Below are 56112 nucleotides of genomic sequence, written 5' to 3'. Positions count from 1 at the left end.
CTGACGTCCCGGACGTGTATCCGCTGTCCTGCTGTGACACGTCTGGCTTCTGGGTCAGCTTGGAAACGACGGAATTACCCTCGACCGAGTCGACCAATTGGTTCTTCGCGCAGTAGCTGAGCACGCCGGCCGCGTTGCTGCCGCCCATCGTCGAGAGATCGGGAAGTGCCGAAGAGGCGCCGGGCAACGAAGGTGTGCCGGGAAGAGAGGGCGTGCTCGGCAAAGATGGCGTCCCGGGCAGCGAGGGCGTGCCAGGCAGCGACGGTGTACCTGGCATCGAGGATGTAGTCGGCATCGAAGGAACGCCAGGGATCTGGGCACCTGCGTTTGCTGCCGCCAGTGCGATAACGGATGCGGGCACCAGCATCAGCTTGCGGGAAACCCGAAAAGGCTTGGTGAAGAAAAGAGTCATGGGCTGCCTCCCAAAAACGGAAGTGAAATGCCCCCACACTATGCCGCCACCCCGCTGCTCGCGCAGTGCCGGTATCCTTTTCAGGCCGCGTTTCGGGCCGTGTTCAGGTGTTCCAGTTCACGCGGCCGCCCGACCGGGGGACACCCCGCCAGCACATAAGCCACAGCCGAAAGGATCGCCTCGCGCGAGAACGGCTTCTGGACCACCCCTACCGCCGTCGTCGCGGGCAAGTCGATCTGGCCGGGATTGGCGGTGACGTAGATCACCCGCGATCCGAACTTGATCGCAATCTCGCGCGCGATGGCAGGGCCGGTGAGCCCGTCCCGCAAGTTGAGGTCGACCAGCGCCACGTCGGGCGCCTCTCCGAGCATCGCCACAGATGCCGCATCGGGGAAACTTCCCAGCACCGCGTGCCCACCGTCGGACAGAATGTCCTCCAGTTGGAGCGCGACCAGGAACTCGTCCTCGACTATGAGGACCTTTGCTCCCCCAGCGGCTTCCAGCGAAGCCCCCCCTGTTAAGATCTGGCCCAAGACACGGTAATCCTTGTCATGCGGCGAGTTCGGCTTTCTCGTCGGCGTTGGCGATCCTGACCAGCTCTTCGAAGAATGCGTCGATGGCATCTCCGGTCAGAACGAAATTGTGGCGGAAGTCCGGGAGCTGGCCGGATTCGAGAACTTTTGCCAGCATGGCGCGAGCGCGGCAGATCCGGCTCTTCACCGTGCCCAGCGCAATCCCGCAGATCCGGGCGATCTCCTCGTAGGAAAGATTGCCGGCGGCCACCAGAATCAGCGCCTCGCGATAGGTTTCGGGAATGGTGGTCAGCGCACGGAGCACGTCGGTCAGTTCGACGCTGCTTTCCTGGCTCGCCTCGGCGCAGAGGATGCGCTCGGCGGCAACCTCGTCATAATCGCCATGGAAGCGGGCGCGGCGCGCTTCGCTGTAGAAGTGGTTGCGCAGGATCGTGAAGGTCCACGCCTTGAAATTGGTGCCGGCCGCATAACGGTCCCGCGCCGCCCAGGCGCGCAGCATCGTTTCCTGCGCCAGATCGTCGGCCCGGTCGCGGCAGCCACACAGGCCGCGCGCAAAAGCGCGCAGATGCGGTGCCACATGGGCAAGGGCATTCTTGAATTCGCGGTCGTCGAGCCGGGCCACGACTCCGGTCATGGCCACAGCCGCTCCGTGCGTCGCTGCTTCGGCACTTGCTTCGGCCCCTGCTTCGGTTGTTACAGCCATTGCGAAACCCTCCATGTCCGTCGCCCGCTTGGGATCAGTGACGAGAAAACGCCGCCAACTCGCGGAAAGTTCCCGAAAACCATCCGGCCTCGTCCCGATCCATCGCATGGACCACTCGGGCGGGCGCAATGCCGGCGAATCGGGATACGCGAAAAATTGCACAGAGGGTGGGAACCTTGGGCCCCCAGAACGATTGAGGCCTCCGTTCACTTCTTGCGGTGAACGGAGGCCTTCGGATCGGGTCACCACCGGTTTGCGGGGGGTGGGGGAGCCAGTGGTGATGCCGGAGGAACGTGCAAGGACTGTGTCGGTTCCCGGCAAAGTCGACCCACGGGAAAAAATTTTGAGGTTGCCCTGCCCCGTCGCCATCGCCAGACACTGGAGACAGGTAGGGGGATGATGGATCGGGGCGGGAAAAGGCCGGGTTCACCGGATGAAGACAACGGGAAGCAATTTCCCAGGAGCCGAGGAATATCGATGTCCGTCTCTGACCAGATTGCAGCCCAGCTGCCTTACCTGCGTCGCTATGCCCGCGCGCTGACCGGATCGCAGCATTCGGGCGACGCCTATGTCCGCGCCACGCTGGAAGCCGCGCTGGCCGACAACACCTTGCGCGACGAGATCGCCCGCAGCCGCGCGGCGCTCTACGCCGGTTTCACCCGCATCTGGGCGACCGGCCACGTGGACGAACCCGCGCCCATCCTGGACGTGGACGGCGCCGAACAGGCCGCGCAGACGCGGCTGGCCAAAGTGGCCCCCACACATCGCCAAGCGTTGTTGCTCACCACTGTCGAGGAATTCTCGCGCGAGGATACCGCCCGGATCCTGGGCGTCTCGCCTACGGATGTCGACGCGCTCGTCATGCAGGCGGTGATCGAGATCGAGAGCGAAAGCACGACCGAGGTGCTCATCATCGAGGATGAGCCGCTGATCTCGATGCAGCTTGAAGGACTGGTGACCGAACTGGGCCACACCGTCGTCGGCACGGCGGCCACGCATGCGCAGGCAGTGGAGATTTTCGCACGCAGCCCCGCCGGGCTGGTGCTGGCCGATATCCAGCTGGCCGATGGCAGCTCGGGCATCGAGGCGGTGGAAGACCTGCTGCGCTTCGGCGACGTGCCGGTGATCTTCATCACCGCCTATCCGGAACGCCTGCTGACCGGCGAACGGCCCGAACCGACTTATCTGGTGACCAAGCCGTTCCAGGAAGCCACCGTGCGCGCGGCAATCAGCCAGGCGCTGTTCTTCGCCCCGGGCCGATCGATCGCTTGAGCCGCTTACTGGGCAGCGGCCGGAAGGCGCTGTCCAGTGAAGATCCGGGGCCCAGTGAAAATCCGGTGCTCAGTAAAGAACCGGGCGCTCTCCCGCGTCGATCGGGGGCAGCACGCGCCCAAACCGGTCACGCGGTGCTTGCGCCTCAAAATCGATTTCGGGCGGATTGAAGCCGAGATGGCGAACGATGGCTTCGTGGAGCGGCGTATCGAAACGCACGCCCGCGCAGCCGTCGTGTGCCCAGACGACCAGCCCGTTCGCCCTCTGGATACCGCCGAGAGACACTTCAACCACGTCGCCTACCGCGACCGGCAGTTGCGCGACATCCAGCATGCCACCGCCAACCGAGAGGTTGTAGAGGAAAACACTGCCGGATTGCTCGCCTATGCGGCACTCGACCTTCTTTTCCACGATATGCCGATCCCAGGCACGCGAATCCATGACTTACCCCCTGAAATGCACTTTCAGGGCCGGGTTACATTCCGTTCACTTAAATAAGAGTGAAATAATCCGAAAGAACGACCCTCGTGAAACCTCGTGCAATTGCGCGAGCGGGCGCCACGAAGCTTCTCCACCGCGCCGAAGCGCGAACGAATTCGGCACTGAATGGCCCAACCAATGGCTCAATATCGAGATGGGCTATCAGCCCCCACTCCGTCGCCCTCGCGAAGGCGGGGGCCCCGCTTTCTTGGCGACCTCTCGCCCTGCACAAGAGAAGCGGGATCCCCGCCTTCGCGGGGATGACGGTTAGGTTTGAGAAACAACGTGTTTAAGCTCGCCAGTTCGCCCGTGGCTGCGCCCTAACGACGCTCACTTCGCAGCGCGAACTCGCGGTTGAACCGCACCGGGACTTTAAGTCGGCACTCCACACCCTCTGGCAAGAACTGGAGCTGGACTTGCGCCTTCAGCTCATGCGCCACGATCTTCTCGATCAGGTCACGCCCGAAGCCGCGCTTGGCAGGCGGGCTGACCGGCGGACCGCCCTCCTCGCGCCAATGGACTTCCGCCAGCTCGGACGAGAGGATCGACCAGTGCACGTGGATACGCCCCTCCGCCCGCGTCAGCGCGCCGTACTTGGCGGCATTGGTGGCCAGTTCGTGAATCGCCAGCCCCAGCGACATCGCATCGTTCGGCGCCAGCTTGATATCGGGCCCGGACATTTCGACATGCCCCTCGCTGCCCTCCATGTAGGGCGCCAGTTCCGATCGCACGACATCGCCCAGCGCCGCATGGCGCCAGTCCGACTGCGAGAGCAAGTCATGCGTCGCCGAAAGCGCGCGGATACGGGCAGTGAGGCTGTCGGTGAAGTCCTCGATATCAGTGGCGCGACGGCGGGTCAGCGCGGCGATCGAGAGCACGTTGGCGAGCGTATTCTTCACGCGGTGATTCAACTCGCGCGTCAGCGAGTTGCGGATCGCCGCCTGCCCCTGAAGCCATTCCAGCACGCGCCGATCCTCGGCCGCGCGGCGGGTGATGAAACGCCCGATTGCCATGACCATCAGCGAGGTCAGTGCCCCGAAAAACAGCGTGATGCGCGAGGCCGTGGAAAGCAGGCCGACTTTGCGGTCGCTGATAACCACGACCCAGGTGTGACTGCCCACGTCGATCTGCCGCTCCATCGTCGGGCCGGTGACCCCGTCGCTCTGCCGTTCGGCCAGCAGGTTTTCGGGCGCGACCGAGCCATCGTAGACGGCAACGTCGATCTGGTCGTTGCGGTAGAGTTCGGCGGCGGACGTGAGGAAAGTCTCCGCGCGGAACGGACTGTAGACGAAGCCCTTGACTTGCCGGTGCTCGCCGCTGCCGACGATCACCGGCATATAGATGAGGAATCCCGCCGCCTCCGGATTGTCGGCATCCTGCACCAGATGCACTTTGCCCGAAGCCACCGGCTTGCCGAGCTTCATCGCCCGCTCCATCGCCGCGCGCCGCACCGGATCGGAGAACATGTCGTAGGCGAGCACCTGGCGGTTCGCCGGATCCTGCGGTTCGATGTAGATGATCGGCGTGACGTATTCCTGCCCGACATCGGGGCGGGGATGGACCAGCCATTCGGGATCGCGGCTTTCCTGGATGGCCACTTCCACTTCGGAGAGGTGGTCCACACCGATCAGCGGGGCCCAGCCCATTCCCAGCGAGCCGTAGAGGTCGCCCTTGCCCTGCAAATCTTCGGCGAAGGCGCGGAACTGGTCCTCGCTGACGTCCTCCTGGCTGGCGAAGAGCGCCCCGCCGGCCCGCAGCAGCGCGATGTTCTCGGTAACGCGGCGTTCCAGCGCCGAGGCGATCTCGGTCAAGTTGCGGTCCAGCTCGACCCGGCGGGTCTGCCGGTCCGCGCGTTCGATGGCCATGACCGACACCGCCGTCGTGATCGAGGCGATCACGAAAAGCAGGAATGGCCAGCCGCGCGGATACTTGTGGAACCAAGCCTGCTTCTGGACCCTGTCGAGCAGAGCCTGATCAATCACCCGGTAATTCCCGCAAGTTCACGTTCGGCTCCGCGATAGGCATCCCGGTGACTAAGGACAATTCGGAAAAAGGGCGAGCCGGAAAGGCGCGGGGCGGGGCACATGTGGCAGGTCATCGCATGCGAGGGAACCATGAGCGAGCCGGATTGTTCCAATGAAAACGATGCTTGCCTATCACGACCCCACCAAGACGCCCGGGCATCCGAAAGCGAACTCCCATTCGGGCCCGACGCAAACAGCGGAGGGCCCGAATGGGGCTCGGCGGACGAGCCCGATCGACGGTCCAACGATGGTTAGCCCACGTGACCGATTTGTAATGCGCGGCTGGCGCCGCGCCGGCCTTGACCGCGTCCCGGTCAGCCCGCAAGTGAGCAGCTCGAAAGGGAGTTCGCATTGAATCAGCCTCCAGCACAAGGCGAGCCGGAACACCCCGGGCGGGATCCTTCCGGCATGCCTCCGGAAGCCCGACCCCATGCGCCCGCCGAAGGCGAGCCGGGCTGGGCCACGGGGTTGAGGAAGCTGTACAACTCCGTGGTCGACGAACCGCTTCCGGACAGCTTCAGGGACCTCCTCAAGAAGCTCGACGGAAGCGACGATGACTGATCGCGTCCGCCCCCACCCCGCCGAAGAGGCCTTCCGCGAGGAATTACTCGGCGTGCTGCCGCACTTGCGCGCCTTCGCTCGCGGTCTTTCGGGTCGGCCGGACTTTGCCGACGATCTTGTCCAGGAAGCCCTCATCAAGGCCTGGACCGCGCGCGAACGCTACACGCCCGGCACCAACATGCGGGCATGGACTTTCGCGATCCTGCGCAACCATTACTTGTCCGAACTGCGCAAGAGCCGCCGCCAGACCGATCTCGACGAGAGCACGGTGGAGCGCATGCTGGTGATGGAAGCGGACCAGGAAAGCCCGCTTCACCTCGGCGACATGGAGAACGCCTTGCAGAAGCTGGCGCCCGAGCGGCGCGAGGCGGTGCTGCTGGTGGGTGCCTCAGGCTTCAGCTACGAGGAAGCCGCCGATATCGCCGGCTGCCCGATCGGCACGATGAAAAGCCGCGTCGCCCGCGCCCGTGCGGATCTGAACCGGCTGCTGGAGGGCGATCCGGACCTTGTGGTCCCCAAGCCGAACCCTCACGGCTGAAAGCCTGCGCCGCAGGCCATCTCCACTTCGGCACAAACGACGTCTCCGGCACACGCGCCTTCACGGCGCCGACATCCTCTTTGCGCCTTTGCGCGATTTCTCTCTTTTTCTTCTCCGCGCCTCCGCGTGAATCCATTCAGCGCGCGATGCCGTCTAAGAAAACGGTTCGCGCGGAGGCGCGGAGACGCGGAGAGGAAGAAAAGTAAGATTCGCGCAAAGGCGCAAAGGCGCGAAGACGTTGCTCTGCGGGGCAGCCTCACGCGTTTCGGGGGCCTTGCCGCAGGGGTAATGTTGCCGGAGACGGCGGCTTCGCCGCAAATGTCTGTTCCGGCGATACGAAAAGCGACCTGCCGGGGATCCGGCAGGCCACGTTTCGCGAGACGGGCCGTCAGCCCTTTGCAGTCGAGATCGTATGTTCCGCCATCGCCGCCCAGTCGCGCGCGGCGTAGCCGGCATCGACAGTCTCGCCCATGCGCGCGTAGACCGCGTCGAGCATCGGCAACTGGCCTTGCGTGCCCGTCGCCGTCTCGGCCGCCAGTTCCTTCGCCAGCCTCAAGTCCTTGAGGCCCAGAACCGCCTTGAAGCCCGGCTCGTAGACGCTCTCGGCGATGGCGCCCGAATAGTTCTGGTAGATGCGGCAGCCGAACAGCGTGCCCAGCATGAGTTCGAAGAAGTCCTCACGCGGGATGCCGAGGCCCTCGGTCAGGACCACTGCCTCGGCCATGCCCTCGATGGCCATGGTGATCATCATGTTGCAGGCGATCTTGGCGGCATTCGCGCGCGCGGCGTCCTCGCCCATGTCCCAGACTTTGCCGGCAATCGCCGCGAAGACCGGATCGAGCGCCGCGCGGTATGCTGAAGGTCCGCCCAGAATCACGTTGAGCTGGCCTGCCGCCGCCACATCGGGGCGTCCGAGCACCGGGGCCGAAAGATAGCCCACGCCCGCCGCCTCGTGGCGTTCCACCAGTTCGCGGGCGAAGGCGACCGAAATCGTGGAGCAAACGAGATGCGTGACACTCTTCGGCGCACTGTCCAGCACGCCGCTGTCCAGCAGCACGTCGCGGATCGCGCCGTCTTCCGAGAGCATGGTCAGCACCACGTCGCCCGCGAAAGCCTCGGCCGGAGTGGCGACCATGTCCACACCCTCGACCGCGCCGCCCGAGCGGTTCCACGCGCGCACGCGGTGCCCGGCCTTCGCCAGGTTGTGTGCCATCGCGCTGCCCATCGCGCCGAGACCGATGAATCCGATGTCCATTTGAAAAGTCCTTGTTCGGGGGGAGTAAGTGTTCGGGAATTATGTGCCGGACCGGCGTGCGAAGGGCCGGACCGCCCTCAAGGCGATCCGGCCCCCGTAAAACCTGCCGTTAGGCCGGTCGGCTTACGCCGGGTAGGTCCAGGCCGTGCCGCGGGCGAAGTTCTCGCTGGCGAAGTCCCAGTTGATCAGGTTCTCAAGTACTGCCTTCACATAGGCCGGGCGCTTGTTCATCTGGTCGATGTAGTAGGCATGCTCCCACACGTCGATGGTGAGCAGCGGAACCGCCGCGGTGGTGATCGGGCAGCCGGCGTCATGGGTCGAGATGACCTTGAGCGCGCCACCTTCGACCACGAGCCAAGCCCAGCCCGAAGCGAAGTGGTTGACCGCTTCGTTCGAGAGCGCTTCGAGCAGCGCGTCGACCGAACCGAAATCCTTGGTGATGGCAGCGGCCAGCGCTTCGCTCGGCGCGGTCTTGCTGGGGCTCATCGAGTGCCAGTAGAAACCGTGGTTCCAGATCTGCGCGGCGTTATTGAACATCGGACCCGATGCCGACTTGGTGATTTCCTCAACCGACTTATCAGCGTTGGGCGTGCCTTCGATCGCGGCGTTCAGCTTGTCCACGTACGTCTTGTGGTGTGCGCCGTGGTGGATCTCAAGCGTCTTGGCCGAGATGTGCGGTTCGAGCGCATCCTGCGCGTAGGGCAGCGGCATCAGGGCAATGGTCATGGCTGTCTTCCTGTTTCGGGTTATCAAGAACGTGGACTTCGAAGCGCCTGGACGTACCGCGCGTTCCGGGGACCGGCGGCAACGCATCGAGAAGGTCGGTGGGCTATGTCTGTCTTATTGCCAGACACTTCAAGCCCGGATTGGTCAAGCCCCGGCAGTGAAGCACATTTTGTCGACATTTCGAAGACAAGGCCTTCATTGCCAACATTAAGAACGCGCAAAGGATGGCGGACATGCCGCCATCCCTCACGCTGCCGTCCCCGAAACCGAATGTCCGGCAGGGGCCGGATGTCAGTGCGGGTTCTGCGCAGCCTGCTCGTCGGCCTTCTGGTCGAGCGCGGCGGCCGTGGCCTTGCCCTCATGTTCGACCGCTTCGGCCTTCTGGTCCATGGCGTCGGCAGCAGCGCCGGTCATCTGGTCGGCCTGATCATGCATGGCATCGGCAGCGTTGTCCGAGGCCTGCTCGACTGCATCGGCCTGCTTCTCCGTGGCATCGTCGGCATGGCTGTTGCACGCGGCTAGGCCCAGCGAGGCGGCGGCGACTGCGGCGGCAAGGCCGAGGCGCGAGCCCGAGCGGATGATGGTGATCGAGGTCATGGTCTTGGCATCCTTTCCCATTTTCTGGTGTCTGCTCCGGGGGGCTTGGAGCCCCCCGGTCGCCGTCATGCTCAGCGGATCGAGCCGCGGCGGAACAGGTTGACGATCGCCAGCAGGATCACCGCGCCCAGGAACGAGGCGAACAGCGACAGAATATCGAAGTTACCGCTGGTGATCGGCGCCCCGCCGATCAGCGGCGTCACGAGGAAGCCCGCGATCAGCGCACCGACGACGCCGACGACGATGTTGAGGAAGATCCCCTGCTGCGCATCGGTGCGCATCAGGATCGAAGCGAGCCAGCCGATGACGCCACCGACCACGAGGATAAGAAGAAGTGTCATTGTCAGATCTCCGTAATGGGTCGAAGTACCAACATAACGGGCCGCTACGATGCGAGTTCCTGCGCGGCAGCAACATTTCGTCGTATTCCAACCAACTTGGCCGCATGGCGAATCGGGCGAAACCAATTGCTCCTGCAACTTGTTCCCATGAGCATGAAGCGATGGGACATCATCCGGGACGACCATTCACGGAGCGCATTGGCGGCACTGGCATCGGCGATTGTCGTGGCGACGGGGTTCGCGGCGCTGGTGCTGGGGCTGGATCTGCGCCAGCCGCCTCCGGGCCCGCGCCTTGCGCTGGTGGCGATTCTGCCAGCGCGCGAAGTGGTGCCGCCTCCCCCGCCGCCGCCGCCTCGTCCTATGCCCCGCCCGAAGCATGATGCGGCCAGCCGCGCACCTGCCCCCGAGGGACGCAAGGCGCCGCCGCTCGCCATTCCGCTGCCGCGGCTGGTGCTGACCTCTCCCCTCCCGGTACCGATGGCAGGCACCGGCACGGGCGATGCGGGTTCAGGAACCGGCGCGGGCGGAAATGGCAACGGAACGGGCGGCGGCGGAAATGGCGAGGGCGGGAGCGGCGGAAATCTCAATTCCGGCGTCGCCACGCTGCCGCGCCAGACTGCCGGCCGAATGCTCTATTCCGACTTGCCCGAGGATTTGCGCAAGGCGCGCGCGGGCGGCGAACTCACGGTGCGCTACCGCATCGGCACCGACGGACTGGTCAGCGGCTGCGTGGTGCTCGCCTCCAGCGGGCGGCCCGATCTTGACGCCGCCACGTGCGACCACATCACCCGCCGCTTCCGCTTTCGTCCGGCACGCGATGCTTCCGGACAAGCCGTGCCTTTCGTCATGACCGAGACTCATGGCTGGGATAATTCCGCAGGCACCGAGTGAGGGCCCCCGTGACCTTGCGACGCAGGGGCGCTAGGAAGCCGCCCAAGAACCGTATTTTGAGAGGAGCACCCATGCCGACGATCGACGCAACCCACGCGCCCACGCTGCGCTCCTGGGTCGAAAGCGCCAATGGGCACCGGGACTTTCCGATTCAGAACCTGCCGCTCGGGGTGTTTTCGCGCGGGGATGAGCGGCCGCGCGGCGGTATCGCCATCGGCGACATGATCCTCGACCTTGCGGCGCTCGCGGGCTCGGGCCTGGTCGAAGGTGCCGCGCTCGACGCCGCCCGCGCGGCATCGGCCGACAGCCTCAACCCCTTGCTGGCACTGGGCGCGGGCCCGCGCGCCGCGCTGCGCCGCCGGGTCTCGGCACTGCTCACCGAAGGCGGCGCCGAGCAAGCCGGTGCCGGCCGCTCCGAAGTCGGGCCGCTGCTGGTGCCGATGGCCGAAGCCACGCTCCACTTGCCCGCACGGATCGGGGACTACACCGACTTCTACGTGGGCATCCACCATGCCACCAATATCGGCACGTTGTTCCGGCCCGATAATCCGCTGCTGCCCAACTACAAGCACGTCCCCATCGGCTACCACGGCCGCGCTTCCACCGTGCGCCCCAGCGGCGCGCCGGTGATCCGCCCGCAGGGCCAGACCAAGGCGCCCGATGCCGAGGCGCCCTCTTTCGGCCCGATCAAGCGGCTCGATTACGAGCTGGAACTGGGCGTGTGGATGGGCACCGGCAACGCGCTGGGCCAGCCGATCCCCATCGGCGAGGCGCTGGACCATGTTGCCGGGCTGACGCTGCTCAACGACTGGTCGGCGCGCGACGTGCAGGCATGGGAATATCAGCCGCTCGGCCCGTTCCTCTCCAAGAACTTCCTCACCACGGTCTCGCCCTGGCTGGTGACGATGGAAGCGCTGGCGCCGTTCCGGATTGCCCAGCCACCGCGTCCGGAGGGCGATCCCCAACCCCTGCCCTATCTGTGGGACGAGGCCGATCAGGCTGGCGGCGCGCTGTCGCTGGAGCTGGAAGTCTTCCTCTCCACCGCGAAAATGCGCGCGGCGGGCATCGCGCCGGTCCGGCTCAGCCATGGCCCGGCCGCGAACATGTACTGGACGGTGGCGCAGATGGTCGCCCACCATGCCTCCAACGGCTGCGAGATGAACACCGGAGACCTACTGGGCACCGGCACCATCTCGGGCCCCGACGACGGCACGCAGGGCAGCCTGATGGAGATCACCCGCTCGGGCCGTCAGCCGATCACTTTGCCCACCGGCGAGACGCGCACGTTCCTTGAGGACGGCGACGAACTGGCATTGGCAGGCCGCTTCGTGGCCGACGGCGCGGTGTCGATCGGCTTCGGCGGCTGCACGGGCACAGTGCAGGGATAGAGCGCGCTATTCCTTGAGCCACCCCTGCGCGCGGTACCACTCGGCGGTCGCGCGCAGGCCGTCGGTGGTGGCAATGCGCGGCTCCCAGATTGCGGGCGGAACACGTCCGGCGGCGCCCACCACCCAGTCCGGGTGGCTGAAATAGGCGGCGCGGTCCTGCGTCATCTTGGCATTGGCGCCGCGCAGGAAATTGTCCCCCTTCGCCGCCATCATCAGCGCCCGCGGCGAAAGGCCCAGCACGCGCACGCGGCGGCCCACCGCGAAGCCGATCGCCCGCGCCATCTCTTCGTGAGACCAGCCTTCGGTCCGGCCGTCGTCGGGTTCGAAGATGCGCCCCGTCACCGGCTCGCCGCCGGGCACCAGCGCAACCAGCAGCCGCGCGAGATCCTCGACATGGATCATCGAGGCGCGCCCTTGCTTCGGCACCGGAACCACGCCCCAGCGGGCAGAGCGGAACAGCTCGAACATTTCCTTGTCACGCGGACCGTAGATCGCCGGAGGACGCACGATGGTCCATTCGAGCGGGCTGGCCATGACCAGCTTCTCCGCCCGCGCCTTGGACGCGCCATAGGCCGAAAGCTGCGGCTCGCGCGCCGAAAGCGAGGAGACATGGATGAACCGGGCGATGCCCTTGATCACTGCCGTCTCGATCAGATTGAGCGTGCCGGTAACATTGCCCGCCTCAAAACCCGCGGCGTCGGGCGCGTTGACCACGCCCGCCACATGCACCACCGCCTCGGCCCCGCGCGTGAGCAGGGAGAGCGACGCGGTATCGCGCAGTTCGCCGCGTACCCAGGTAACGTGGGGATCGAGCAAGGGATTCGCGGGCTGCTCGCGCCGGGTCAGCGCGCGCACGTGATAGCCCGCCCGCACCGCCTCTTCGAGCACGGACTGGCCAACGAAGCCGGTGGCGCCGGTTAGCGCGATGACGGGACGGTCGCTCTGGTTCATGGTCTTTGCACGGCTCATGCCTTTTCCGGTCGCGCCTTCAGCACCATCTGGTCGCGGTGGACGACCGAGGAGCGCGGCGCGTAGCCGAGCACGGCGGCCTGATCGCTGGAATGCAGGCCCTGGATCGCCGCACATTCACCGGCGGCATATTCGGAAAGCCCATGGGCGATGACGTGGCCCGCAGCATCCGCCACCGCAACCGCGTCGCCGCGCTCGAAAGTGCCGTCCACTCCGGTAACGCCCTTGGCGAGCAGGCTGGAGCCGCGCAGCAGGGCAGCAGCGGCGCCGTCGTCGACCCGGATCGTGCCGGTCAGCCGCAGGCGCCCGCCCAGCCATGCCTTGCGCGCGCCGGACTTGCCGCGCGGCAGGAACAGCGTGCCGATCCCGTCGCCTGCGATGCGGCTGATCGGGCTTTCATACTGGCCATTGCCGATCACCATGGCGATCCCGGCCAGTTCGGCGATTTCCGCGGCCTGAAGCTTGGAGATCATGCCGCCCGAACCCATGCCCGAATTCGATTCGGCGCTGGCCATGGCGCGCACCTCGGCAGTGACGCCCTCGACCACCGGGATCATCGCCGCGCCCGGTTCCTTCGGGTGACGGTCGTAGAGGCCGTCAATATCGGAGAGCAGCAGCACGGCGCTTGCCTGCGCGGCCTGCGCCACGCGGGCGGCAAGACGGTCGTTGTCGCCAAAGCGGATCTCTTCGGTCGCCACCGAATCGTTCTCGTTGATCACCGGCACCGCACCCGCATCCAGCAGGCGGCCGAGCGTGGCGGTGACATTGAGATAGCGGCGGCGCTCCTCAAGGTCTTCCAGCGTCAGCAGCATCTGCGCGGCCGTGAGGCCATGCGTGCCCAGCAATTCAGCCCAGAGGCCCGACAGTGCGATCTGGCCGACCGCCGCGCTCGCCTGCGCATCGGCCAGCGAGCCGCGCCCGCCCTTGTCCAATCCCAGCGTGGCGGCGCCCAGCGCAATCGCGCCCGAGGAAACGACGATCACCTGCTGCCCGCGCGCACGCGCCTCGGCGATTTCGGCGACCAGCGCGGTCAGCCATGCGCGGCGAACTCCCTCGCCGCCGACAAGCAAGGCCGAGCCCACCTTGACGACAAGGCGGGGGCAGAGCTTCGGATCGAAAAGGTCAGGAAGACGGGCGATGGACATGTGCCGCCAGCCTCTAGGTGAAATGCCGCGCGCTGAAAAGCGCCCGCTTGCGAAACAATCGGCACCCTGTCCCGCTGCCGCAACGCCGGAAGGTGGCGCGTGGCTGCGGCGGGATCAGTTCAGTGCGGCACGGCGTGCCTGCCGGGCGCGGAACATCTCGTGTCCGCTGACCAGCAGGATACCGGCAATGACCATCAGCGCTCCGGCGATGAAGGCCGGTTCGAGTCGCTCGCCCAGCAGCGCCACGCCGAACGCGACGCCGAACAGAGGCGTCATGAACGACAGCACGCCAAGGCGGGAGGCCAGATAGACCCGCAGCATCCCGAACCAGACGAGCAGGCTAACCAGCGAAACGCCGATGGTCTGGAACGCAAAACTGAGGCCTAACAGCGGCGTGACGGTCACTTGCGTCTGCCCGGTCGCCAGCGCCAGCAGGCCGAGCAGCACGAAAGCGCCCAGCAACTGGTACAGCGTGGTGACCGTGCTCGGCGCGTGAGAAAGGCGGGAGAAGCGCAGCGTCAGCGTCGTCGCGCCCCACGACGCACCGGCGCCGATGCCCATGAGGTCGCCTATCCACGCCGAATCATGTCCGGACCCGCTGTGGGCACCTCCCAGGAACGAGACCGCGACACCGGCGAAGGCCGTGACAATCCCCAGCCATTGCAGCGGGCTCAACCGCTCCTCGGGCAAGCGGAAATGGAGCCCCAGCGCCGTGAAGATCGGCGCGGTGTAAAGGAAGATCCCCATGTGCGAGGCGCTGGTGAAGCGCAGCCCCTCCCCCATGAACAGATATTCGAGCGCGAAGAGCACGCCGATGGCGAGCCCCGGTTTCCAAGTACCCCCGCGCAGCGCATGCCCCTCGCCCCGCACGAAAATGAGCGCCGCGATCGCCACGGCGGCGAGGCCGGAACGCAGCGAGATTTGCAGCACCGGCGCCATGTCCGGCGCGGCCGCCTTGAGCGCGGTCTGCTGCATTCCCCAGATCGCGCAGAGACCAACCATCATCAGAGCCGCGCGCCCGTCCACGGGCCTGCGCTGGTTCACATTCGAATCCATCATGGCGGGTGCCTTAATGGCTCCCCGGTTCGCGAGAAAGCACCATCAGTTCGTCAGGCGCTCGGATCTGTAGAAACGATCCAGATCGCCCGGCGTGGCCAGAACCGCCATCGGCAGCGCAATATCGGCCAGCAGTTCGCGGTAGCGCCTGCGATTGCGCGGCGTGACCACGGCGATGTGATGAAGCATCTGCCATTTCACGCTGTCCCTGCCCCCTGCCAGCCCGCCGATGCGGTCACGCTCGAACCAGCAACGGCGAACATAACGCCACAGACTGGTCGGCGTGGACGTTTCGAGCAGGATCATCCCCGTGGCACGCGCAAGGCGTTGCGGCAGGCAGCGGGAATAATTGCCTTCGATTACCCAGCGCTCACCCGTAATCGCGGCGCCGTGCAAGGCCGCGAATTCTGCGTAAGGCCGCGGGACCCAGTCGCTCTGCGGTTTATGGTGTAACTGATCGAGATGGATCGCCAGAAGCCCTCGCGAGGCTTCTATGGCCGCCGCCAGCGTGGACTTGCCACTGCCCGATGGCCCCATGATGCAGATGCGCGGCCCCAGATCGTCAAGCGAAACAGCCGCGCTCTTGCATGTCAGATCGGCGACCACGGCTTGTCGTCAGCCTCTTCACGCTCGCCGTCGGGACGTTCGGTGACGGTTGCGGCGGGAAGGTAGTCGATCACCGCGTCGAGCAGCTTAGACATGCCCTTGCCGGTCGCGCCGGAGATCGGGAACACCTCGTCGGCACCGGCCTTGAGCAGTTCCTTGGCGTATTCCTCCGCCAGCGCATCGTCGACGAGGTCGATCTTGTTGAGCGCGACAAGGCGCGGCTTGTCCTCAAGCTCGCCGCCATAGGCTTCAAGCTCTTCCTCGACGATGCGCATCGCCTCGACCGGGTCGGTGTTCGAGATGTCGATCAGGTGGACGAGCACGCGGCAGCGCTCGATATGGCCCAGGAAACGGTCGCCGATGCCCGCACCGTCGGCGGCGCCGGCGATCAGGCCCGGGATGTCGGCCAGCACGAACTCGCGGTTCTTGTGCATGACGACGCCCAACTGCGGACGCAGCGTGGTGAAGGCATAGTCGCCCACCTTGGCCTTCGCGTTCGAGAGCTTGTTGATGAAAGTGGACTTGCCCGCGTTCGGCATGCCGACAAGGCCGACGTCGGCCAGCAGCTTCAGCCGCAGCCATACCCACTGCTCCTGCGCCGGAATGCCGGGCTGGTGCTGGCGCGGGGCGCGGTTGGTGGAAGTCTTGTAGCTGGCGTTGCCGCGCCCGCCCATGCCGCCTTCGAGCAGCGTCACGCGCTGGCCCGCTTCGGTAAGGTCGGCCAGAACGGTCTCGCGATCTTCGTCGTCGACGATCTGCGTACCCACCGGCACCTTGATGACAAGGTCCTTGCCCGCCGCGCCATTGCGGTTCTTGCCCATGCCATGGCCGCCGCGCGGGGCCTTGAAGTGCTGGGTGTAGCGGAAGTCGATCAGCGTGTTGAGGCCGGCGACGGCCTCAAAGATGATGTCGGCGCCCTTGCCGCCATTGCCGCCGTCGGGGCCGCCGTATTCCACGTACTTTTCGCGACGGAACGAGACCGCGCCGGGGCCACCGCCGCCTGAACGGATGTAGATTTTCGCCTGGTCAAGAAAGTGCATGGGTACGGTCCAGCGGGTTCAAAGACGGCCATGGGCGATCGAACGCCTCAACGCCAGATAAACAAAAAACCCGACCTTGTCGCGCATCCGCGCCTCGGGCCGGGGTAGAACCGGTTCATCCGGCTCAGATCAGATTTGAGCGAACTGGTGGAGCCGAGGGGGATCGAACCCCTGACCTCGTCATTGCGAACGACGCGCTCTCCCAGCTGAGCTACGGCCCCGTTCCAGTTCTGCCCCGAAGCGACGCAGCGCACCGGGAGCGCCCCCTTAGCGAAGAGATCCGCGCGTTGAAAGAGCAAAAATCGCAGGCCGGGAATTTTCGCGCCGCCAGAACGGCTTGCAAGACCGCCCTCCCTGCACCACCGGAAACGAACAAGCCGCCAGCCCGCATTACACGGGGCTGGCGGCTCGCACTATCACGGCACTATCACGGCACTATTGCGCCGATAGATTACTGGGCAAACGCCTGCTGCTGCGACTTGTTGGCCGGAACCGACGCCACCGGAGTGGTCGGCACCGGTGCCGCCAGCTGCGGAGCGGCCGAACCCGCGCCGTAACGGGATTCCCATGCAGCCAGATCGGCGCGATACTGATCGTAGCTGTTGAAGAACTCCATGTACGGAGCCTCCGCCTTGGCAAGGTCAGCCGCCGCAACGCTGTCCAGCTGGTTCGCCGGAACCGTCTGAAGCTCGGCAGCAAGACCGATCATGGTGTTGCAAAGCGCCGGCACGACCGGCGGCAGCGCGAAGAAGTTGTAGACCTGCGTCTGATAAGTCTCGCGCGTCTTGGCGCCCATTTTCGCGCCGTAACGGGTCACGTATTCCTTATCGAGCGCCTTGTTCGTCGCCGTCAGCGACTTGGCATGGCGAATCAGGAAATCCTTGTATCCCGCCAGGATCGGCCCGTGATCAGGCCCCATGCAGTTGAGCGCCGCCACGTTGTAGGCCGAACGCAGGTTCCACAGCGCCTGCGCGGGCGAGATGCCCGAATTGACCGTCGCGCGCATGCCGTTCGCGGCAAGCGCCGGGATCGGCATGTTGTTCTGTGCGCCTGCCGGCGGCATCGGCCGCGGCGGAATCACGACGGCCTGCGGCGGCGGCGGCGGCGCAACGGCCACCTTTTGCGGCCCACAGCCCGACAATGCGACGGCCAGAGAACCTGCCGTCAGCGAAAGGCCCCATGCCAGGCCGCGTTTGCTCAGGTTTACCACCCCGTTCACTCCAATGTCCTCGATCTTTATTAACTACCGTGCCGCGCCGCTAAAGAAAATGCCCGGTGCGACGAATCGAACCGGGCATGACAACAGCCATATGCAGAAAACGGTGGATTACCTGCGGTCGCCCAGGAAGCTCAGCAGGAACTGGAACATGTTGATGAAGTCCAGATAGAGGCGCAGCGCGCCCATCACCACCGCCTTGCCGACGAACTCGGTGCCGCGCAGGCTGTAGTACTGGTTCTTCAGCATCTGCGTATCGTAGGCCGTGAGGCCCGCGAAAATCAGCACGCCGAGGATCGAGATGCCAAGCTGCAGCGCGGTCGAATGCACGAAGATGCCGATCAGCATCGCGATCAGGATGCCGAACAGGCCCATGATCAGGAACGTGCCGAAGCCCGACAGGTCCTTCTTCGTGGTATAACCCACCAGGCTGAGGCCTGCGAAAGCCGCCGCCGTCGCGAAGAACGTCGTTGCGATCGAGGTTGCCGTGAAGACCATGAAGATGGTCGACATCGACAGGCCCATGACCAGACAGAAGCCCCAGTAGAGCATCTGCAACGTCGAAGTCTGCATGCGCTGCGCGCCGAAGCTCATCGCCATCACGAAGCCCATGGGCGCCAGCATGACCAGCCACTTCAGCGGCGAGAACATCATCTGCTCGGCATAGCCGGAACTTGCGAAGCCCAGAGCCACGATGCCCGAGAGCAACACGCCCGAGGCCATGTAGTTATAGATCGACAGCATGTAGCGACGCAGGCCGGTATCATACGCGACCTTGCCGCCTGTCCTGCCGTCAAGGCTCGGAGACGCACCGAAGCCCGTACGGGGCTGGGGGTCGTTCCAATTCGCCATGTCACACTCCCTTAGACGGGTACTCCGCCAAACGCGGAAACCCGGACAAGGCGAATATCGCCTCCGCCCGCCTTCATTTCAAGGAAAACCGGCTGTCCCACTATGTGTCAAAGTGTAAACAGACGCCGACGCCGCCTCGAAAATCCGGTCAGGTCCGAATTTCATGGTCTGCATCGGCCCTGTTTCCGGCCCGATCGAAGGCCGCCTTATCCCTGACGGGCTTCGGCAGCCATCTCGGCATTGCGGTCGTTGGAGGCCTGCATAGTGGCCGCGATCAGCTTCATCATGGCAGCATCGGCATCGAGCACATTCAGGCCCGCGCGGGTCGAACCGCCGGGGCTTGCCACCTTGTCGGCCAGTTCGCCCGGCGAAAACGGCGAAGAGGCTGCCAGTTGCGCGGCACCCTCGACCATGGCCACGGCAAGGCGCCGGGCCTGGGAGGCTTCGATTCCCAGCGCCACGCCGCCCGAGGCCAGCGCATCGATGAAGCGGTAGACGAATGCCGGGCCGCAGCCGGTCAGCGCAGTGACGGCACTGAACTGGCTTTCGTCATCAAGCCACTCGGGCGTGCCCAGCGGCTCCATCAGCGCGGTCACCATCGCCCGGCCGATCTCGTCAAGTCCGCGCGAATCGAGCGCGACCGGCGCCTTGCCGATGGCCACGGCGAGATTCGGCATGATGCGCAGGATCGCACCGGCATCGGGGAAGCGCGCGGCAAGGCTGTCGAATTCGACACCGGCGAGAATCGAGAACAGCACCGTCTCGGCGCCCACCAGCGGCGCGATGGCCGGAGCGGCGGCATCCAGCCCTTGCGGCTTGATGCCGAGCATGACGGCATCGAAACGTCCTTCCGCCGGAAGATCCTTCAGCAGGGTCACGCCTTCAGGCACTTCGGCGCGATTGGGGTCCACCACCGTGAAGCGGGACGCGGGGATACCGCTCTTCAGCCAGCCTTCGAGCATGGCGCCGGCCATATTGCCGCAGCCGACGAGCAGAATGTTCTGAAAGCGGTCCATATCATTTCCTTGGATCATGGCGCGGGATCGCCGCCCCTGCGACAGGCGCGCCACTTAGGACAGCGCCGGATGCGTGCCAAGACCCAAGCACACGGAAGCGGGCCGGACCAGACCGGCCGCCCGCCCCGTAAATACGCTCAGGCCTCGCCCGCAGCGTCGATCATGGCAGCGGCCAGTGCCTCGGCGGGCGTCTTGTCACCCCAGAGGATGAACTGGAACACCGGGTAGAAGCGGTCGCATTCCTCGATCGCGGCCTCGACGACGGTCTGGGCCTGACCGGGCCCGAGGAGGCCATCCTCGCCCAGCATCAGGCCGTGACGATAGAGAACCACCCCGCCGTTCGACCAGACATCGAAATGCCCAACCCAGAGCTGTTCGTTGATGAGCGCCAGCGCTTCGTACATCGCGGCGCGCTTGGCGTCAGAGATGCGCACGTCGGGCAGACAGAGCAACTGCAACACCCTGTCCTCGGGGCGCCAGATCGCCTGGAACTGATAGGTCGCCCAGGCGCCCTTCACCTCACCGGAAATCTCGTCCTCGCTGGCAAGCTCGAAGGGCCAGTCACGCGCCTCGAAAAGGGCTGCCAGCATCTCCACGGGAGCGCTGTCCTCTTCGCGGTCGATATCGTCCTGAACCGTTCTCATGATCTCCGACATTCCGACCTCCGCAACGCTTGGCCGCTTGGATGCTTCGCCTTGCCCCTGCTGCACAATCCAGTGAATGCGATCGCCTGCGCAAAACTGCACTAGGCTGTTAACAGCGTGTGGATAAGGCCTTTCGCGCAAGAGACCAGAGCATTCGCCAGCACACCCCGCGGTTTGTCCACAGGGCACGCTGATCGGCGGCTACTTGGCCTGAAGCGGGTCCACGACCTGCCCTGCCGGGCTGGTCCAAGGCAGTGCATCGGCAAAGCCCTGCTTCTTCGCCTCGGCCAAGAAGGCATTGGCAGCCTTCTGCGTCTCGAACGGACCGATCAACACGCGGTTGGTCCGCCCCATGTCGGTCACATAAGGCTCATGCCCCTTGAACAACGACGGAGCCTGCTTGAGGTTGCGCCGCCAGTCGAAGGCGATCGCATCCTTGTTGCGGCCGACGCCGATCTGCACCCACATACGGCTGGGATGCGTTGGCGCTGCGGGCTTCTTGCCCTTGGCCGGCGTATCGCCTTTCGCATCGCCCTTCGTTCCGGGCTTCGCATCGGCTTTGGCGCCTGCCTTCGTATCGCCCTTGGCTCCGGGCTTTGTATCGCCCTTGGCGCCGGCTTTCGTGTCGCCCTTGGCTCCCGGCTTCGTGTCCGCCTTGGCGTCGGGCTTGTCGGTTGCCTTGGCATCGGGCTTTGCCTCGGCCTTGGCGTCCGGCTTGCCCGTTGCCTTTGCCTCAGGCTTCGCGTCCGGTTTGGCCTCGGGCTTTGCCGCGACCTTGGGTGCGGGAATCGGCTCCGGTGGGGTCGGTTTGATCTGTCGGATGTCGACCGCGCCGTCGGCAGGCGTGTCCTGCATCGTCGGCTTGCCAAGGTCGGCAAAGATTTCGGTCAGCGAGAGCTGGTGCGCATTGGGCTCCGGCGGCGATTCGCTGCCAGCGAGCTTTGCGGGCGCAGGCGTGGGCACCGAAGCGGCAGGAACCGGGGCGGACGCCCCCTGCCCGCGCGCAAGGTCGAAGCCCGGCGTCGGCGTCCTGTTCACCGCAGGAACGGAGGAGACTGGCGGAGGCGGCGCCACTGCCGTGCGCACAGGTGCCGGGGTCAATGCCGCACGCGATGGCGCGAGGGCGGCCGGCGCCGGAGAAGCCGCAGCGGCCCTGCCCGGCATTACCGGCAGCAGTTCACCCGAAGCATCGCGCTCGATCGTCGGCATGGGCTCGGGCGGAGCGACCCGCGCGGAATCCGACGCAGTGTGCGCTGGAGGCGATGTGCGGGGCGGAGTCGTCGAGGATGAGAGCCCGACATGCGCGGGCGTTGTCGACGGCGGAACGGGGCCGAACGGCGCGGCACCGGGCGTCAAAGCAGTGCGCGCAGCCGCCAGCGGAGTAGCAGCCTTGCGTCCGCTCCGGCTGTTCGCCCGGGGCGAGGCGGTCTGGTTCGCCGCCAGAGCCGTGCGCGGCGCCATCGCCGCCTCGGTGGCCGCGAGTTGCACCGCATAAGCAGAGATACGGGGATCGTCGTGGCCGATCTCGGACGCACGCGGGAACTTGCCGAGATTCGCCGCCGAGGCCTGCTGCGCGCGGGTCAGGCGCGGCATGTACCGCAAATAGGGCGCTATGCTCTGCGCCAATTGCGGCGGCAGAATCGAATTGGACACATCAACCGCTTGCTGCGTCTCACCGGCAATGGCCAGCGCGAAGGCGCGCGTGCGCCAGCCCGGCTTGTCCTGCTTCTGGAGCAGCGGCATCAGCGTGGTCTGCGCCGAAGCATTGTCACCAGCGATCGCCTGGCTGATCGCCAGCCGCATACGCACTTCCTCGTCCGCAGCGCTGCCGAGCGCTGTGGCGTAATAGTGCTGTGCGGTCGCATTCGCGCCGACAAGATCGTAGGCGAGGCCGCGATCCGCAGCGATCTGCGACGGGGCGGCCCCGGCCTTTTCGGCCTCGGCGAACAGCGGAATGGCGGAAACCGGGTCTCCGTTCATGGCCAGCGAGGCGGCCAGCCCCGCCTTGACGCGCGCATTTCCGGGCGTGATTTCGTCGGCACGGCGATAGAAACCGATGGCCGCATCGAAGTCGTTGAGGGCTCTGGCGGCATCGGCCGCCTCCATCAGCGCCGCCGCATCACGCGGATTGCGACCGAGACGGGCAAGCGCGGCGCTGAGGCGCTGCGATTCGGCGCCGGGAATGGCCTGAACCACCGGCCGCGCCACCACGGGCGCGCTCTGGGCAGACGCCGCCTGCGGCAAGACCAGCGCGATCGGCGCAAGCATTGGAAAAGCAAGCGCCGCGCGGACGTTCTTGCCGGACCACACCCTGCCCGATGGCTTCTGCCTCACCCGCAAGTTTCGCGATACCTTTGCTGCGACAGAGCGGGGCCCTAGGCCGCCGCGCGCCGGTTGATCTCTTCCGGGGCGGGCCTATGCCGCCCGTTACCTGAACCTCGCGCTAACACGTAAGGAACCGGTCCGCCAGAAACGACGATACAAGAAACGACAACGGGGCGGACGGCTCAAAAGCCGCCCGCCCCGCATCAAAGTCGATTACTGATTGTTCTGGCGTCCGAGGAAGCGCGGGATCGAGATCGATGCCGAATCCTCATCGTCGGCCGAAGGCTCGGCTGCCGCCGCCTTGGGACGCGAAAGGCTGGTCATACGCTCGAACAGCGTGCTGCCGCCACCGGTCGGACGTGCGGGCGCCGAAACCGGGGCAGGCGCCGGAGCAGCCTCGGCCGCCGGACGACGCTGACGCAGCGGCGAAGCGGGCACCGACTGTCCGCCGTCGAGCAGAAGCTCATCCTGCGGCACCGCGGGCGCCGGCACTTCGATGCCGCCCGAAAGGTCAAGCGGCGCAGCGCGCTGGCCATTGAAGCCCGAGAGGCTGGCGTAACCGTCCGCCGCGACTTCGCCGTGAACCTCGCCCAGTTCCTCGCCAGCGCCCAGTTCCAGTCCGTCAAACTCTTCGGGTTCGGGAGCAGGCGCCGGTGCCGGAGCAGGCGTTGACAGGTTCAGCGGAGCCGCAGCCGGCGTATAGGCCGAAGGCGTCTGGATGGCCGGGCGCACGGGCGCCGCAGCTTCCATCGGAGCCGGACGCGAAACCATCGGCCGGACCGGACCACGGCTGGCGCCCAGCGACATCGGACGCGAGGCAATCTCGGCCTGTTCGGCGCTTTGCTCTATACCGGTGGCGACCACCGAGACGCGGATCTTGCCCTGAAGGTCAGGGTTGAACGCCGAGCCCCAGATGATGTTCGCATCGGGATCGACCAGTTCGCGAATGTGGTTCGCGGCTTCGTCGACTTCGAGCAGCTTCATGTCGTCGCCGCCGATGATCGAGATGATCACGCCCTTGGCGCCCTGCATCGACACGCCATCGAGCAGCGGGTTCGCTATGGCGCGTTCGGCCGCTTCGAGTGCGCGGTTCGGGCCTTCGCCCTCGCCCGTGCCCATCATCGCCTTGCCCATTTCGCCCATGACCGAGCGGACGTCCGCAAAGTCGAGGTTGATGAGGCCCGGCATGATCATCAGGTCGGTGATCGAGCGCACGCCCTGCTGGAGCACTTCGTCGGCAAGCTCGAACGCTTCCTTGAAAGTGGTTTCCGCCTTGGCGACCAGGAACAGGTTCTGGTTCGGAATGACGATCAGCGTATCGACGTGCTTTTGCAGCTCTTCGATACCGGCGTCGGCAGAGCGCATGCGGCGCGTGCCTTCGAACATGAACGGCTTGGAGACCACGCCCACGGTCAGCACGCCCTTGGCGCGCGCGGCCTGCGCGATGATCGGCGCGGCGCCGGTACCGGTACCGCCGCCCATGCCGGCCGCGATGAAGACCATGTGCACGCCATCGAGCAGACGCTCGATATCAGGCAGAGTTTCCTCCGCTGCCGCACGCCCCACTTCGGGACGCGCGCCGGCGCCGAGGCCCTGCGTGATGTCCGGCCCGAGCTGTATGCGTGTCTCGGCGATCGAATTATTGAGCGCCTGGGCGTCAGTATTGGCGACGACGAAGTCTACGCCCTCTATCTGCGCCTGGATCATGTTGGCGATAGCGTTGCCGCCCGCGCCACCGACACCGATGACGACAATGCGCGGACGAAGCTCCTCGATAGCCGGCGGTCCGATGTTGATGCTCATTTCGATCTCCTGGCAGGCCCGTGCGCGAAGACATTTACCTTGACTAGCCTGATTGCACGCTTCGTTTCATCGAGGCAAAGCTTGACGACCCTTTGTCCACAGCAGAAGCCGCCGATTGCGGCCAATCGTGCCGGACCGGCCACGGTCTGGTGACAACGGGTCAGAAGTATTCCCTCAGCGCTCTATAGACGCGATTGACCACGCCCAGACCGGAATAACTTATTGTCTGCTGACGGTTCTTTCCGAAACTGCGGATGTCCACCGGGTCCGCGCCCGCATAGAGCACCAGTCCGGCGAGGGTGGAAAAGCCCGGTTTTACATGGGCTTCCGCCAATCCGGTCAAATGCGGCACGCTGCCCACGCGCACCGGCTTGCCCAGCGCCGCCTGCGCATAATCGGCCAGCCCCACAAGTTCCGCACCGCCGCCGGTGAAGACCACCTGCTTGCCGCGCTGCGCATTGAAGCGCATCACCTTGAGCGCCTTGTTGACTTCTTCCATCAGCACACCGAGTTGACCGGTGATGACGCCGATCAGTTCGGCGCGCGGAATGCGGTTCTTGTCGTCCGCGTGGCGGGCGATCGGGCCGGCATGTTCTTCGCCCGGCGCATTGACCGGGATCATCTCGCGGTGGTCGTGCGGGCTGGCGATGGCCGATCCGTTGACGCATTTCAGACGCTCGGCCTGGAAGCGACGGATGCCGAAAGCGGAAGCAATCGCGTCGGTGATATCGGCGGATCCCATCGGGATCGAGATCATGTCGATCAGCAGCCCGTGCGAATAGACCGCCACATTTGTCACTTCCGCACCGAATTCGACGAGTGCGACTCCCAGATCGCGCTCCTCGGGCGAGAGGCAGGCATAGCCCGCCGCGATCGGCGAGCCGACAACGGCCTCAACCTCAAGGTGCGCGCTCTGCACCGCCTCGGTCAGATTGCGGATCGGCGCGCCGTCGGCCAGCATGATGTGGATGTCCACGCCCAGACGCTCGGCATGAAGCCCCTTGGGATTGCCAACGCCGTGCGCGCCATCGAGGCGGTACTGCGCAGGCTGCGCGTGCAGCACCATGCGCCCGTCGGGCTGGATCACCTCACGCGCGGAAACGAGCAGTTGGTCGATATCCTCCTGCTCGATGCGGCGGCCGCCGATTTCGGCATCGAACTGGTCGATCCGGCTGGCGAGCCCTGCCCCCGAACAGCCGATCCAGACTTTCGAGACGCTGGTGTCGGCCATCTTCTCGGCACGGTCGATGGCGTCGCGCACCGCATAAGTCGCGGCGGCAATATCGGTGACGTAGCCGCGCTTGATGCCCTGGCTGGCGCGGTGGCCGGAACCCAGCACGATCATGTCGCCCATCTCGGACATGCCCGCGACAATCGCGGAAATGCGGAAGGAGCCGATGTTGACCGCGCCGAATACGCGGGTGATCCGGGGGCCTGCCATCACTGCTCCTCCGCTACGGCCGGCATTTCGGTTTTCGGGCTGCTCTGGGCACTTGGGGGCACGGCGCCGGTCGCCTGATCCCCGGTGTGGGGGACGGCACCGACGCTTGCGGCGATTTGCTGCCCTTCGCCATCAGGCACACGCATATAGATCCGGTCCGGCGCGCGCATGTCGAAGGCCATGACCTTGCCGCCCAGCAGGCGATTGGTGCCGTCAAGCCGCGCGAAAGTGACGAGCGCGCCCGCCGCTTCCTTGTCGCCTTCGGGCAGCGCGAGCACTTGCCCGGTGCGGAATGTCAGGTTCCAGCGGCGATTGCCGATCCACTCAGCCTCCTGCACGCCAGGCTGGAGCGCGGGGGCCGCCTCCAGCAGCTTCGCGAGCTCCGTCACCTGCTCGCCCGCGCCCGGGCCCGAGACGATCAGCTTGCCGCCGGTATCCTTGCGGCTGACCTGCTCCAGTTCGTGCCCGGTCTCGTCGATCAGCACGTATTGGTCGTCCTTGCGCAGCACCGCGTGGGCCTCGCGCTCGACGATGTCGATCACCAGCGTATCGGGCAACTGGCGCGAGACGCGCGCATCCTTGACCCATGACAGGCCCAGCAGTTCCCCGCGCAGCGCGTCGAGATCGACTTCGGTCATCGCCCGGTTACGTTCGGCCAGTGCCTTTTCGTAGACCTTCAGCTCATTGAGATGCTTCACGCCGCGCACTTCCACGCGCTTCACCTCGAAGCCCGCATTGGCGGAAACGTGCGCGAACTGGTCGGCCGCCAGCATCGGCACCCCCGCTGCATTGGCGACGACGGCGGCAAGCCCCACCGCACCGCCCAGGATGGCGATGAGGAAAATCTTGTGCAGCTGCTCTTCGGTGAAAGGCAGCCACGACATCGCTGCGTCGAGCGTCGATCCCGTGGTCGCCTTGGCCTTGCGGACCTTGGCCTTGGTGCCCTGACGGGCGGCGACTTTCCTTGCGCTCTTCGGCTTGCGCCGGATCGTCTGGCTCATCCGCCCTCCTTGGCCGCCTTGCGGGCGCGCGCGTCTTCGAGCGCTTCAGCGATGATCTCTTCGACCAGATCGGGATATTCCATGCCGCAGGCGCGGGCCTGTTCAGGCACGAGGCTGAGCGGGGTCATGCCCGGCTGGGTGTTCACTTCCAGCAGGAACAGCCCTTCGACGCCCTGCGTGTCATCCCAGCGGAAATCCGAGCGGCTGGTGCCCTTGCAGCCCAGCAACTGGTGCGCGCGCAGGGCCAGATCCTTGCACGCCGCCGTGATCTCGTCCGGGATCTCGGCCGGGCAGATGTGCTGGGTCATGCCGTCGGTATACTTGGAATCGAAGTCGTAGAAGCCCGACTTGGGCCTCAGTTCGGTCACCAGCAGCGCGCGGTCGCCGATCACGGCGGTCGTGAGTTCAAGCCCGCGAATATAGGGCTCGGCCAGCAGGCGGTCGAAGTGTTGCCAGGGGCCTTCGCAATCGCGGCCGATCGGGTTGCCGTAATTGCCCTCGGCGGTGACGATGGCGACGCCGACCGACGAGCCTTCGTTGACAGGCTTCAGCACATAAGGACGCGGCAGCGGATCGCGCTCGAAAATCTCGGCGCTCTCGACGATGCGGCCGCCGGGCATCGGAATGCCGTGCGGGACCAGCGCCTGCTTGGTCAGTTCCTTGTCGATAGCGATCACCGACGTGGCGAGGCCCGAATGGGTGTAGGTGAGGCCCATCAGGTCCATCATGCCCTGCACCGTGCCGTCCTCGCCCGGCGCGCCGTGGAGCGCGTTGAACACGACATTCGGCTTCGCTTCCGAAAGGCGCAGCGCGACATCGCGGTCCATGTCGATGCGGGTGACCTTGTGGCCCTTGGACTCGAGCGCCTTGGCCACGCCCTCGCCGCTCATCAGCGAGACCGGCCGCTCGTTCGACCAACCGCCCATCAGGACTGCGACGTGAAGCTTAGGAAGGGACACTAGATCAACTCACTTCTTGCTTTCAGCGGATAGTCCAACCCGCTGGATTTCCCATTCGAGCGTGACGCCCGACTTTTCCTTGACCCGGCGGCGTACTTCCTCGCCCAGGGCCTCGATATCACTACTGGTGGCGTCGGCCACGTTGAGCAGGAAGTTGGTGTGCTTCTCGCTGACTTGCGCACCGCCGATGGTCAGGCCGCGGCAGCCGGCTTCGTCCACCAGAGCCCAGGCCTTGTGGCCTTCGGGGTTCTTGAAGGTCGAACCGCCGGTCTTGCTGCGCAGCGGCTGGCTGGCCTCGCGGCTGGCGGAGATGCGGTCCATCTCGGCCTGGATCGCCTCTGGCTCGCCGGACTGGCCCTTGAAACGGGCGGAGACGACCACGGCGCCTTCGGGCAGTTCCGAATGGCGATAGGTGTAGCCAAGGTCGGCATTGACCAGCGTGACCAGTTCGCCGGAACGCAGGACGACATCGCAATCGACCAGCACGTCCTTGACCTCGCCGCCATAGGCGCCGCCGTTCATCCGCACGAAGCCGCCGACAGTGCCGGGGATTGAGCGCAGGAATTCGACGCCGGCTATGCCGCTGTCGCGCGCGGTCGAGGAGACGAGGATGCCGCTGGCGCCGCCGCCGCATTCCAGCGTCACGTCGTCCACTTTCGTCACTTTGGCGAAGGGCTTGCCGAGGCGGATCACGACGCCCGGGACGCCGCCGTCGCGCACGATCATGTTGGAGCCAAGGCCCAGCGCCATGACCGGAACGGCGGGATCGAGATCGCGCAGGAACGCCTGCAGGTCGGCCAGATCCTTCGGCTCGAACAGCCACTCGGCCGCGCCGCCGGACTTGAACCAGACGAGCGGGGCCAGCGGCGCATCGGCCGTCAGCTTGCCCCGCGTTTCAGGAAGGAGCGGTTGCGCCACGTCCATCATCCTTCGACAGGCTCAGGATGAGCGGAGTGGGTTACCAGAAGACCATGAAATGCCGCTCGTGCTGAGCTTGTCGAAGCACATGGGCGAAGCGCGAGGTGGCCGATCACGCAGCCCTCCGCTTGACCACGGCATCGGCCAGACCGGCCGCCCACTTTGTGATATCGCCCGCACCAAGGCAGACGACCATGTCACCCGGCTGGATCGACGTCGCCAGCACATCCGCCAGCGCATCCGGCCCGGCGATGACTTGCGCGGAACGGTGCCCGCGCGCCTTCATGCCGGAGACCATGTGATCGGAATCGACGCCCTCGATCGGCTGCTCGCCCGCTGCGTAGACGGGCGCCGCATAGACCACGTCGGCATCGTTGAACGCGCCTTCGAAGTCTTCCATGTGATCGCGCAGGCGGGTGAACCGATGCGGCTGGACCACGGCGATGACGCGGCCCTTCACGCCCTCACGCGCGGCAGCGAGCACGGCGCGGATCTCCACCGGGTGATGGCCGTAATCGTCGATCACGGTGACCGCACCGCCATCGACTGCGATCTCGCCGACTTTGGTGAAGCGGCGCTTCACGCCGCCGAACTTGGAGAAGCCGGTCTGGATGCAGGCATCCGAGCAGCCCATCTCCACCGCGACGCCGATGGCGGCGAGCGCGTTCTGGACGTTGTGGCGGCCCGGCATCGGCAGTTCGATGCCCTCGATCCGGCGGAACGAGCCGTCGCGCTGGCGCAGCGCCACGTCGAAACGGTTGCCGCCCGGAACCGGGGTGACGTTTTCGCCGCGAATGTCCGCCTGTGCGGAGAAACCGTAAGTCACCACACGGCGGTCGCGCACCTTGGGGATCACCGCCTGCACTTCGGGGTGATCGATGCAAAGCAGCGCGCAGCCGTAGAACGGCACGTTCTCGATGAATTCGACGAAGGAGTCCTTCACCTTGTCGAACGAGCCGTAGTGATCGAGGTGTTCGGGATCGATGTTGGTAACGACGGCGATCGTGCCGTCGAGGCGCAGGAACGAACCGTCGCTTTCATCGGCTTCCACGACCATCCAGTCGCTCTCGCCAAGGCGGGCGTTGGACCCGTAGGCATTGATGATGCCGCCGTTGATGACGGTGGGATCGACCCCGCCCGCATCGAGAAGCGCAGCCACCATCGAGGTCGTGGTGGTCTTGCCGTGGGTGCCGGCCACCGCGACGGTGTTCTTCAGGCGCATCAGTTCGGCCAGCATCTCGGCCCGGCGCACCACAGGGATGCGGTGTTCGAGCGCGTAGACGACTTCCGGATTCTCACGCTTCACGGCGGTGGAGGTCACGACCACGGCCGCGCCCTCGACGTTTTCCGCCGCATGGCCGATCGAGACCTTGATGCCGCGCTTGCGCAGGCCTTCGACCACGTAACCTTCGGCAATGTCAGAGCCCTGCACGGCGTAGCCAAGGTTGTGCATCACCTCGGCAATGCCGGACATGCCGATGCCGCCGATGCCGACGAAGTGGATCGTGCCGATGTCGGTGCCGACGCCCTTCACTGGGACACCTCGCGCTGAGCATCATGCTTCGACAAGCTCAGCATGAGCGGCGAAAGGGAATAGCAAGTCAAAGTCCGCTCATCCTGAGCCCTGAGCTTGTCGAAGGGTCGAAGGATCATGCCACGCCACCCTTGCGCGCGAGGGCTTCGCCGCCCTTGGCGGGCACGGTCTTGTCCATTCGAATTACGTCCATAATCGGGCTGGCGCCGAAGCTCTCGACGAGATCGGCAAGGTCGCTAGCAGCGTTGGGATAGCCGCAGTTCCACGAGGCATGCGCGGCATTGGCGAGCGTTTCGGGATGAAGCGCCATGGCCTGAATCTGCTTGGCCAGCGTAGTCGCGGTGAAGCTTTCCTGACGGATCGCGCGGGCGCCGCCAGCGGCCACGATCTCACGCGTGTTGGCAGCCTGATGATCGTCCGTAGCGATGGGCAGCGGGATCAGGATCGCCGGACGGCCCACGTCGGTCAACTCAGCAATCGTCGAGGCGCCGGAGCGGCCGATGAACAAGTGCGCACCAGCCAAACGCTCGGCCATGTCCTCGAAATAAGTCGCCAGTTCGGCCGGGATGCCGTGGCCGGCGTAACGCGCGCGGACGGCCTCGATGTCCTCGGCGCGGCACTGCTGGATCACCTGGAGGCGCGAGCGCAGTGCCGGAGGCAGCATGGCAAGGCCATCAGGCACGACTTCGGAAAGCACCCGCGCGCCCTGGCTACCGCCGGTGACGAGAATGCGCAGCAGGCTGTCCTCGCCGAATTCGGGGAACGGCTTGTCACGCAGTGCCAGAACCTCGTCACGCACCGGATTGCCGACGAGCGTGACCTTGGTCGCCAGCTTGGGATCGAGCCGGTCGACCTGTTCAAAAGCCGTGGCAATGGCATCCACTTTGCCCGCGAAGTAGCGGTTCACGCGGCCCAGCACTGAGTTCTGCTCATGCAGGATCGTCGGAATGCGGGCCGAGCGTGCGGCCAGCATCGTTGGCAGCGCCGGATAGCCACCGAAGCCGATCACGGCGGTCGGCTGGAAGCTTTCGAACAGGCGCAGCGCCATACGCTTGCCTTCAAGGATGCCGAGCAGGCCCTTCAGCCAGTTCAGCGGGTTCTTCCCCGCGATACGGCCCTGTGGCAGCACATGTGCGGTCAGGTAATCGGGCTTGCCCGGAATCGCGGCGCCGCGCTCATCGGTGATGAGCGCGACGTGATGGCCCCGGCGCTCCAGCTCGGCAGCGAGCGCGAAGGCGGGGATGAGGTGTCCGCCCGTCCCGCCCGCGGCGAGAACGTAGTGACGGCTGACCAGACTCATGAAGGAATGTCTCCGATGGCGCGCAGCGAGAAGCCCTCGCGCTTGATGAAGGGATTGCGCCGCGTGATTGCCAGCAGAAGCCCGACCGTCAAGCACATCGCGACAGTCGACGAGCCACCGTAGCTGATCAGCGGCAGGGTCATGCCCTTCGAGGGGAAGAGTTGCAGGTTGACGAGAATATTGATGAACGCCTGCCCGCCGAACTGCGAGGCGATACCGGCGGCGGCGAGCACGGTGAAGAGGTCTTCCTCATCCACCAGTCGCAGCATTACCCGCACCAGCAACGTCAGGTAGAGGCACACGATTACCATGCAGGCGATCAGTCCGAATTCCTCGCCGATGACCGAGAAGATATAGTCGGTATGCGCCTCGGGCAGCGCCATCTTGCGGATGCCCATCCAGAAACCCTGCCCGAACCAGCCACCGTTCAACAGCGTGCGCTGGGCAAGGTCCACCTGGTCGAAGGCATTGCCGCCCGAGAGGAACGAATCGATGCGGTTCCGGCCGTTGGCGTACGTGAAATACATCACGACGATGCCGACGATGCCGATCCCGAAAAACATGCCGATGCGCTTGAGCGGGATACCCGCCAGCAGGATCATCACGAAGAACGTGCCCGAAAACAGCATGGTCGAGCCGAAGTCCGGCTGCGCCATCAGCAGTGCGCCCAGCAGGCCCATCAGGCAGAAGCAGATGGCCACGACCGGAATGTTCGGATCGCGCGCGCGCCACGAAAGGATCCATGCGAGCAGGATCGGAAAGCCGGTGCCGAGGAACTGCGAGGGCTGGATAGAGATGCCGAAGTGCAGCCAGCGCTTGGCACCGTTCACTTCGGAACCCACCACCGGCACCAGCAGCAGCCCGAACAGCATGAGCCCGGCGATCAGGATGCCAAGCCGGCGCGCGCTGTCCTTCGAAAGGCTCGAAGCCCAGAACATCGCGCAGAGCCCCACGAACTGCCAGCGCAAGTGGAGCCAGAAGAAGTAAAGTGACGGCAGGTGTTCCTGCGTCGTCGAAAGGCGCCGCGCGCTGGCCGGGGACCCCGCCGCAACTGCCACCGCGCCGATCCCCATCAGGATCAGCACGAGCGCGAGAACGGTACGGTCGATCTCCTGCCACCAGATCGCAAACTGGCCGCGACGGTTGCGGTTGTAGCGAGTATTGGCGGGAGCAGCCCCGGGCGCGATGGTTGCCATGCTACTGCTTCTCCCCTGCGGCCGCCGTACCCTGCATTTCCAGCAGGGCCTCGACGATCTGGCGGAAGGCCAGTCCGCGCGCTTCGTAATCGCGGAACTGGTCGAAGCTGGCGCAAGCGGGCGAAAGCATGACGACATCGCCGGGAACGGCTTCGGCCATGGCTTCGCGGATAGCTTCGGCCATCATCTCGCTGCGGTGGACGCGCGTATAGGGCGCGAGGATCTCGGCAAAGCGCGGGCCGGCGTCGCCGATGGTATAGGCGGCGGCGATATTGCCAAAATAGGGCGCGCACTCGTCGAGGTCGTCGCCCTTGGGCAGACCGCCCAGGATCCAGTGGATGCGCGGCTTGGGATCGGGCGGGAAAGCCGCCAGCGCAGGCGCCGCAGAGGCCGGGTTGGTAGCCTTGGAATCGTTGATGTAGAGCACGCCGTTCGCCTCGGCCACGCGCTCCATGCGGTGCGGCAGGCCCCGGAACTTGCGCAGCGCCGGCTTCCACTTGGCGGCCGGAATGCCCAGCGCCTCGACAATGGCGACAGCGACGGCGGCATTCTGGAGGTTGTGCGGACCTTGCAGCGATGGCCAGTTCTTCTGGAGCGCGGCGATATCGTGGCCGTCCACCTCGCGCACGAGACCGGGTTCGCGGCGGGCGCTCTCGACTGCGGCAATGTCCGCCGTCTCGGCATCGCCGGTGCCGAACACGGCGGGGCGGTGCGCATCCTGCATCGCGAAGAGGCGCGCCTTGGCCTCCGCGTAGGCCGCAAAGCTCTCGTAACGGTCGAGATGGTCGGGCGTGATGTTGAGCAGCGCGGCGACATCGCAGTCGAGACTGCGGGTCAGGTCGATCTGGTAGCTCGACAGTTCGAGCACATAGACCCCGCCCTCGGGCAGCGGATCGGCGGAGAGCACGGGCACGCCAATGTTGCCGCCCACGCGCGAATCGACGCCGGCCGACTTGAGCAAGTGCTGGACGAGCGACGTGGTGGTCGACTTGCCGTTGGTGCCGGTGATCCCGATCACGCGGTGCGCGGGCAGGCTGGCGCGGGCGAGCGCGAACAGCTCGATATCGCCGATCACCGGCACGCCATAACGGCGCGCGGCTTCGGCGATGGGATGCGTGTTGAGCGGCACGCCGGGCGAAACGATCACCCCGTCATAGCCGGTAAGATCCGCCGTGACGGGATCGGCCAGCTCCGCGCGGCCGGCGATCAGCTGGCGCGGCTCGTCGCGCGCGTCCCAGGCCATGACATGCGCGCCACTGGCCAGCAGCGTCTCGACCACGGCAAGGCCGGATCGGGCAAGGCCGAGGACCGCGTAATGCTTTCCGGCGAAGGCGGGAGAAACGATCACGCGCTTATCGCAGCTTGAGCGTGGACAGCCCGATCACCGCAAGGACGATCGAGATAATCCAGAAGCGGATGACGACGGTCGATTCCTTCCAGCCCTTCTGTTCGAAGTGGTGGTGGATGGGTGCCATGCGGAACACGCGGCGGCCGGTGCGCTTGAACCAGACAACCTGGATGATGACCGAAACGGCCTCCAGCACAAACAGCCCGCCGACGACGGCGAGCACGATCTCGTGATGCGCGGAAACGGCAATGGCGCCGAGCGCGCCGCCAAGTGCGAGGCTGCCGGTATCGCCCATGAACACGGCTGCGGGCGGCGCGTTGAACCACAGGAAGGCCAGGCAGGCGCCGATGATCCCCGCGCAGAACACCGCCAGTTCGCCCGCACCCGGCACGTGCGGAATGCCGAGGTAGGTCGCATAATCGACGCGGCCGGCGAGGTAGCAGATGATCGCGAACGTACCTGCGGCGATGATCACCGGCATAGTCGCAAGGCCATCGAGCCCGTCGGTCAGATTCACCGCGTTGCCCGCGCCCACGATCACGAAAGCGGCGAAGACGTAGTAGAACGGCCCCAGTGGAATGTACCGGCCCGAAAGGAACGGCACGTAGAGGTTGGTATTGAGCTGGCGAACGATGATGTAGGCGGCAATGCCCGCCACCACGAACTCAAGGCCAAGGCGCAGCTTGCTGGAAAGCCCGGCGGTGCTGCGTTTGGCGACTTTATCGTAATCGTCGAGGAAACCGATGATTCCGAAACCGACCGTCACGGCCAAGCAGGCCCAGATGAACGGGTTCGACATGTCCATGAACAGGATCATCGCGCTAACCAGCGCGGTCAGGATCATCAAACCGCCCATGGTCGGCGTGCCGCGCTTGGCAAGGTGGCTTTGCGGGCCGTCCTCGCGGATCGGCTGGCCCTTGCCCTGACGGACGCGCAGCATGTTGATGAAGCGCGGACCGATCAGCAGGCCGATGCCTAGCGCCGTCATCAGCGCCGCGCCCGAACGGAAGGACTGGTAGCGGAAGAGGTTGGCTAGTCCCTCGAAGTGGAACCACTCTGCGATGAGATAAAGCATCTTCTGGGGGAACCCCCCTACCCTTCCTGTTTACCGAGGTCCGTCACCAGAGAAGCCAGCCCAACCGAGTTCGAGCCTTTGACCAGGATCACATCGCCCTGCTCCAGCCCGAACGCCCGCAGCGCGTCGACGGCTTCCCGCACGCTCAGGCAATGCGCGAAGGGCACGCGCTTGCCAAGCGGAACGCGGCCCGTTTTCCCCGATTCCGCAGATTCGTCCGCGCCGAGAACCTCGGCAAGCGCGCCCATCTCGTCGCCGACCAGCACGGCGTAGTCGATCCCGGCAGCGGCAAGCGGTTCGGCCAGTTCGGCGTGGAAGGCCGGGCCATGCGCGCCCAGTTCCTTCATCGAACCCAGGACCGCGATTCGGCGCGTGGCGGGCGTGCGGCCAAGCTGCTCCAGCGTTGCCCGCATGGAGGCGGGGTTGGCGTTGTAGCTTTCGTCGATAAGCAAAGCGCGGCGGCGGCCCTCGGCGTCGGGCTCCCCACCCGGAACGTCGATCTGGAGCCGCGCGCCGCGCCCCGGCAACCCGCCCATTTCGGCGAGCGCCACGCCAGCGGCGCCGAGGTCACCCTTGACCGCGCGCACCGCGGCCATGACCGCGAGAGAATTGATCACATGATGTTCGCCCGGCGTCGCCACCGTGTAGCAGACGCGCCGGTCGCGCATGTCCACCGTCACCAGCGAGCCGCCGCCGATGGCCGGCACGGTGTCCAGCAGGCGAACGCCCGCATCGGCCGCTTTGCCAAACGAGACGATCTGGACGCCCAACGCCTCAGCCGCTTCCTTGAGGCGATGGAAATAGGGGCTGTCCGCCGGAATCACGGCAACGCCGCCCGGTTCGAGGCCTTCGAAGATCTCCGCCTTGGCATCGGCAATCGCCTCCATCGAGCCCAGCATCTCGATATGGGCCGGCGCGATGGTGGTGATGACGGCGACGTTCGGGCGCACCTGACGGGTCAGCGCGGCGATCTCGCCCGCGTGGTTCATGCCCATCTCGAAAATGCCGAAACGCGCCCGCGCCGGCATGCGCGCAAGGCTGAGCGGCACGCCGACATGGTTGTTGTAGCTCTTGACCGAACGGTGGGCGTCGCCACGGCTTGCACGGTCCAGCGCGTCGAAGATCGCTTCCTTGACGCCGGTCTTGCCGACCGAGCCGGTCACGCCGATCACCGGGCCGCGCGCGCGGGCCCGCGATGCCGCGCCAAGCCGTTCGAGCGCCTCGGTCGTATCCTCGACAAGAATGTGCGGGCCATCGACCGGGCGGTCCACCACCACGGCGCCCGCGCCCTTCGCGAAAGCGCCCTCGACGAAGCGGTGTCCGTCCATCGTCTCGCCCTTCAGGGCAAAGAACAAGTCTCCCGGCTGCACGTCGCGGCTGTCGATCTCGACGCCGGAGACGGTGAAGTCACCACTCGCCTCACCCTTCATCACCCGCGCGAGTGTGGCCGAATCCCACAGTGCTTGGGTCAAGTCCTCGGCGCCCTCGGCGGGCCATTCGAGAATCCGGGCGTGCGCGTTCATGGCATTCCTACCTTCCAACCGTACCGGCCATTTCCCTGGCTACGGTGACGTCGTCGAATGGCAGCACGCGAACAGTGTCGCCGCTGCCGATGATCTGCCCCTGTTCGTGCCCCTTGCCGGCAACGAGGACGATGTCCCCTTGCCAGGCCTCGGCAACGGCCGCGCGGATCGCCTCGCGCCGGTCGCCGATTTCGCGTCCCTTTCCGTCCATGCCGGCAAGCACCATGGCGCGGATAGCGGCAGGGTCTTCGCCGCGCGGGTTGTCGTCGGTGACGATGGCGAGGTCTGCCCCCTCTGCCGCCACTTTGCCCATTTCGGGGCGCTTGCCCTGATCACGGTCGCCACCGGCGCCGAAGACCACGATCAAACGACCGTTCACATGCGGCCGAAGCGCGGCAATCGCCGCCTCCAGCGCATCGGGCGTATGCGCATAGTCGACATAGACCGGCGCGCCAACCGAAGAGATCGCCGCCCGCTCAAGCCGCCCGCGCACGGTGACAAGGCGCTTCATCGCGTCGAAAGTCGTATGCGGATCGCCGCCGGTCGCCAGCACCAAACCCGCCGCAACAAGGGCGTTCGCCGCCTGATAGGCCCCGATAAGCGGCAGCTCGAGCACGCGGGATTTCCCGTCGTACTCGAGCTCCAGCTTCTGGCCGAGTCCGCCCGGCGTGCGACCCGAGAGGCGGATGCTGGTGCCCTTGGCACCCACGGTGAAACACTTGAGCCCGCGCTTTTCGGCGTGGGCAATGGCCTTGTCCGACCACTCGTCGTCGGCCCAAATCACGGCCGTGCCGCCTTCGACGACCACTTCGTCGAACAGGCGCATCTTGGCCGCGAAATAGTCGTCCATGTCGGCGTGGTAATCGAGGTGATCGCGCGACAGGTTGGTGAAAGCGCCTGCCGCCACATGCGGCCCTTCGATGCGGAACTGCGAAAGACCATGGCTCGACGCTTCGTAAGCGACATGAGTCACGCCTTCGCGGGCAAGGCCGGTCAGGTTCGCGAGGAACGTGACGATATCGGGCGTGGTGAGCCCGGTCGAAACCGTCTCGTCGCTGGTGGTCACGCCCAGCGTCCCGATCGAGGCGGCGCGTTGCCCGGCCATGCGCCAGAGCTGGCGGGTCAGCTCCACCGTCGAAGTCTTGCCGTTGGTGCCGGTGACGGCCACCAGCGTTTCGGGCACCGGCTGGAAGAACGATGCGGCGAGCGCGGCGAACAGGCGGCGCGGTTCCGGATCGGCGAAATGGATCGCGCCTTCCACCTTCGCCTCGGGGCGAGCAACAATGGCGACCGCACCAGCCTCGATGGCGGCGGCGATGTAGTCCTCGCCATTGAACTTCGCGCCCTTGAAGGCGCCGAAGACGGTTCCGGGCGCAACTTTGCGATGATCGATCGCAAATCCGGTCACATTCACGTCCGCGCCTGCGGGAGCCGGGATACCGGTTCCATCATTCACAACAGCGCAGAGGGCACTCAACTTCATTCTTTGTCGCTCCCCGCCGGAACCAGCGGCTTGAGGTCGGAAATATCGATGTCGCGGGTTTCGTCCGGCATGATGCCCAGCAGCGGCCCGATACGCGGAATGACGCGAGAAATCACCGGCGCCGCATTGAAGGCCGCCGTACGCTGGAACGAAGTGGCCTCGGTGCCCTGCGGCTCGTCCATCATGGCGATGACCACGTAACGCGGGCGGTCCATCGGGAAGGCCGAGGCGAATGTGGCGATCAGCGAGTGGTGGCGATAGCCGCCGGCGCCGGGCTTTTCGGCCGATCCGGTCTTGCCGCCGACGCGGAAGCCCGGAGCATCCGCCTTGCGGCCGGTACCGTAAGCCACGATCATGCGCAGCAACTGACGGATGCGCGCGCTGGTGGCGGCGGTGAATACGCGGCGACCTTGCGGGACTTGCGAGGCATCCAGCTTCTTCAGCGTCGCCGGACGCCAGATGCCGCCATTAACGAGCGCCGCATAGGCCGAGGCAAGATGGAGCGGCGTCACCGCGATGCCGTGCCCGTAAGCGACCGTCATCGTGCGCAGGCGCGGCCATACGCCGCGCGGCCAGAGCGGGAAACCGCGCGCGGGCAGCTCGATCTGGGGGCGCTCGTTCATGCCGAGCGATTCCATCGTCTGCTTCAACTTCACCCCGCCCAGTTCGTCCGCGATCTGCGCGGTGACGACGTTGGACGAGTGGATCAGCGTCTCCGGCACGTTCAGCGAGGCGCCGAAGTTATGGCTGTCGTGAATGGTGAAGCCCGCCACATGAAGCGGCGTGGCCGGCCAACGGCGGCCGAGATTGGTGATCGTGCCGGCATCGAGCGCGGCCGCGATCGTGATCGGCTTGAAGGTCGAACCCAGTTCGTAGACCTGGTTGGTCACGCGGTTGAAACCGTGCGGCACATCGCCCTGCGCGGCCTGCTCGGGGGTGATCATCATGTCCGAAGGCTGGACGTGGTTGGGATCGAACGAGGGCAATGAAGCCAGCGCCAGCACTTCGCCGGTATCGACATCGAGCACCACGCCCGCCGCGCCCTTGGCCTTGCTGAGGCCCATGCCGCGTGCCAGCTCGTCCTCCAGCGCGCTTTGCACGCGGAAGTCGATCGAGATCTGCGCCGGTTGGGCACGGCCTTCGGGGCTGGTGAGTTGCTTGTCGAACGCCTCTTCCATGCCGACCTGGCCCTTGCCATAGCTATCGACATAACCAAGCACCGATGCGGCCATCGATCCCTGCGGATAGAAGCGGGTGGCCTCCAGCGGATATTCCAGCGCGGGCTCGCCCAGCGCGTGGACCTTGTTCGCGTCCTCGGGAAGGATCGACTTGCGCAGATAGCCGGGCTTGCCCGACGACAGCTTGGAGATCAGGTCCTTGCGGTCAAGATCGGGGAAGATACGGATCAGGCCGTCCGCCACTTGCTCCGGCGTGTGGATCAGCGCCGAGCCTTCGCTCATCGCCTTGGGATTGAACCAAAGCGAATAAGTGCTGAACTCGCGCGCCAGAGGCACGCCGTTGCGATCGACGATCTCGCCGCGCTGGGGCACCAGCAGGCTCGAAAGATCGCCGTCACGCCCGCCGGGGCCCGTCACGCCGAGCCAGCAGATACGCGTCAACGCCAGAACCCCCACCAGCGCGAAAACCCCCAGGATCCACAGCGTGCGCAGCTTGGCGACGAGCAGCGAGCGCTGCCGTACGTTCACCAGCTTGCGCCGCCCGGTGGATACCGTGGTGGGGATCGCGCCCATGGGGAAGGCGGGAGCGTTCACTGCTGGGCAGCCTCCGCCACTTCGATGCGTGCCAGACGCTTGCCGAGACCGGCGGCGTCACGCAGCATTTCCTCACGCTCGGGATCGCGGCTCTTCAAACCGACGCCCACCGCGCGCGCCGCCGAGGCTTGCGACGGCGTGGCCGCATGCGCGGGGTCCACCGGCGAGACCATCGCCAGCAGGCCGGTGCCTTCCTTCGCCCCGGTCTCCGCCGGGGCCGCCTGTTCGGCATTGGCATAGCGGATCGGCTGCGGCGCACCCGGACCCATCGGCTTGCCCAGCGCGGCAAGCTGGCGCTCGCCCTCGATGTACTGACCGGCCGAAGGCGCCTTGTAGCCGAACTCCAGATCGTTGAGCTGGTTCAGCGCCTGCTGGTTGGAGCGGGTCTGGAACTCAGTCTCAAGGAAGTTGATCGACTGCTGCACGCGCACGATGTGGTTCTCGGTCGAATGGACCTCGCTTTTCATGGCGTTGACACGGAGAGTGAGCGCAATGGTTGCCGCGCCGCAGACCAGCAGCACGGAAATCCACCCGATCGAATGGACGCGGTCGCGCGTGAGGTTCATGCTGCACTCCTGTCTTTGGGCCGGTGCTTGGTCGTTGTGGGGGCTTGGGTCCGCACGGCACTGCGCAGCGTGGCCGAGCGGGAGCGGGGGTTGGCTTCGAGTTCGGCTTCGCCGGGGCGAACCGCCTTGGCGACTTTCTCGAACGTGGGCTCCGCACCGCCGCTGACTTGCGGCAGATGGCGCGAGGTGGTTCCGCCCTGCCCCGCCGCGTCGCGCAGGAAGCGCTTCACCTTGCGGTCCTCAAGGCTGTGGAACGTGACGACGGCAAGCCGTCCGCCTGCGCGCAGCACGGTTTCCGCGCCGGCAAGGCCCTGGTCCAGCTCATCCAGTTCACCGTTCACGTGGATGCGGATCGCCTGGAAGGTGCGGATCGCCGGGTCCTTCGGCGGCGCGCCCTTGCCGCCCTTGTAGGCCGGGTTGTAGCCAAGTGACTTGCGCACGACGCGGGCCAGTTCGGCGGTCGTTTCCAGCGGCCGGGCCGCGACGATCGCGCGGGCGACGCGGCGCGACTGACGCTCCTCGCCATACTGGAACAGCACGTCGGCGATCTCCGCCTCGTCACCCTCGTTGACGAAGTCGGCGGCCGAGCGGCCGTCCTGGCTCATCCGCATGTCGAGCGGGCCATCGGAACCGAACGAGAAGCCGCGCTCTGCCTGATCGAGTTGCATCGAGGACACGCCGATGTCCATCACGACGCCGTCCACTTCTGCCACGCCGACTTCATCGAGACCGGCGACGATCTCTGAAAAGCGGCGCGCGTGCAGCACCAGACGCGGCGGGCTAGCATCCAGCTCCGGCCACTTGGTGCGGTTTTCCTCGATCGCGGCAATCGCGTCGGGATCGCGGTCGAAGGCATGAACCGTCGCGCCTGCATCGAGCAGACGGCGCGTATAGCCGCCCGCACCCAGCGTGCAGTCGACAATGACGTCGCCGCCCCGGGGGTTCAGGGCGGCGACGACCTCCTCCAGGAGGACGGGCACGTGGGGTACTCCCACGGGAATAGTGCGTGATGCGGTCATTTGCGGCCCACCTTGGCCAGATCCTTGGCGGCGAGGCTGCGGCAGGCGGTCTGTGCCGCCTTCCATCCTTCATCCATTTCGTAGAGGCTCTCGGGCGACCAGACGGTGAAGAACCGCCCATTGCCACGGAAGTAGAGCTGGTCGGTCACGCCTGCGAGCGCGGAGAGGTCTTCCGGCAGGACGAAGCGGCCCGAGCCGTCGAAGGGAACCTCGTAAGAGGCGTAAATGTCGCTTGCCCGCTTGTCGGCATCGAATTCCTTGCCGGCGCGGATGGCCATGTCCTGCTGTTCCTTGAGCTCTTCCTCGAACTCGTCGATGCGCGAGAGGCCGAAGCCGACAAGGCAGGGCCAGCGGTCATGCGTGGTCAGGCAGAGCAGGTCCTTCCCGCTCGATTCGCGCACGGTGGGGCGGAATGCGTTGGGCAGCACGAACCGGTTCTTGTCGCGCAGAAGCGAGAAGCCTTGTCCGTTGTATATGTATGGCCGCCCCGCCATGACGATGCCGCCCGCCCTTTCCTGCCCTGTTCCGGTCGATGTGTTTCGGCCGGTTCGCCCGGCACGGCCGGGTCCGCCTCGACATGACCGATCCGCCCCCGCCGCCGCCAATGCAGCAAGGTCCGGCTCCCTTGCAGGAGCACGGCAAGACTCAGCCATTCCGATTGACCGCCTTTGTATAACGGGAGGGCGGGGGATAAAAGGGAAATTTGGGGATCAATGGGAACAATTCCCCGATTTCTCTCCGAATTGGAGTGGGCTCATATCCGCAAGAACCCGTCGATTAACCTGGCATTAACTCCATAAGTGATTGATTTTATGTAGTTGAGTCTCCGGTAAAATACCTAACCCGGATCGTCCCCAAACGCCCCCATTCGATCCCCACTTTTCAGGCGGCAGAGCAGGATATCGCACACCGCCGGCGGATCAGCAGGATCCCGGCGCGCCGAGACCCGCGGAAAAACACGATATCGAGGCGGGCCCCGTCGGTGGACGGCAAGAAGGGACACCGCAGATTCGGGAGAGCAAGGACATGTGCATCCCCGGATTTCCCCCAAACGACCCCGATCAGCGCCATCCCGTCATTTCCCCGGAGCGCGATACCTTCCCCGGAAATCCCCAATAGACGAATCCGGGAATCCGCGGCGGCATACCAGCGGGCAAGGACAGGGGAATCAGGAAGGCCGGCGACCATGCGCCGGCGATCGCGCGCTTACTGCGCGTCGAGCGGGGGATTCCCGGTAGTATCTGCGGCAGAGCCCGTTGCGCTCGGCGTCGGCGAGGGATCGGAGGCCGGCACCACGCCGATGTCGGCCAGCGGATCGGCGACCTGCCGCTTGGGCTTGGCATCGACCGCGACCACCGCGCGGATCGGATCCTCGGCATCGACGAGCCGCGCGCGGTCCATGATGATATTGGCCAAGCCGACGATGAGCAGCATCGCGCAAAGGCCGAAAAGGCCCACTTGCAGGCGGTGCACGGCCTGCGCGCGCAGTTCGCGCGCGGACGGCGGCGCGAAGTGCTGCACGGTCACGACCGGTTCGACCAGACTGGGCGGAATGTTTCCTGCCATCGGCAGGCCGTTTACCTCAGCTTGCCAGCCAAGGGAAGACCGGCAAGCCTTTCGCCTCCAGCCATTCGCGATTGTAGAGCGAGGAAAGGTAGCGGAAGCCGGTATCGCACAGGATCGTCGCCACCCGCACGTCGCGCTTTCCGGACGCCACGAGGTCGCGCCCGAGCGCAATCGCGCCCGCCACGTTGATGCCCGAGGACAGGCCCAGGCACAGCCCTTCTTCCGAGAGCAGACGGCGCACCCATTCGAGGCCTTCCTCGTCGGAAATGCGGTACTGCGTATCGATCGGCGCGCCTTCGAGATTGGCGGTGATTCGGCCCTGACCGATACCCTCGGCCACCGAATTGCCTTCCGCCTTCAACTCGCCGTGCGCGTAGTAGTTGAACAGCGCAGCGCCGTGCGGATCGGTAAGTGCGATCGTGACGTTCTCGTCGAAGGCCTTGAGGCCAAGTCCAGTGCCCGCGATCGTGCCGCCAGTGCCCGCCGCGCAGGTGAAACCGTCGATGCGGCCGTCCATCTGCTCCCAGATCTCGGGCGCAGTGCTCTCGATATGGGCCTTGCGGTTGGCGATATTGTCGAACTGGTTGGCCCAGATCGCGCCCGGCGTCTCTTCGGCGAGGCGGCGCGAGGTGTGGACGAAGTGCCCGGGGTTCGAGAACGGCGCGGCCGGGACCAGAACCAGTTCAGCCCCGAGCGCACGCAAGGTGTCCATCTTCTCGCGCGACTGGGTTTCGGGCATGACGATGATCGTCTTGTAGCCGAGCGCATTGGCGACAAGCGCGATGCCGATGCCGGTATTACCTGCCGTGCCCTCGACAATCGTGCCGCCGGGCTGGAGCAGCCCTTTCGTTTCGGCGTCGCGCACGATCCACAGCGCCGCGCGGTCCTTCACCGAGGCGCCGGGATTGGCGAATTCGCACTTGCCCCATATCTCGCAGCCGGCAGCTTCGCTGGGGCCCTTGAGCAGAACGAGCGGCGTGTTGCCGATGAGGTCGAGAGTGGAGCGCTGAGGTACGGGAGCAGTCATGTCCGCACACCTAGGAACGCGAAGGCCAAGGCGCAAATGAATTGCGCTTTAGGCACATAAAGCGTGGATCGTTTTCCGGTGAGCCGATACCCGAAGCGGCGCCTGTCCGGCATCGCTTCGGGCCTGGAACCACGGCTCAGTCTTCCTGAGCGATCGTGACCTTGCAGCCTTCGAGCGCGTCGGTGATCGGCACCTGGCACGACAGGCGCGAGTATTCGTTGCGGTGATCGGAGCTGTCGAGCAGGTCGTTCTCGTCCTCGCTCATCGCGGGAAGCTTGTCCGCGAAAGCCGGGTCGATGTGAACGTGGCAGGTCGCGCAGGAGCAGCAGCCGCCGCACAGCGCCAGCAGTTCATCGAAACCACTGTCACGAATGGTCTCCATCAGCGTGCGGCCAACACTTGCTTCAACGGCCGACTCTTCACCCGACTGATTGATGACGATGATCTGCGGCATTCTCGTCCATCCTTTTCTGATACAGCATGTATCATAACATGCCCATTCCGGCCTTTGCCCGTGGCTGCTAAAGGCTGCAACCCCCTTTGGCAAGAAAGACGCAGAATGGGCTTGAGCGCTGACGCACTGAAATTTGGACTGGACGAAATCGCCGCACGCGAACCGGCCATGGCCCTTGCGCTCGAACGCGCGGGCTATCCGGAACCGCGAATCCGCGCGACAGGCTATGCCACGCTGCTGCGCACGATCGTTGGCCAGCAGGTATCGGTCGCCGCTGCGGCCTCGGTATGGAACAAGCTGGAGATACGTCTGGGCGAAGGCATCGCACCGGAGATGCTTCTGGCCGCCGAGTTCGACGCGCTGCGGGCCTGCGGCCTCTCCCGCCAGAAGCAGGGTTATGCGCGGTCACTGTGCGAATTGGTGATGGCGGGATCGCTCGACCTCGACAACCTGCCCAGGGATGACGAGGAGGCCATTGAACAGCTCGTGCGGATCAAGGGCATCGGGCGCTGGTCGGCCGAGATATACCTGCTCTTCGCGGAAGGACGGCCCGACATCTGGCCCGCGGGCGACCTTGCCGTGCAGGCCGGGCTGCACAAGATCCTCGGCCTTGATGCCCGGCCCAGCGAGAAGGAAGCCCGCGAACTGGCGGAGCAATGGCGGCCGCACCGCGGCGCGGCGGCGATCTTCACCTGGCACTGCTATAACAACCCGGCGCTTTAAGCGTTCACGACGTCCGGTGCCGGCGCGAACATCCGCGCCTCCATCCAGCGGCGGATGCGCGGGGACTGACGCTCGGTCAGCAGCGAGATCAGCGCGCAGGCGGCCACCACCACCGCCAGCAGCGCTGCAAAGGCCATGGGACTGCGCCCGGCCACCAGCCCATGCGAACGCGCCAGTTGCAGCAGCGGCCAGTGGAACAGGTAGAGCGTGAAGGAAAACCCCGCGAGCAGCGCCGCCGGCTCCTTCATCCGCATGACCGTCTCCGCGAAACGCTCCGCCACCGGTCGCAGCGAAACAAGGGCCATGACCATGATCAGCCCCATCGCGAAATCGGCGAGCGCCCACTCCGACCACTGCACTTCGCCCGGCCACCAAGCCTTGAGCAGCGGATTGAGCACCGCACGGTCGACCTCGAACAAGGCGAGCGCAAGACAGAGGCTCACCGCCATCGCGACCGGCGCAATCGGCAGCGGCAACCGCCTCGCGGCCGGTGTATGCGTCAGCACGACGCCAAGCAGCCAGACCGGCATCAGCAAGAGGATGGCCCCGCCCGCGCTGAAGCAGCCGATGATGAGGGTCGCCACCCGAGCCCAGCCGCGCAGGAACACTGCCATCGCGAAGATCGCGTAGAACCACACCTCGTAGCAGAGCGACCAATATGGCGGGTTCCACACCGGCGCGGGCATGCCCGGCCAGGCGCTGACGAAGGCCATCGGCGGCAGCAGACGACTGGCCACCGCGATAGGATCGTTCGGGCTGTTATCGATGGCCACGGGCAGCGTCCCTGCCAGCACATAAGCCGCCAGCACCGCGAAAAGCAGCGCCGGGATCGCCACCGGCAGAATGCGCGAGACGCGGGCGACGAAATAGCGCGGCAGGCTGGACCGACCGCCGAGCACCGAGCTGCTGATGACCAGCCCCGAAAGCACGAAGAACACGATCACGCAGTAATGCTGCATGCGCAGGCCGAACGGAAACGGCCCCCGATAGATCCCCAGCTGCACGGCATGGCCCACCGCCACCAGCAACGCCGCGCCGAAGCGCACGAAATCGAGCAGGACCGAAAGCGGCCGGGTCAGGAACCGCGCATCGGCTTCCGTCGGTGCAAGGTTCGATATGGGGTCGGGCACGGCCTCAGGCCGGGGGTGCGATGCCGTCGATGAAGCCGGCCAGCGCCACATCGCGCTCGCTCAGCCCTCCGGCGTCGTGCGTGGTCAGCGTGATTTCCACCCGGTTGTAGACGTTGAACCACTCCGGGTGGTGATCGCGCTTCTCGGCCTCGATGGCGACGCGGGTCATGAACCCGAAAGCCGCGTTGAAATCCTTGAATTTCAGCGTGCGGACGATGGCCATACCATCATCGCGCAGTGTCCAGCCGGGAAGCGTTTCCAGCGCCTGCGCGCGCTCGGCATCGGTGAGACGGGCGATCGACATGGAATCCTCCTCTGCCACCGGTAGTTATGGCACACCTTGGCCCGTTGGGCTCTGCTTGGCAGCCCCGCGCCTTTCTACTATCGCAGGGTCGCATGCAAGGGGCATCCATAGCAATCGAAGATCTCGCGTGTCGGCGTGGGGACAGGGTCCTGTTCCGCCGACTCTCGCTGCGTCTTGCTGCCGGAGAGGCGCTTCACGTCACCGGGGCCAACGGCGTGGGCAAGTCCAGCCTGCTGCGCATCGTCGCCGGGCTTGCCCCGGCTTTTGGCGGACGCGTGGAAACCAGCGGCACGATCGGCCTTGTCGACGAGCGCCACGCGCTCGACCCCGCGCTTCCTCTCGGCCGGGCGCTGGCCTTCTGGCGGGGGCTGGACAGCGCGGGCGATCACGCGCTGGAGCGGCTTGGCCTTCCCGCCCTGCTCGACGTTCCCGTCCGCTATCTTTCGACCGGCCAGAAGAAGCGTGCTGCCCTTGCCCGCCTGATCGGGCAGAATGCGGCGATCTGGCTGCTGGATGAGCCGCTCAACGGGCTCGACGGCGATGCGGCAGCCTTGGCCGAGACACTGGTTGCCGAGCATTGCGCCGGTGGAGGAATTGCCCTGATCGCCTCGCACCAGCCCTTTGCCCTCGCCCACAAGCGCACCCTCGCGCTCGGCGAGCACGCAGCATGAGCGGACGTTTCGCCCCCCTGCTCAAGCGCGACCTTGCGCGCCTGCTGCTGGGCGGGCGCGGCGGCGGAGCGATGATGCCGGTGCTGTTCTTCCTCTCGGTCGCCATGCTCTACCCCTTCGCGGTCGGCCCGGACGTACCACTGCTGGCGCGTACCGGCGGCGGCGTGATCTGGGTAGCAGCGCTGCTCGCGGCGATCCTGCCGCTCGACCGCCTTGTCGAACCCGATATCGAGGCGGGCATGTTCGACCAGTGGGCGCTGCGCGGTATTTCCGAGGAAATGGTCATCGCCGTGCGCGTGTTGGCCCATTGGCTGAGCTTCGGACCGCCGCTGATGCTCGCCGCCCTGCCGGCTGCCGCGCTGCTGGGAATTGCGGGGCGGACGCTCGCCATCGTCGAGCTTGGCCTGCTGGCGGGAACGCCCGGCCTTGCCGCGCTGGGCGTCACCGTTGCCGCGCTCACCGCGGGGCTGCGCGGAGGCGCCGCGCTCGCAGGGCTACTGGTGATCCCGCTGGCGGTGCCGGTGCTGATTTTCGGGGCGGGAAGCCTTGGAACTGGCGGGACCAGCGGCCTTGCCCTGACGGCAGCAGCCAGCCTGGTGCTGCTGGCTATCGCACCCTTCGCAGGCGGCGCGGCGGTACGAACCGCGCGCGGCTGAAAGCGGCGCCTTCATCGCCCCAGCGGTTGGCACCCGCCGCTCCGGCCACGCATAGTCTTCCCGTAACGATCCGGCCCAAGCCGGACGCCGGGAGAATGCGATGCTGGGCCATCAGGAACTGATCGACGAGGCGAAACGCCAGACCGGCCTGAGCGATTTCGGCGCCGACACGTTTCGCGAAGGGCTGGAGATTCTGACCACCTCGCTTCAGAGCGAGGCCCGTCTGAATGCGGCGGGCGAGCAGGCTCTGACCGAGCGGATCGTGCTGCACCTTCGCCAGCGCCTGCTGATCGAGGACTGGTACCGCCGCCATCCCGAAATCGACGAAGAGCAGATCGTCGCCCCGCTGTTCGGCGTCAGTCTGCCGCGCACGGGATCCTCGGCGCTGTCGTTCCTGCTCTCCAGCGACCCGGAAATCCGTTACTTGCGGGTCTGGGAGAGTTCGCAGCCCTGCCCTCCTCCCTCGACAGTCACCGGACCGGATCCGCGTCGCGGCGTAGCAGCGACCAGCGGCGATGCCCTGCTCAAAGGCGGCAAGCGCACACCTTCGGGGATTGATGGCGCCATGGAGTGCCAGGACCTCATGGCGCTCGATTTCCGCAGCCAGATCTTCCAGGCTTTCGCGCAAGTGCCGACTTATTCGGACTGGCTGCTCAATGCCGATCTTTCCAGCACTTACGCTTATGAAAAGCGCGTGCTCAAGCTACTGCAATGGGGCGCGCCGACGCGGCCGTGGCGGCTCAAGGCGCCGACCCACATGCTCTACCTTGATGCGCTGGTCTCGGCCTTTCCAGATGCGCGCTTCGTGATGACGCACCGCGATCCGGCCGAAGTCATCCTCTCGGTGGCGACCGTCTATGCCGACATCATCGGCAAGTTCACCGACCATCTCGACCTCGAATACCTCGGCGCGCTCAACTTGCGCTGCTGGTCCGAGGCAATGAACCGCGCCATCGCCTTTCGCGAGAAGGGCAACGACCACCGTTTCCACGACATCCACTTCCGCGCCATGCACAAGGACCCGCTGGGCGAAGTGCGCGCGCTCTACGCCTGGCTGGGCGAGGACGTCTCACCCGCTTTCGCGCAGGCCATGGCCGACTGGTGGAACAGCAACGCCAGTGCTGAGCGCATGACCAAGCCGGATCCGGCCCATTTCGGGCTCGACCTCGCCGCCGTGCGCCAGCGCTTCACCCCTTATCTCGAGCGCATGGAGCGCTGGGCGCCGTTCGATGCGACGGCATGATCCTTCCATCCAGACACAGGTGACCAGACAATGAGTAAGGCGAACAGCGGCCGGGTGAATTTCGACGAGGCCGCACGGATGGCGCAGACGGTGGAAGGCGGGCCGCGCTACGCGCCGCTGCGCCTTGAGGATGTCAGCCCCGAAGGGCAGGAGCAGGTCGACGCGATTCGGGCCGCCTTCCACATTCCCGAAAGCCGCCCCTTCCCCGATGTCAGCCTGATCACGCTGCGCCATCCCGGCATGTTCAAGGGCCAGATGGTGCTGGGCATCGAACTGGCGGCACGTGGCACGATCCCCGGACGCGAGCGCGAGCTGATGGTCCTGCGCCTGGCGCGAATCGCAGGCGCGCCGTTCGAATGGTGCGAGCATGTCGATATCGGCAAGGCCTTCGGCATCACCGCCGAAGATCTCGACCGCGTGCTGGAGGGTTCTTCCGCCCCGGGCTGGAGCGAGCACGAGGCCGCAATACTGCGGGCGGTGGAAGAACTCGTGGCCGATCACTGCATGGCCGATTCGACCTGGGACACGCTGGCAAAGACCTGGGACGAGAAGCAGATGCTCGAAGCACCGATGCTGGTCGGCTCTTATCTGATGACGGCACTTCAGCAGAACACGCTGAAAATCCAGCCGAAGGGCGGTTTCGACTACCGCTAATTTACCGCCGCCCACGGCGCGGTTTTCACTCGATAGCAAAATGAAGCGCGCGCTGCCCATGGGCGGCGCGCGTTGACATGTCTGTGGACAAGTCCGGTACTATTCCGGGATATGCAGAGGACAGACAGTGCATGACTTGTGGATGCCACGGGGAGAACCCTGTGGACCGTCCGGAGGAAAAGTCCGGCACAACCCCGGTAAAAGCCGTTAAAAAATGGGCCGGGGCGGTTCCGCAAGAAACGAAATCCGGCCCGGCCCAGTTGGACAGGAAGGGCAGTCTCGGCGCCCCATGACAAGCGCCGAACCTGGGTCCTCGGGTGCAGGCTTGACGGCCAGGACAAGCTGCGTATCAATGGCTAATGATAATCATTCGCAATTGCAAGCATGATCTCGTATAGCCCGTTTCGTAACCTGGAGAGCCCGCCATGTACCAGTACGTCGATCGCCCCCTGAGCACACTCGACGAGGGCTGCCGCTTCCTCGTCTGGTCGATGCGCGCGTGGGTCACGACCCTTGCCCAGCGCCGCTGCCCAGCCGAAGCGCTGGCCCCCGCCTTCGCCCGCTGGCGGATGATCGGCGGGCTCCAGCCATTCCACCGCGCCATGCTGATCTTCAACCGCGACGCACTGGAAACCTTCGCTTTTTGCCCGATGGCCTGCGACCACGTCTCCGAGCATGAGGCGGTGATCCTCGAACTCGTCACCTCGCTGCGCGATCGCGGCGCGCAGGAAACGCGTGGGACGCTGGAACTGGTCGTGCAGGAAGACGCCGTGGGCGACGTGCTCGAAACGCTCTCCAAGCTGGGCGCGGCGCTGGCGATCGCCGGGATCTTCCCGGGACAGCCGGTCGAAGCACGCGGGGTTCAGGGTCGCGGCTGAACCGATTCGCGCCGCATGAGCGGAAGGCGGGCGCTCAGAAGACGCCCGCTGCCCCGCCCCACTTGGCCGCAAGAACCGCCAGCCCAACCACTCCCGCGCATTGCAGGACAACGATCGCCTTCAGGTAATTCACGAAGGGCTGCTTGCGCGTCTTGTGGCGGAACAGGCGCCTTGCCAGCAGCGCACCCGGTGATCCGCCCAGCGCGGACAGCGTCAGCAGATGCCGCTCGGGAACGCGCCCGCCGCCGCGCCGCGACTGCGCCTTGTCGTAGCCAAACACCGCAAAAGTCCAGAGGTTGAGGCCGCAAAGGCCGGCGGCAACAAGCAGAGGCGCATTCATGTGGCAGCGCCTAGTCAATCCAGCGGCGCGACGTCCACCGAGAAGATCATCGTCTGCTGCGAAGAGCCGCGAAACGTCCCGTCCAGCGGAGCCACGTCGGTATAGTCGCGCCCCATGCCGATGAAGATGTGGTCGGTATCGGCCAGCATGTTGTTGGTGGGGTCGAAGCCGATCCAGCCGAGATCGTCCCCGCACCACAAGTTCACCCATGCATGCATGGCGTCGGCACCGACCAGCCGCTCCTGCCCCGGTGGCGGCAGCGTGCGCAGATAGCCGCTGACATAGGCGGCCGGAATGCCGTGCGCGCGCGCGGCGATAATCATGATGTGGCTGAAGTCCTGACACACCCCGTGACGCGCACGAAACGCCTCGATCGGCGGCGTGTCGGCAACGGTTGCGCCCGATTCGTAGGCGAACTGCTGGTGGATCGCCGCCATGAGCGCCCTCCCCGCTTCCACCACCGGCATCGATTCGCTGAGGAACCCGCTCGACCACATGGCGATGTCGCGCTCCGGCACCGCGATGGGCGACGCGAAACTGTAGGAGGCCGGGCCCAGCGCCGACAGATCGGGCTTCTGCATCGCCCGTTCCCGCAAATCGGCAAGGCCCGGACCGGTGGAATCGGTGACGAAGAAAGGCAGCGGCTCCTTCTCGACCGTGAAGCGGCTTTCGATCTGAAGTTCCGAAATGGGATCGTGCAACGAGAAGCGCGCCTCGTTGATGTAATAACCGCCCTCCCGCTCCAGCACTTGTGCCGGCTGCGGATCGACGGTGAGCAGATAGTCGCTCAGCGTCTGCCCCGGCCATGCCTTCGGGCGCAGCCGCGCATTGAACTGCGCAAGGCGCACCGGGGCGGCATATTGCAGCGTGGTGATATGGCTGACCGAATAGCGCATCACAGGAGCAAAGTCCGTCGTTCGGCCTGCTCGGGGTCGAACTGAAGGAAGTACCGCGCCGAAAGCGCGTCCGAGAGGTCGTAGAGTTCGTGCTCGATCCTTTCGAGCATCTCACCCGTCATGTCCTGCGCGGTGGCCGCCTGAAGACTGCCCAGCAGCGCGCGGGCAGCGCGCATCGGCGGCTCCGGCAAGTTATCGTCCCGCCCGCTCGGCAATGCAGCCAGATGCTCGACGATCCCGGCGATCTGGAACACCAGTGCGCGCGGGTTGTCCGGATCAAGCAGGACCAGATCGCGCACCGGCCCCGCCATCGGCCCGGTCAGATAGCGCGTGCGATAGATGATCTGGCTATCGCACAAGTCGAGCAGCACGCCCAGCGCGCCTCCCGTCTCCTTGGGATCGGCCCCCTCCGCAACGGTATCGCCAAGCTGGCGGACCATGCGGCAGATCCCCTGCGCGCGTTCGAGCCGCTGGCCGATCTCCAGAAAGCGCCATGCGGCCGAGCGCACCATGTTTTCCGAGACAAGCCCGGCAAGCGCACTGAAATGCTCGGTCAGGCGCCGTACCGCCCCCAGCAGTGTTGCCGGTCGGTGCACGTCCACTTGCGGAACGCCCTGACTCACCAGCCGCCAGAAGTCCCGCGCGAAGCGTTCGCGCAGCGAGAGGCCAACGGCCTGACGCCGCCGCATCAGCGTGGTTACGCCGCCCGGCAGCCCCGCTTCGGCCAGCACGGCGGCAGCGATGGCCTGAACATCGGGCGTTCCTGCCGGTTGCTCGATGCTGCCCGCCTCGACCAGCAGCGCCACCAGCGCGCCAACCACGCCGCCCTGTTCCTCGGGCGCGCCGTCGATCTCGACCGAACCGTCGAGCAGCGCGCGCAGCACACGGGTAACGAGTTGGGCTCGCTCGTTGTAGCGCCCGAACCAGTAGAGATTGTCCGCCGCCTGACTGGCAAGAATGCCGCCCCCGCGCGAAATCGGCGGCTCGGGGATCGCGCGGCCGGCCAACTGGGCCGGGTTCGGCACTTCGTCCACCACCCAGACATCGGCGGAAATCTCGCCCTCGCCCATCAGCGAAGTCGGCAATGCCTGGCTCGCCGCAAGGCGGGCGAATCCGCCGGGCATGACCGTCCAAACCCCATCGGCATCGCGCGCGACGAAGGCGCGGACCGTGAAGGGGCGCGGCACGATCTCGCCATCGATGATGGCGGGCACGGTGGAGAGGTGAACGATCTCCTGCCCGCAATAGTCCATCGGCCGCCGCGCCAGCGCATCCAGCAAGGCCGAGCGCTGCGCGCCGTCGAGATCGGCCCCGGCCACCGGCTCGCGACGTTCAAGTCCTTCGACCGGCTGGCCGAAGGCGGGGAGAACTGCCAGTTCATCGAGCCGCGCGGCAACAGTGGCGCTTTCGGCCGCCTGTCCGCACCACCACGTCGCGATGTTGGGCAGGATCGGGGCCTCGCCCAGCAGGACCTGACAGAGACGCGGCATGAAGGCGGCGAAGGCGGGGCTCTCCAGCACTTCGGTACCCGGCCAGTTGATCATGCCGACCCCGCCGCCTGCCCATGCCTCGAAGAGATTGGCAACGCCAAGCTGCGAGCGGGCATCGAAAGCCAGCGGATCGAGCGAGGTCGTGTTGATCCAGCGCCAGATCGAATCCACCCGCTTGGGCCCGGCGATCGTGCCGACCCAGAGCCGGTCATCCACCACCGAAAGATCGCGCCCTTCCACCAGCGGAAAGCCGAGATAGCGCGCCAGGTGGGCCTGTTCGGCATAAGTCTGGTTGAAGCGGCCGGGGGTGAGCAGCGCGACGCGCGGGGTCTCGCGCCCGCAGGCGGCGATCATGCCTTCCCGCATGAGCCCGAAGAAATCGACAATGCGCCGCACTTGCTGATCGGCCAGCAAGTGACCGGCCAGCCGCGTCATCGCGAGGCGGTTTTCGAGCGCGTAGCCGATGCCGTTGGCGATCCGCACACGGTCTTGCAGCACCCGCCACTGTCCGCGCGGCCCGCGCGCGAGATCGGCCGAATAGACCTGAATGAAGCGCGCCTTTCCCGGCGCCTGCCCCTCGCCCAGCCGCCCCGCCCGGCCGAGCATCTTGCGCGCAAAGAAGGGATTCCCGGCAATAGCCGCCGCTGGCAGATGCCCCTCGCGGACCATTCGCTGCGGCCCGTAGATATCGGCGGCAAGGTGTTCGAGCAGTTCGGCGCGCTGGATCAGCCCGCGCTCGATCACCTCCCATTCCGCCGCGCCGATCACCACCGGCATGGCATTGAGCGGCCAGGCGCGCTCCTCTTCCTCGCCCGTGACGCGGAATGTCAGGCCAAGGTCTGCAGCATTGCGCGCCGCGTTTTCCTGCAAGGCAACGGGATCGCCTTCGGACAGGGCGGAAAGGCCCGCAGCCACGGCCTTCCAGCGTGCCGCCACCGGTTCGGCGGCATCGCCGAAAAGGTCTCCGCCCGAAACCTCGACCGGATAGGAATCCAGCCAGCCCGGTGCACTTTCGGTCAGCGTGGAATCCGGTCCGGAAGGCGGGGCGGTGGCCATGGTTTCAGATCCCGCGCGCCGGGCGGCGCAAGTCGAGCGAATGGGGGAACTCGCCGGGATTTTCCTCAGGCGGGGTCTGCATGGTCCCCGGTGAGTGGCCGTGCGGCTGGAAACGTGCCTTGCGCCTTGCTTCGGCCTCATAGCCGTTAACCGGCACGTCGTCGTAGTGACGCCCACCCGGATGCGCCACATGGTAGACGCAGCCGCCCAGCGAGCGATTGTTCCACAAGTCGTAGATATCGAAGGTCAGTGGCGCATTGGCTGACAGCATCGGGTGGAGGCATTCAGCCGGGGCCCAGGCCTTGTAGCGCACGCCGCCGACGCCTTCGTCAGGCCCGATCATCGTCAACGGCACGCGCCGCCCGTTGCACGAGATCACATGGCGGCCGGGAACGAGGCCGGAGGCGTGGACTTGCAGGCGCTCGGTAGAACTGTCGACATAGCGCACAGTCCCGCCGATCGCGCCGGTTTCGCCCAGCACGTTCCACGGTTCGAGCGCGTGGCTGATCTCAAGGCTGACGCCGCCGCCCTCGACCTCGCCGTGGACCGGGAAGCGGAACATGCGCTGGGCCTCGAACCACGCCGGATCGAAGCTGTATCCGGCCCGGCCAAGGTCATCGAGCACGTCGAGGAAATCGGCCCAGACGAAGTGACCGAGCATGAACTTGTCATGCAACTGCGTGCCCCAGCGCACGAGTCCGCCGCCTTGCGGCTCCTTCCAGAACCACGCGGTGAGCGCGCGCAGGAGAAGCTGCTGGGCAAGGCTCATCCGGGCATCCGGCGGCATCTCGAAACCGCGAAACTCGACAAGGCCAAGGCGGCCGGTCGGCCCGTCGGGGCTGAACAGCTTGTCGATGCAGATTTCGGTGCGGTGGGTATTGCCGGTCACATCGACCAGCAGGTTGCGGAACAGCCGGTCCACCACCCACGGCGCCGGTTGCTGGTGCTCGGGACCCGGAACCTGCGCGAGCGCAATTTCCAGCTCGTAAAGCGCGTCATGCCGCGCCTCATCGATGCGCGGGGCCTGACTGGTCGGACCGATGAACAGGCCCGAGAACAAATAGCTGAGCGAAGGATGCCGCTGCCAATACGTGACGAAGCTCTTGAGCAGGTCCGGGCGGCGCATGAACGGGCTTTCGAGCAGGCTTGGCCCGCCGAGCACGATGTGATTGCCGCCGCCGGTGCCGATCGAGCGGCCATCGAGCATGAACTTGTCGGCCGTGAGCCCCACTTCGCGCGCGGCGTCGTAGAGCGTCTCGGTGATCTCCACCATCTCGCGCCATGAGGCCGAGGGGTGGATGTTGACCTCGATCACGCCGGGATCGGGCGTGACCTTGAGCACTTGCAGGCGCGGGTCGGGCGGCGGCGGATAGCCCTCGATCCTGATCGGCATGCGATGCGTCTCGGCCACCACTTCGACCGCGGCCACGAGTTCGAGATAGTCCTCCAGTCGCTCGGTGGGCGGGATGAACACCGCGAGGTAATCGCCGCGTGGC

General features: G+C 65.9%; 55 protein-coding genes and 1 tRNA gene (2 of these 56 running past the window's edge). 11 read left to right on the top strand and 45 right to left on the bottom strand.

Annotated elements, in window-relative coordinates; translation table 11 throughout:
• From AC1VVM_RS08410 to AC1VVM_RS08400, 3 genes are all read right to left on the bottom strand, one after another.
• Window positions 1–412 carry the 5' portion of a DUF2501 domain-containing protein gene (locus tag AC1VVM_RS08410; RefSeq protein ID WP_482956307.1) on the bottom strand. Its footprint begins 110 nt before the window's first position, so only the first 412 of its 522 coding nucleotides appear in the window; it begins with the start codon at window positions 410–412; its stop codon lies off the left edge, out of view.
• Between the two features lie 80 nt (window positions 413–492).
• Window positions 493–945 carry a response regulator gene (locus tag AC1VVM_RS08405; RefSeq protein WP_482903528.1) on the bottom strand — a complete coding sequence of 151 codons (453 nt, stop codon included), beginning with the start codon at window positions 943–945 and terminating at the stop codon, window positions 493–495.
• A gap of 16 nt (window positions 946–961) precedes the next feature.
• Complete coding sequence (locus tag AC1VVM_RS08400) at window positions 962–1648, bottom strand: sigma-70 family RNA polymerase sigma factor (RefSeq protein ID WP_132389400.1); 687 nt, start codon at window positions 1646–1648, stop codon at window positions 962–964.
• 477 nt (window positions 1649–2125) lie between these two features.
• Between AC1VVM_RS08400 and AC1VVM_RS08395 the strand changes: the two genes are divergently transcribed.
• Entirely contained in the window at window positions 2126–2920 is a 795-nt protein-coding gene (locus AC1VVM_RS08395; RefSeq protein ID WP_482903527.1) for a response regulator, read from the top strand.
• A gap of 69 nt (window positions 2921–2989) precedes the next feature.
• Here AC1VVM_RS08395 and AC1VVM_RS08390 read toward each other — a convergent pair whose 3' ends face one another.
• A complete protein-coding gene (locus AC1VVM_RS08390) occupies window positions 2990–3361 on the bottom strand; it encodes a PilZ domain-containing protein (RefSeq protein ID WP_132389396.1) in 372 nt (123 codons plus the stop codon).
• Window positions 3362–3720: 359 nt separating this feature from the next.
• A complete protein-coding gene (locus AC1VVM_RS08385; RefSeq protein WP_482903525.1) occupies window positions 3721–5382 on the bottom strand; it encodes a CHASE domain-containing protein in 1662 nt (553 codons plus the stop codon).
• A 393-nt stretch (window positions 5383–5775) separates the two neighbouring features.
• Here AC1VVM_RS08385 and AC1VVM_RS08380 point away from each other — a divergent pair, with 393 nt between their 5' ends.
• Together AC1VVM_RS08380 and AC1VVM_RS08375 are read left to right on the top strand one after the other, a co-directional pair.
• On the top strand, window positions 5776–5985 hold the full coding sequence (locus AC1VVM_RS08380; RefSeq protein ID WP_482956306.1) for a NepR family anti-sigma factor: 210 nt from the start codon (window positions 5776–5778) through the stop codon (window positions 5983–5985).
• Window positions 5978–6523: a sigma-70 family RNA polymerase sigma factor gene (locus AC1VVM_RS08375; protein WP_132389392.1), complete on the top strand. Its 546-nt coding sequence runs from the start codon at window positions 5978–5980 to the stop codon at window positions 6521–6523. The genes AC1VVM_RS08380 and AC1VVM_RS08375 overlap by 8 nt, the downstream gene beginning before the upstream one ends.
• 388 nt (window positions 6524–6911) lie before the next feature.
• On the opposite strand, the gene AC1VVM_RS08370 is transcribed toward AC1VVM_RS08375, so the two are convergent.
• The 4 genes from AC1VVM_RS08370 to AC1VVM_RS08355 form a co-directional block, all read right to left on the bottom strand.
• Window positions 6912–7778, bottom strand: a complete 867-nt coding sequence (locus tag AC1VVM_RS08370; protein WP_482956305.1) for an NAD(P)-dependent oxidoreductase — start codon at window positions 7776–7778, stop codon at window positions 6912–6914.
• 123 nt (window positions 7779–7901) lie between these two features.
• The gene (locus AC1VVM_RS08365) at window positions 7902–8504 is read right to left on the bottom strand and encodes a superoxide dismutase (protein WP_132389388.1); all 603 of its coding nucleotides are present in this window, start codon (window positions 8502–8504) and stop codon (window positions 7902–7904) included.
• Window positions 8505–8795: 291 nt separating this feature from the next.
• Entirely contained in the window at window positions 8796–9101 is a 306-nt protein-coding gene (locus AC1VVM_RS08360) for a hypothetical protein (protein ID WP_132389622.1), read from the bottom strand.
• 71 nt (window positions 9102–9172) lie between these two features.
• On the bottom strand, window positions 9173–9442 hold the full coding sequence (locus tag AC1VVM_RS08355; protein ID WP_132389386.1) for a GlsB/YeaQ/YmgE family stress response membrane protein: 270 nt from the start codon (window positions 9440–9442) through the stop codon (window positions 9173–9175).
• A gap of 147 nt (window positions 9443–9589) precedes the next feature.
• Here AC1VVM_RS08355 and AC1VVM_RS08350 point away from each other — a divergent pair, with 147 nt between their 5' ends.
• Both AC1VVM_RS08350 and fahA read left to right on the top strand, forming a co-directional pair.
• A complete protein-coding gene (locus tag AC1VVM_RS08350; RefSeq protein WP_482956304.1) occupies window positions 9590–10333 on the top strand; it encodes a TonB family protein in 744 nt (247 codons plus the stop codon).
• Between the two features lie 71 nt (window positions 10334–10404).
• The gene (gene fahA / locus AC1VVM_RS08345) at window positions 10405–11721 is read left to right on the top strand and encodes a fumarylacetoacetase (RefSeq protein ID WP_482956303.1); all 1317 of its coding nucleotides are present in this window, start codon (window positions 10405–10407) and stop codon (window positions 11719–11721) included.
• Between the two features lie 6 nt (window positions 11722–11727).
• Here fahA and AC1VVM_RS08340 read toward each other — a convergent pair whose 3' ends face one another.
• The 30 genes from AC1VVM_RS08340 to AC1VVM_RS08195 form a co-directional block, all read right to left on the bottom strand.
• A complete protein-coding gene (locus AC1VVM_RS08340; protein ID WP_482903521.1) occupies window positions 11728–12690 on the bottom strand; it encodes an NAD-dependent epimerase/dehydratase family protein in 963 nt (320 codons plus the stop codon).
• Window positions 12687–13835 (bottom strand): glutamate 5-kinase, encoded by a 1149-nt coding sequence (gene proB, locus AC1VVM_RS08335; RefSeq protein WP_482956302.1) that lies wholly within the window; start codon window positions 13833–13835, stop codon window positions 12687–12689. The genes AC1VVM_RS08340 and proB overlap by 4 nt, the downstream gene beginning before the upstream one ends.
• A 114-nt stretch (window positions 13836–13949) precedes the next feature.
• Window positions 13950–14894 carry a DMT family transporter gene (locus AC1VVM_RS08330; RefSeq protein WP_482956301.1) on the bottom strand — a complete coding sequence of 315 codons (945 nt, stop codon included), beginning with the start codon at window positions 14892–14894 and terminating at the stop codon, window positions 13950–13952.
• A 42-nt stretch (window positions 14895–14936) separates the two neighbouring features.
• Window positions 14937–15497, bottom strand: a complete 561-nt coding sequence (locus AC1VVM_RS08325) for a P-loop NTPase family protein (protein WP_482956300.1) — start codon at window positions 15495–15497, stop codon at window positions 14937–14939.
• Window positions 15482–16537 carry a GTPase ObgE gene (obgE, locus tag AC1VVM_RS08320; protein ID WP_132389380.1) on the bottom strand — a complete coding sequence of 352 codons (1056 nt, stop codon included), beginning with the start codon at window positions 16535–16537 and terminating at the stop codon, window positions 15482–15484. The genes AC1VVM_RS08325 and obgE overlap by 16 nt, the downstream gene beginning before the upstream one ends.
• Window positions 16538–16682: 145 nt before the next feature.
• A tRNA-Ala gene (locus tag AC1VVM_RS08315) sits at window positions 16683–16758 on the bottom strand.
• Window positions 16759–16988: 230 nt separating this feature from the next.
• The gene (locus tag AC1VVM_RS08310; RefSeq protein WP_132389378.1) at window positions 16989–17756 is read right to left on the bottom strand and encodes a hypothetical protein; all 768 of its coding nucleotides are present in this window, start codon (window positions 17754–17756) and stop codon (window positions 16989–16991) included.
• A gap of 108 nt (window positions 17757–17864) precedes the next feature.
• The gene (locus tag AC1VVM_RS08305; RefSeq protein ID WP_132389376.1) at window positions 17865–18605 is read right to left on the bottom strand and encodes a Bax inhibitor-1/YccA family protein; all 741 of its coding nucleotides are present in this window, start codon (window positions 18603–18605) and stop codon (window positions 17865–17867) included.
• Window positions 18606–18811: 206 nt separating this feature from the next.
• On the bottom strand, window positions 18812–19621 hold the full coding sequence (locus tag AC1VVM_RS08300; RefSeq protein WP_482903517.1) for a pyrroline-5-carboxylate reductase family protein: 810 nt from the start codon (window positions 19619–19621) through the stop codon (window positions 18812–18814).
• A 137-nt stretch (window positions 19622–19758) separates the two neighbouring features.
• Window positions 19759–20265, bottom strand: a complete 507-nt coding sequence (locus AC1VVM_RS08295) for a YbjN domain-containing protein (protein WP_165912226.1) — start codon at window positions 20263–20265, stop codon at window positions 19759–19761.
• A 201-nt stretch (window positions 20266–20466) separates the two neighbouring features.
• The gene (locus AC1VVM_RS08290) at window positions 20467–22599 is read right to left on the bottom strand and encodes an SPOR domain-containing protein (RefSeq protein ID WP_482956299.1); all 2133 of its coding nucleotides are present in this window, start codon (window positions 22597–22599) and stop codon (window positions 20467–20469) included.
• A gap of 204 nt (window positions 22600–22803) precedes the next feature.
• Entirely contained in the window at window positions 22804–24393 is a 1590-nt protein-coding gene (ftsZ, locus tag AC1VVM_RS08285) for a cell division protein FtsZ (RefSeq protein ID WP_482903514.1), read from the bottom strand.
• Window positions 24394–24553: 160 nt separating this feature from the next.
• Entirely contained in the window at window positions 24554–25834 is a 1281-nt protein-coding gene (gene ftsA, locus AC1VVM_RS08280; RefSeq protein WP_132389368.1) for a cell division protein FtsA, read from the bottom strand.
• A complete protein-coding gene (locus AC1VVM_RS08275; RefSeq protein WP_482956298.1) occupies window positions 25834–26835 on the bottom strand; it encodes a cell division protein FtsQ/DivIB in 1002 nt (333 codons plus the stop codon). The genes ftsA and AC1VVM_RS08275 overlap by 1 nt, the downstream gene beginning before the upstream one ends.
• Window positions 26832–27794 carry a D-alanine--D-alanine ligase gene (locus tag AC1VVM_RS08270; RefSeq protein ID WP_482956297.1) on the bottom strand — a complete coding sequence of 321 codons (963 nt, stop codon included), beginning with the start codon at window positions 27792–27794 and terminating at the stop codon, window positions 26832–26834. Before AC1VVM_RS08270 ends, AC1VVM_RS08275 begins: the two co-directional genes overlap by 4 nt.
• A 9-nt stretch (window positions 27795–27803) precedes the next feature.
• Window positions 27804–28712, bottom strand: a complete 909-nt coding sequence (gene murB, locus AC1VVM_RS08265; RefSeq protein WP_482956296.1) for a UDP-N-acetylmuramate dehydrogenase — start codon at window positions 28710–28712, stop codon at window positions 27804–27806.
• Between the two features lie 112 nt (window positions 28713–28824).
• On the bottom strand, window positions 28825–30246 hold the full coding sequence (gene murC / locus AC1VVM_RS08260; protein ID WP_132389358.1) for a UDP-N-acetylmuramate--L-alanine ligase: 1422 nt from the start codon (window positions 30244–30246) through the stop codon (window positions 28825–28827).
• A 115-nt stretch (window positions 30247–30361) separates the two neighbouring features.
• Complete coding sequence (murG, locus tag AC1VVM_RS08255) at window positions 30362–31546, bottom strand: undecaprenyldiphospho-muramoylpentapeptide beta-N-acetylglucosaminyltransferase (protein WP_482956295.1); 1185 nt, start codon at window positions 31544–31546, stop codon at window positions 30362–30364.
• Entirely contained in the window at window positions 31543–32742 is a 1200-nt protein-coding gene (locus AC1VVM_RS08250; RefSeq protein ID WP_132389354.1) for an FtsW/RodA/SpoVE family cell cycle protein, read from the bottom strand. The genes murG and AC1VVM_RS08250 overlap by 4 nt, the downstream gene beginning before the upstream one ends.
• A 1-nt stretch (window position 32743) precedes the next feature.
• Complete coding sequence (gene murD / locus AC1VVM_RS08245; RefSeq protein ID WP_482956294.1) at window positions 32744–34090, bottom strand: UDP-N-acetylmuramoyl-L-alanine--D-glutamate ligase; 1347 nt, start codon at window positions 34088–34090, stop codon at window positions 32744–32746.
• 4 nt (window positions 34091–34094) lie between these two features.
• The gene (mraY, locus tag AC1VVM_RS08240; RefSeq protein ID WP_132389350.1) at window positions 34095–35165 is read right to left on the bottom strand and encodes a phospho-N-acetylmuramoyl-pentapeptide-transferase; all 1071 of its coding nucleotides are present in this window, start codon (window positions 35163–35165) and stop codon (window positions 34095–34097) included.
• Between the two features lie 17 nt (window positions 35166–35182).
• Window positions 35183–36688 (bottom strand): UDP-N-acetylmuramoyl-tripeptide--D-alanyl-D-alanine ligase, encoded by a 1506-nt coding sequence (locus tag AC1VVM_RS08235; RefSeq protein WP_132389348.1) that lies wholly within the window; start codon window positions 36686–36688, stop codon window positions 35183–35185.
• Window positions 36689–36695: 7 nt separating this feature from the next.
• On the bottom strand, window positions 36696–38171 hold the full coding sequence (locus AC1VVM_RS08230; protein WP_482956293.1) for a UDP-N-acetylmuramoyl-L-alanyl-D-glutamate--2,6-diaminopimelate ligase: 1476 nt from the start codon (window positions 38169–38171) through the stop codon (window positions 36696–36698).
• Window positions 38168–39922: a peptidoglycan D,D-transpeptidase FtsI family protein gene (locus tag AC1VVM_RS08225; protein WP_207904733.1), complete on the bottom strand. Its 1755-nt coding sequence runs from the start codon at window positions 39920–39922 to the stop codon at window positions 38168–38170. Before AC1VVM_RS08225 ends, AC1VVM_RS08230 begins: the two co-directional genes overlap by 4 nt.
• Window positions 39923–39939: 17 nt before the next feature.
• Window positions 39940–40509: a hypothetical protein gene (locus tag AC1VVM_RS08220; protein WP_482903506.1), complete on the bottom strand. Its 570-nt coding sequence runs from the start codon at window positions 40507–40509 to the stop codon at window positions 39940–39942.
• Window positions 40506–41528 carry a 16S rRNA (cytosine(1402)-N(4))-methyltransferase RsmH gene (rsmH, locus tag AC1VVM_RS08215; RefSeq protein WP_482903505.1) on the bottom strand — a complete coding sequence of 341 codons (1023 nt, stop codon included), beginning with the start codon at window positions 41526–41528 and terminating at the stop codon, window positions 40506–40508. Before rsmH ends, AC1VVM_RS08220 begins: the two co-directional genes overlap by 4 nt.
• The gene (locus tag AC1VVM_RS08210; protein WP_132389338.1) at window positions 41525–42022 is read right to left on the bottom strand and encodes a division/cell wall cluster transcriptional repressor MraZ; all 498 of its coding nucleotides are present in this window, start codon (window positions 42020–42022) and stop codon (window positions 41525–41527) included. Before AC1VVM_RS08210 ends, rsmH begins: the two co-directional genes overlap by 4 nt.
• 712 nt (window positions 42023–42734) lie before the next feature.
• Entirely contained in the window at window positions 42735–43094 is a 360-nt protein-coding gene (locus AC1VVM_RS08205) for a hypothetical protein (protein WP_482903504.1), read from the bottom strand.
• 16 nt (window positions 43095–43110) lie between these two features.
• Window positions 43111–44121 (bottom strand): cysteine synthase A, encoded by a 1011-nt coding sequence (locus tag AC1VVM_RS08200; RefSeq protein ID WP_482903503.1) that lies wholly within the window; start codon window positions 44119–44121, stop codon window positions 43111–43113.
• A 136-nt stretch (window positions 44122–44257) separates the two neighbouring features.
• Window positions 44258–44575, bottom strand: coding sequence for a 2Fe-2S iron-sulfur cluster-binding protein (locus AC1VVM_RS08195; RefSeq protein WP_132389334.1), 318 nt, complete (start codon window positions 44573–44575; stop codon window positions 44258–44260).
• 105 nt (window positions 44576–44680) lie between these two features.
• On the opposite strand from AC1VVM_RS08195, the gene AC1VVM_RS08190 reads away from it, so the two are divergent.
• Window positions 44681–45298 (top strand): DNA-3-methyladenine glycosylase family protein, encoded by a 618-nt coding sequence (locus tag AC1VVM_RS08190; protein ID WP_482956292.1) that lies wholly within the window; start codon window positions 44681–44683, stop codon window positions 45296–45298.
• Here AC1VVM_RS08190 and AC1VVM_RS08185 read toward each other — a convergent pair.
• A complete protein-coding gene (locus tag AC1VVM_RS08185) occupies window positions 45295–46428 on the bottom strand; it encodes an acyltransferase family protein (RefSeq protein ID WP_482956291.1) in 1134 nt (377 codons plus the stop codon). The genes AC1VVM_RS08190 and AC1VVM_RS08185 overlap by 4 nt on opposite strands.
• Before the next feature lie 4 nt (window positions 46429–46432).
• Window positions 46433–46732 (bottom strand): 4a-hydroxytetrahydrobiopterin dehydratase, encoded by a 300-nt coding sequence (locus tag AC1VVM_RS08180; protein ID WP_132389328.1) that lies wholly within the window; start codon window positions 46730–46732, stop codon window positions 46433–46435.
• A gap of 92 nt (window positions 46733–46824) precedes the next feature.
• Between AC1VVM_RS08180 and ccmA the strand changes: the two genes are divergently transcribed.
• The 5 genes from ccmA (at window position 46825) to AC1VVM_RS08155 (ending at window position 50834) form a co-directional block, all read left to right on the top strand.
• Window positions 46825–47403 carry a heme ABC exporter ATP-binding protein CcmA gene (ccmA, locus tag AC1VVM_RS08175; RefSeq protein WP_482956290.1) on the top strand — a complete coding sequence of 193 codons (579 nt, stop codon included), beginning with the start codon at window positions 46825–46827 and terminating at the stop codon, window positions 47401–47403.
• Window positions 47400–48059 (top strand): heme exporter protein CcmB, encoded by a 660-nt coding sequence (locus tag AC1VVM_RS08170; RefSeq protein ID WP_482903499.1) that lies wholly within the window; start codon window positions 47400–47402, stop codon window positions 48057–48059. Before ccmA ends, AC1VVM_RS08170 begins: the two co-directional genes overlap by 4 nt.
• Before the next feature lie 100 nt (window positions 48060–48159).
• On the top strand, window positions 48160–49302 hold the full coding sequence (locus AC1VVM_RS08165) for a sulfotransferase family protein (RefSeq protein WP_482903498.1): 1143 nt from the start codon (window positions 48160–48162) through the stop codon (window positions 49300–49302).
• A 30-nt stretch (window positions 49303–49332) separates the two neighbouring features.
• Window positions 49333–49956, top strand: a complete 624-nt coding sequence (locus AC1VVM_RS08160; RefSeq protein WP_132389320.1) for a carboxymuconolactone decarboxylase family protein — start codon at window positions 49333–49335, stop codon at window positions 49954–49956.
• Between the two features lie 425 nt (window positions 49957–50381).
• Window positions 50382–50834 (top strand): hypothetical protein, encoded by a 453-nt coding sequence (locus AC1VVM_RS08155; protein WP_132389318.1) that lies wholly within the window; start codon window positions 50382–50384, stop codon window positions 50832–50834.
• A gap of 34 nt (window positions 50835–50868) precedes the next feature.
• On the opposite strand, the gene AC1VVM_RS08150 is transcribed toward AC1VVM_RS08155, so the two are convergent.
• The 4 genes in view from AC1VVM_RS08150 to AC1VVM_RS08135 are tightly spaced (at most 14 nt apart) and all read right to left on the bottom strand, a layout consistent with a single transcriptional unit that may run on beyond the window.
• The gene (locus tag AC1VVM_RS08150) at window positions 50869–51174 is read right to left on the bottom strand and encodes a DUF1294 domain-containing protein (protein WP_482903496.1); all 306 of its coding nucleotides are present in this window, start codon (window positions 51172–51174) and stop codon (window positions 50869–50871) included.
• Window positions 51175–51188: 14 nt separating this feature from the next.
• The gene (locus tag AC1VVM_RS08145; RefSeq protein WP_482905176.1) at window positions 51189–52070 is read right to left on the bottom strand and encodes a transglutaminase family protein; all 882 of its coding nucleotides are present in this window, start codon (window positions 52068–52070) and stop codon (window positions 51189–51191) included.
• Window positions 52070–54616, bottom strand: a complete 2547-nt coding sequence (locus AC1VVM_RS08140; protein ID WP_482956289.1) for a circularly permuted type 2 ATP-grasp protein — start codon at window positions 54614–54616, stop codon at window positions 52070–52072. Before AC1VVM_RS08140 ends, AC1VVM_RS08145 begins: the two co-directional genes overlap by 1 nt.
• A 4-nt stretch (window positions 54617–54620) precedes the next feature.
• On the bottom strand, window positions 54621–56112 hold the end of the coding sequence (locus AC1VVM_RS08135) for a transglutaminase family protein (RefSeq protein WP_482956288.1). The gene runs 1892 nt beyond the window's last position; the window shows 1492 of its 3384 coding nt (coding positions 1893–3384); its start codon lies beyond the right edge, outside the window; the stop codon is at window positions 54621–54623.

Source organism: Novosphingobium sp. BL-S-33 (genome assembly GCF_056857025.1).
Note: the sequence above shows the minus strand (reverse complement) of the source record. Positions and strands in the feature narration are given on the sequence as shown.

Bases quoted from the DNA above. Each gene is read 5' to 3' on its own strand.
- AC1VVM_RS08205 (WP_482903504.1), bottom strand. From the start codon at position 43,094: ATGGCAGGAAACATTCCGCCCAGTCTGGTCGAACCGGTCGTGACCGTG.
- ftsZ (WP_482903514.1), bottom strand. From the start codon at position 24,393: ATGAGCATCAACATCGGACCGCCGGCTATCGAGGAGCTTCGTCCGCGC.
- AC1VVM_RS08370 (WP_482956305.1), bottom strand. From the start codon at position 7,778: ATGGACATCGGATTCATCGGTCTCGGCGCGATGGGCAGCGCGATGGCA.
- AC1VVM_RS08140 (WP_482956289.1), bottom strand. From the start codon at position 54,616: ATGGCCACCGCCCCGCCTTCCGGACCGGATTCCACGCTGACCGAAAGT.
- AC1VVM_RS08340 (WP_482903521.1), bottom strand. From the start codon at position 12,690: ATGAGCCGTGCAAAGACCATGAACCAGAGCGACCGTCCCGTCATCGCG.
- AC1VVM_RS08400 (WP_132389400.1), bottom strand. From the start codon at position 1,648: ATGGCTGTAACAACCGAAGCAGGGGCCGAAGCAAGTGCCGAAGCAGCG.
- AC1VVM_RS08150 (WP_482903496.1), bottom strand. From the start codon at position 51,174: ATGAATGCGCCTCTGCTTGTTGCCGCCGGCCTTTGCGGCCTCAACCTC.
- AC1VVM_RS08375 (WP_132389392.1), top strand. From the start codon at position 5,978: ATGACTGATCGCGTCCGCCCCCACCCCGCCGAAGAGGCCTTCCGCGAG.
- AC1VVM_RS08235 (WP_132389348.1), bottom strand. From the start codon at position 36,688: ATGAACGCGCACGCCCGGATTCTCGAATGGCCCGCCGAGGGCGCCGAG.
- AC1VVM_RS08330 (WP_482956301.1), bottom strand. From the start codon at position 14,894: ATGATGGATTCGAATGTGAACCAGCGCAGGCCCGTGGACGGGCGCGCG.
- mraY (WP_132389350.1), bottom strand. From the start codon at position 35,165: ATGCTTTATCTCATCGCAGAGTGGTTCCACTTCGAGGGACTAGCCAAC.
- rsmH (WP_482903505.1), bottom strand. From the start codon at position 41,528: ATGACCGCATCACGCACTATTCCCGTGGGAGTACCCCACGTGCCCGTC.
- AC1VVM_RS08195 (WP_132389334.1), bottom strand. From the start codon at position 44,575: ATGCCGCAGATCATCGTCATCAATCAGTCGGGTGAAGAGTCGGCCGTT.
- ftsA (WP_132389368.1), bottom strand. From the start codon at position 25,834: ATGGCAGGCCCCCGGATCACCCGCGTATTCGGCGCGGTCAACATCGGC.
- AC1VVM_RS08390 (WP_132389396.1), bottom strand. From the start codon at position 3,361: ATGGATTCGCGTGCCTGGGATCGGCATATCGTGGAAAAGAAGGTCGAG.
- AC1VVM_RS08305 (WP_132389376.1), bottom strand. From the start codon at position 18,605: ATGGCGAATTGGAACGACCCCCAGCCCCGTACGGGCTTCGGTGCGTCT.
- AC1VVM_RS08300 (WP_482903517.1), bottom strand. From the start codon at position 19,621: ATGGACCGCTTTCAGAACATTCTGCTCGTCGGCTGCGGCAATATGGCC.
- AC1VVM_RS08165 (WP_482903498.1), top strand. From the start codon at position 48,160: ATGCTGGGCCATCAGGAACTGATCGACGAGGCGAAACGCCAGACCGGC.
- AC1VVM_RS08355 (WP_132389386.1), bottom strand. From the start codon at position 9,442: ATGACACTTCTTCTTATCCTCGTGGTCGGTGGCGTCATCGGCTGGCTC.
- AC1VVM_RS08360 (WP_132389622.1), bottom strand. From the start codon at position 9,101: ATGACCTCGATCACCATCATCCGCTCGGGCTCGCGCCTCGGCCTTGCC.
- AC1VVM_RS08225 (WP_207904733.1), bottom strand. From the start codon at position 39,922: ATGGGCGCGATCCCCACCACGGTATCCACCGGGCGGCGCAAGCTGGTG.
- AC1VVM_RS08365 (WP_132389388.1), bottom strand. From the start codon at position 8,504: ATGACCATTGCCCTGATGCCGCTGCCCTACGCGCAGGATGCGCTCGAA.
- ccmA (WP_482956290.1), top strand. From the start codon at position 46,825: ATGCAAGGGGCATCCATAGCAATCGAAGATCTCGCGTGTCGGCGTGGG.
- AC1VVM_RS08210 (WP_132389338.1), bottom strand. From the start codon at position 42,022: ATGGCGGGGCGGCCATACATATACAACGGACAAGGCTTCTCGCTTCTG.
- AC1VVM_RS08200 (WP_482903503.1), bottom strand. From the start codon at position 44,121: ATGACTGCTCCCGTACCTCAGCGCTCCACTCTCGACCTCATCGGCAAC.
- AC1VVM_RS08395 (WP_482903527.1), top strand. From the start codon at position 2,126: ATGTCCGTCTCTGACCAGATTGCAGCCCAGCTGCCTTACCTGCGTCGC.
- murG (WP_482956295.1), bottom strand. From the start codon at position 31,546: ATGAGTCTGGTCAGCCGTCACTACGTTCTCGCCGCGGGCGGGACGGGC.
- fahA (WP_482956303.1), top strand. From the start codon at position 10,405: ATGCCGACGATCGACGCAACCCACGCGCCCACGCTGCGCTCCTGGGTC.
- AC1VVM_RS08350 (WP_482956304.1), top strand. From the start codon at position 9,590: ATGAGCATGAAGCGATGGGACATCATCCGGGACGACCATTCACGGAGC.
- obgE (WP_132389380.1), bottom strand. From the start codon at position 16,537: ATGCACTTTCTTGACCAGGCGAAAATCTACATCCGTTCAGGCGGCGGT.
- AC1VVM_RS08250 (WP_132389354.1), bottom strand. From the start codon at position 32,742: ATGGCAACCATCGCGCCCGGGGCTGCTCCCGCCAATACTCGCTACAAC.
- AC1VVM_RS08155 (WP_132389318.1), top strand. From the start codon at position 50,382: ATGTACCAGTACGTCGATCGCCCCCTGAGCACACTCGACGAGGGCTGC.
- AC1VVM_RS08160 (WP_132389320.1), top strand. From the start codon at position 49,333: ATGAGTAAGGCGAACAGCGGCCGGGTGAATTTCGACGAGGCCGCACGG.
- AC1VVM_RS08145 (WP_482905176.1), bottom strand. From the start codon at position 52,070: ATGCGCTATTCGGTCAGCCATATCACCACGCTGCAATATGCCGCCCCG.
- proB (WP_482956302.1), bottom strand. From the start codon at position 13,835: ATGTCCATCGCCCGTCTTCCTGACCTTTTCGATCCGAAGCTCTGCCCC.
- AC1VVM_RS08190 (WP_482956292.1), top strand. From the start codon at position 44,681: ATGGGCTTGAGCGCTGACGCACTGAAATTTGGACTGGACGAAATCGCC.
- AC1VVM_RS08170 (WP_482903499.1), top strand. From the start codon at position 47,400: ATGAGCGGACGTTTCGCCCCCCTGCTCAAGCGCGACCTTGCGCGCCTG.
- AC1VVM_RS08275 (WP_482956298.1), bottom strand. From the start codon at position 26,835: ATGAGCCAGACGATCCGGCGCAAGCCGAAGAGCGCAAGGAAAGTCGCC.
- AC1VVM_RS08220 (WP_482903506.1), bottom strand. From the start codon at position 40,509: ATGAACCTCACGCGCGACCGCGTCCATTCGATCGGGTGGATTTCCGTG.
- AC1VVM_RS08295 (WP_165912226.1), bottom strand. From the start codon at position 20,265: ATGAGAACGGTTCAGGACGATATCGACCGCGAAGAGGACAGCGCTCCC.
- AC1VVM_RS08230 (WP_482956293.1), bottom strand. From the start codon at position 38,171: ATGAAGTTGAGTGCCCTCTGCGCTGTTGTGAATGATGGAACCGGTATC.
- AC1VVM_RS08180 (WP_132389328.1), bottom strand. From the start codon at position 46,732: ATGTCGATCGCCCGTCTCACCGATGCCGAGCGCGCGCAGGCGCTGGAA.